Origin of the sequence: Streptococcus sp. 27098_8_22, from assembly GCF_041432415.1 — a bacterium.
GTDB classification, from domain to species: Bacteria; Bacillota; Bacilli; order Lactobacillales; family Streptococcaceae; genus Streptococcus; species Streptococcus pseudopneumoniae_M.
In genome coordinates this window covers 115,343-173,013 of the sequence record NZ_JAPVZP010000002.1, presented here as the reverse complement: position 1 = coordinate 173,013, position 57,671 = coordinate 115,343, and the positions used below count along the sequence as shown (strand labels likewise).

General features: G+C 39.5%; 56 protein-coding genes, 1 other RNA gene and 1 riboswitch (2 of these 58 running past the window's edge). Of the genes, 37 read left to right on the top strand and 20 right to left on the bottom strand.

What is annotated here, in order from left to right:
- Positions 1 to 49, top strand: partial view of an acetyl-CoA carboxylase carboxyl transferase subunit alpha gene (locus O3633_RS04445; protein WP_371620523.1) — the final stretch only. 719 nt of this gene lie to the left of the window's left edge; only the last 49 of its 768 coding nucleotides appear in the window; its start codon lies off the left edge, out of view; it ends in the stop codon at positions 47 to 49.
- 268 nt (positions 50 to 317) lie between these two features.
- Positions 318 to 1,043, top strand: coding sequence for a CPBP family intramembrane glutamic endopeptidase (locus O3633_RS04440; protein WP_371620522.1), 726 nt, complete (start codon positions 318 to 320; stop codon positions 1,041 to 1,043).
- Between the two features lie 53 nt (positions 1,044 to 1,096).
- Here the strand turns inward: O3633_RS04440 and nusB are convergent, their stop codons facing one another.
- The 10 genes from nusB to gatC all read right to left on the bottom strand — a co-directional run bounded on the left by nusB (position 1,097) and on the right by gatC (position 8,372).
- Complete coding sequence (gene nusB / locus O3633_RS04435; RefSeq protein ID WP_000203647.1) at positions 1,097 to 1,519, bottom strand: transcription antitermination factor NusB; 423 nt, start codon at positions 1,517 to 1,519, stop codon at positions 1,097 to 1,099.
- A complete protein-coding gene (locus tag O3633_RS04430; RefSeq protein WP_049503061.1) occupies positions 1,512 to 1,901 on the bottom strand; it encodes an Asp23/Gls24 family envelope stress response protein in 390 nt (129 codons plus the stop codon). Before O3633_RS04430 ends, nusB begins: the two co-directional genes overlap by 8 nt.
- 28 nt (positions 1,902 to 1,929) lie before the next feature.
- A complete protein-coding gene (gene efp, locus O3633_RS04425) occupies positions 1,930 to 2,490 on the bottom strand; it encodes an elongation factor P (RefSeq protein ID WP_371620521.1) in 561 nt (186 codons plus the stop codon).
- A gap of 80 nt (positions 2,491 to 2,570) precedes the next feature.
- Complete coding sequence (locus O3633_RS04420; RefSeq protein ID WP_371620520.1) at positions 2,571 to 3,698, bottom strand: SPFH domain-containing protein; 1,128 nt, start codon at positions 3,696 to 3,698, stop codon at positions 2,571 to 2,573.
- Between the two features lie 9 nt (positions 3,699 to 3,707).
- Positions 3,708 to 4,442, bottom strand: a complete 735-nt coding sequence (locus O3633_RS04415; protein WP_524539362.1) for a TIM44-like domain-containing protein — start codon at positions 4,440 to 4,442, stop codon at positions 3,708 to 3,710.
- 8 nt (positions 4,443 to 4,450) lie between these two features.
- Positions 4,451 to 4,594, bottom strand: coding sequence for a hypothetical protein (locus O3633_RS10320; RefSeq protein WP_524539361.1), 144 nt, complete (start codon positions 4,592 to 4,594; stop codon positions 4,451 to 4,453).
- A 120-nt stretch (positions 4,595 to 4,714) separates the two neighbouring features.
- Positions 4,715 to 5,107, bottom strand: a complete 393-nt coding sequence (locus O3633_RS04410; RefSeq protein WP_371620518.1) for a hypothetical protein — start codon at positions 5,105 to 5,107, stop codon at positions 4,715 to 4,717.
- A gap of 51 nt (positions 5,108 to 5,158) precedes the next feature.
- Positions 5,159 to 6,604 (bottom strand): Asp-tRNA(Asn)/Glu-tRNA(Gln) amidotransferase subunit GatB, encoded by a 1,446-nt coding sequence (gatB, locus tag O3633_RS04405; protein WP_371620517.1) that lies wholly within the window; start codon positions 6,602 to 6,604, stop codon positions 5,159 to 5,161.
- Complete coding sequence (gene gatA / locus O3633_RS04400) at positions 6,604 to 8,070, bottom strand: Asp-tRNA(Asn)/Glu-tRNA(Gln) amidotransferase subunit GatA (RefSeq protein ID WP_004251924.1); 1,467 nt, start codon at positions 8,068 to 8,070, stop codon at positions 6,604 to 6,606. Before gatA ends, gatB begins: the two co-directional genes overlap by 1 nt.
- The gene (gatC, locus tag O3633_RS04395) at positions 8,070 to 8,372 is read right to left on the bottom strand and encodes an Asp-tRNA(Asn)/Glu-tRNA(Gln) amidotransferase subunit GatC (RefSeq protein WP_371620516.1); all 303 of its coding nucleotides are present in this window, start codon (positions 8,370 to 8,372) and stop codon (positions 8,070 to 8,072) included. Before gatC ends, gatA begins: the two co-directional genes overlap by 1 nt.
- 212 nt (positions 8,373 to 8,584) lie before the next feature.
- Between gatC and O3633_RS04390 the strand changes: the two genes are divergently transcribed.
- The 3 genes from O3633_RS04390 (at position 8,585) to O3633_RS04380 (ending at position 11,738) form a co-directional block, all read left to right on the top strand.
- Entirely contained in the window at positions 8,585 to 9,259 is a 675-nt protein-coding gene (locus O3633_RS04390) for a YwaF family protein (RefSeq protein WP_371620515.1), read from the top strand.
- Between the two features lie 34 nt (positions 9,260 to 9,293).
- Positions 9,294 to 9,986, top strand: coding sequence for a YwaF family protein (locus O3633_RS04385; RefSeq protein ID WP_371620514.1), 693 nt, complete (start codon positions 9,294 to 9,296; stop codon positions 9,984 to 9,986).
- Between the two features lie 207 nt (positions 9,987 to 10,193).
- Entirely contained in the window at positions 10,194 to 11,738 is a 1,545-nt protein-coding gene (locus O3633_RS04380; RefSeq protein ID WP_371620513.1) for a peptide chain release factor 3, read from the top strand.
- Between the two features lie 621 nt (positions 11,739 to 12,359).
- On the opposite strand, the gene O3633_RS04375 is transcribed toward O3633_RS04380, so the two are convergent.
- The 4 genes from O3633_RS04375 to trkA all read right to left on the bottom strand — a co-directional run bounded on the left by O3633_RS04375 (position 12,360) and on the right by trkA (position 16,702).
- On the bottom strand, positions 12,360 to 13,052 hold the full coding sequence (locus O3633_RS04375; protein ID WP_371620512.1) for a CPBP family intramembrane glutamic endopeptidase: 693 nt from the start codon (positions 13,050 to 13,052) through the stop codon (positions 12,360 to 12,362).
- Positions 13,053 to 13,113: 61 nt separating this feature from the next.
- Positions 13,114 to 13,746: a hypothetical protein gene (locus O3633_RS04370; protein WP_371620511.1), complete on the bottom strand. Its 633-nt coding sequence runs from the start codon at positions 13,744 to 13,746 to the stop codon at positions 13,114 to 13,116.
- Between the two features lie 163 nt (positions 13,747 to 13,909).
- On the bottom strand, positions 13,910 to 15,349 hold the full coding sequence (locus O3633_RS04365; protein WP_371620510.1) for a TrkH family potassium uptake protein: 1,440 nt from the start codon (positions 15,347 to 15,349) through the stop codon (positions 13,910 to 13,912).
- Between the two features lie 3 nt (positions 15,350 to 15,352).
- A complete protein-coding gene (gene trkA, locus O3633_RS04360; RefSeq protein ID WP_049531054.1) occupies positions 15,353 to 16,702 on the bottom strand; it encodes a Trk system potassium transporter TrkA in 1,350 nt (449 codons plus the stop codon).
- Positions 16,703 to 17,095: 393 nt separating this feature from the next.
- Between trkA and O3633_RS04355 the strand changes: the two genes are divergently transcribed.
- The 13 genes from O3633_RS04355 (at position 17,096) to O3633_RS04295 (ending at position 27,637) form a co-directional block, all read left to right on the top strand.
- The gene (locus tag O3633_RS04355) at positions 17,096 to 17,599 is read left to right on the top strand and encodes a tRNA (cytidine(34)-2'-O)-methyltransferase (RefSeq protein ID WP_001273606.1); all 504 of its coding nucleotides are present in this window, start codon (positions 17,096 to 17,098) and stop codon (positions 17,597 to 17,599) included.
- 48 nt (positions 17,600 to 17,647) lie between these two features.
- Positions 17,648 to 17,866: riboswitch (FMN riboswitch) on the top strand.
- 157 nt (positions 17,867 to 18,023) lie between these two features.
- On the top strand, positions 18,024 to 18,587 hold the full coding sequence (locus O3633_RS04350) for an ECF transporter S component (RefSeq protein ID WP_371620509.1): 564 nt from the start codon (positions 18,024 to 18,026) through the stop codon (positions 18,585 to 18,587).
- Positions 18,577 to 19,227, top strand: a complete 651-nt coding sequence (locus O3633_RS04345; protein ID WP_000653446.1) for a phosphatase PAP2 family protein — start codon at positions 18,577 to 18,579, stop codon at positions 19,225 to 19,227. Before O3633_RS04350 ends, O3633_RS04345 begins: the two co-directional genes overlap by 11 nt.
- A 27-nt stretch (positions 19,228 to 19,254) precedes the next feature.
- Positions 19,255 to 19,674 carry a chromosome partitioning protein ParB gene (locus O3633_RS04340; RefSeq protein ID WP_371620508.1) on the top strand — a complete coding sequence of 140 codons (420 nt, stop codon included), beginning with the start codon at positions 19,255 to 19,257 and terminating at the stop codon, positions 19,672 to 19,674.
- Positions 19,649 to 20,131, top strand: a complete 483-nt coding sequence (locus O3633_RS04335; protein ID WP_049531122.1) for a GNAT family N-acetyltransferase — start codon at positions 19,649 to 19,651, stop codon at positions 20,129 to 20,131. The genes O3633_RS04340 and O3633_RS04335 overlap by 26 nt, the downstream gene beginning before the upstream one ends.
- 193 nt (positions 20,132 to 20,324) lie before the next feature.
- A complete protein-coding gene (gene rplK / locus O3633_RS04330; RefSeq protein ID WP_001085808.1) occupies positions 20,325 to 20,750 on the top strand; it encodes a 50S ribosomal protein L11 in 426 nt (141 codons plus the stop codon).
- Positions 20,751 to 20,846: 96 nt separating this feature from the next.
- Entirely contained in the window at positions 20,847 to 21,536 is a 690-nt protein-coding gene (rplA, locus tag O3633_RS04325; RefSeq protein WP_371620507.1) for a 50S ribosomal protein L1, read from the top strand.
- A 212-nt stretch (positions 21,537 to 21,748) separates the two neighbouring features.
- Positions 21,749 to 23,449, top strand: a complete 1,701-nt coding sequence (locus O3633_RS04320) for an acetolactate synthase large subunit (RefSeq protein WP_371620506.1) — start codon at positions 21,749 to 21,751, stop codon at positions 23,447 to 23,449.
- Complete coding sequence (gene ilvN / locus O3633_RS04315) at positions 23,442 to 23,918, top strand: acetolactate synthase small subunit (RefSeq protein WP_371620505.1); 477 nt, start codon at positions 23,442 to 23,444, stop codon at positions 23,916 to 23,918. Before O3633_RS04320 ends, ilvN begins: the two co-directional genes overlap by 8 nt.
- Before the next feature lie 65 nt (positions 23,919 to 23,983).
- The gene (gene ilvC / locus O3633_RS04310) at positions 23,984 to 25,006 is read left to right on the top strand and encodes a ketol-acid reductoisomerase (RefSeq protein ID WP_000290683.1); all 1,023 of its coding nucleotides are present in this window, start codon (positions 23,984 to 23,986) and stop codon (positions 25,004 to 25,006) included.
- Positions 25,007 to 25,086: 80 nt separating this feature from the next.
- Positions 25,087 to 26,337, top strand: a complete 1,251-nt coding sequence (gene ilvA / locus O3633_RS04305) for a threonine ammonia-lyase IlvA (protein ID WP_371620504.1) — start codon at positions 25,087 to 25,089, stop codon at positions 26,335 to 26,337.
- An 82-nt stretch (positions 26,338 to 26,419) separates the two neighbouring features.
- Positions 26,420 to 27,316, top strand: coding sequence for an SPFH domain-containing protein (locus O3633_RS04300; RefSeq protein ID WP_000243418.1), 897 nt, complete (start codon positions 26,420 to 26,422; stop codon positions 27,314 to 27,316).
- 105 nt (positions 27,317 to 27,421) lie between these two features.
- Positions 27,422 to 27,637, top strand: a complete 216-nt coding sequence (locus tag O3633_RS04295) for a capsule biosynthesis transcriptional regulator (protein WP_001140700.1) — start codon at positions 27,422 to 27,424, stop codon at positions 27,635 to 27,637.
- Positions 27,638 to 27,999: 362 nt separating this feature from the next.
- Here the strand turns inward: O3633_RS04295 and O3633_RS04290 are convergent, their stop codons facing one another.
- Both O3633_RS04290 and O3633_RS04285 read right to left on the bottom strand, forming a co-directional pair.
- Positions 28,000 to 28,740, bottom strand: a complete 741-nt coding sequence (locus tag O3633_RS04290) for an amino acid ABC transporter ATP-binding protein (RefSeq protein WP_371620503.1) — start codon at positions 28,738 to 28,740, stop codon at positions 28,000 to 28,002.
- Positions 28,740 to 30,305, bottom strand: coding sequence for an ABC transporter substrate-binding protein/permease (locus tag O3633_RS04285; protein WP_049531061.1), 1,566 nt, complete (start codon positions 30,303 to 30,305; stop codon positions 28,740 to 28,742). The genes O3633_RS04290 and O3633_RS04285 overlap by 1 nt, the downstream gene beginning before the upstream one ends.
- 129 nt (positions 30,306 to 30,434) lie before the next feature.
- Between O3633_RS04285 and O3633_RS04280 the strand changes: the two genes are divergently transcribed.
- On the top strand, positions 30,435 to 32,342 hold the full coding sequence (locus O3633_RS04280; protein ID WP_371620502.1) for a DUF2207 family protein: 1,908 nt from the start codon (positions 30,435 to 30,437) through the stop codon (positions 32,340 to 32,342).
- Positions 32,343 to 32,403: 61 nt separating this feature from the next.
- Positions 32,404 to 33,249, top strand: coding sequence for an undecaprenyl-diphosphate phosphatase (locus O3633_RS04275; protein WP_371620501.1), 846 nt, complete (start codon positions 32,404 to 32,406; stop codon positions 33,247 to 33,249).
- Positions 33,250 to 33,283: 34 nt separating this feature from the next.
- On the opposite strand, the gene dinB is transcribed toward O3633_RS04275, so the two are convergent.
- Positions 33,284 to 34,345 carry a DNA polymerase IV gene (gene dinB / locus O3633_RS04270; RefSeq protein ID WP_371620500.1) on the bottom strand — a complete coding sequence of 354 codons (1,062 nt, stop codon included), beginning with the start codon at positions 34,343 to 34,345 and terminating at the stop codon, positions 33,284 to 33,286.
- A gap of 236 nt (positions 34,346 to 34,581) precedes the next feature.
- Between dinB and pflB the strand changes: the two genes are divergently transcribed.
- Entirely contained in the window at positions 34,582 to 36,897 is a 2,316-nt protein-coding gene (pflB, locus tag O3633_RS04265) for a formate C-acetyltransferase (RefSeq protein WP_045763615.1), read from the top strand.
- Between the two features lie 404 nt (positions 36,898 to 37,301).
- Positions 37,302 to 39,404 (top strand): AAA family ATPase, encoded by a 2,103-nt coding sequence (locus O3633_RS04260; protein WP_371620499.1) that lies wholly within the window; start codon positions 37,302 to 37,304, stop codon positions 39,402 to 39,404.
- 54 nt (positions 39,405 to 39,458) lie between these two features.
- Here O3633_RS04260 and O3633_RS04255 read toward each other — a convergent pair whose 3' ends face one another.
- Positions 39,459 to 39,941, bottom strand: a complete 483-nt coding sequence (locus tag O3633_RS04255; protein ID WP_000032544.1) for an S-ribosylhomocysteine lyase — start codon at positions 39,939 to 39,941, stop codon at positions 39,459 to 39,461.
- 223 nt (positions 39,942 to 40,164) lie between these two features.
- Here O3633_RS04255 and O3633_RS04250 point away from each other — a divergent pair, with 223 nt between their 5' ends.
- Positions 40,165 to 42,147, top strand: a complete 1,983-nt coding sequence (locus tag O3633_RS04250) for a peptide ABC transporter substrate-binding protein (RefSeq protein WP_371620498.1) — start codon at positions 40,165 to 40,167, stop codon at positions 42,145 to 42,147.
- Between the two features lie 358 nt (positions 42,148 to 42,505).
- Here O3633_RS04250 and pbp1a read toward each other — a convergent pair whose 3' ends face one another.
- A complete protein-coding gene (gene pbp1a / locus O3633_RS04245) occupies positions 42,506 to 44,671 on the bottom strand; it encodes a penicillin-binding protein PBP1A (protein WP_371620497.1) in 2,166 nt (721 codons plus the stop codon).
- Entirely contained in the window at positions 44,668 to 45,264 is a 597-nt protein-coding gene (gene recU / locus O3633_RS04240; RefSeq protein WP_371620496.1) for a Holliday junction resolvase RecU, read from the bottom strand. The genes pbp1a and recU overlap by 4 nt, the downstream gene beginning before the upstream one ends.
- A gap of 67 nt (positions 45,265 to 45,331) precedes the next feature.
- Here recU and O3633_RS04235 point away from each other — a divergent pair, with 67 nt between their 5' ends.
- The 14 genes from O3633_RS04235 to O3633_RS04170 form a co-directional block, all read left to right on the top strand.
- On the top strand, positions 45,332 to 45,859 hold the full coding sequence (locus O3633_RS04235) for an SLOG family protein (protein ID WP_371620495.1): 528 nt from the start codon (positions 45,332 to 45,334) through the stop codon (positions 45,857 to 45,859).
- Between the two features lie 69 nt (positions 45,860 to 45,928).
- Positions 45,929 to 46,258, top strand: a complete 330-nt coding sequence (gene gpsB, locus O3633_RS04230) for a cell division regulator GpsB (RefSeq protein WP_371620494.1) — start codon at positions 45,929 to 45,931, stop codon at positions 46,256 to 46,258.
- 18 nt (positions 46,259 to 46,276) lie between these two features.
- An RNA gene (rnpB, locus tag O3633_RS04225) (RNase P RNA component class B) lies at positions 46,277 to 46,659 on the top strand.
- Between the two features lie 82 nt (positions 46,660 to 46,741).
- On the top strand, positions 46,742 to 47,899 hold the full coding sequence (locus O3633_RS04220; protein ID WP_223140635.1) for a THUMP domain-containing class I SAM-dependent RNA methyltransferase: 1,158 nt from the start codon (positions 46,742 to 46,744) through the stop codon (positions 47,897 to 47,899).
- A gap of 12 nt (positions 47,900 to 47,911) precedes the next feature.
- Positions 47,912 to 49,375 carry a cell division site-positioning protein MapZ gene (gene mapZ / locus O3633_RS04215; protein WP_371620493.1) on the top strand — a complete coding sequence of 488 codons (1,464 nt, stop codon included), beginning with the start codon at positions 47,912 to 47,914 and terminating at the stop codon, positions 49,373 to 49,375.
- A 76-nt stretch (positions 49,376 to 49,451) separates the two neighbouring features.
- Positions 49,452 to 50,876 carry an NADP-dependent phosphogluconate dehydrogenase gene (gnd, locus tag O3633_RS04210; RefSeq protein ID WP_003017375.1) on the top strand — a complete coding sequence of 475 codons (1,425 nt, stop codon included), beginning with the start codon at positions 49,452 to 49,454 and terminating at the stop codon, positions 50,874 to 50,876.
- Between the two features lie 11 nt (positions 50,877 to 50,887).
- Positions 50,888 to 51,577 carry a response regulator transcription factor gene (locus O3633_RS04205; RefSeq protein WP_049510160.1) on the top strand — a complete coding sequence of 230 codons (690 nt, stop codon included), beginning with the start codon at positions 50,888 to 50,890 and terminating at the stop codon, positions 51,575 to 51,577.
- 94 nt (positions 51,578 to 51,671) lie between these two features.
- Positions 51,672 to 52,589, top strand: a complete 918-nt coding sequence (locus tag O3633_RS04200) for a PspC-like choline-binding domain-containing protein (RefSeq protein ID WP_371620492.1) — start codon at positions 51,672 to 51,674, stop codon at positions 52,587 to 52,589.
- Between the two features lie 122 nt (positions 52,590 to 52,711).
- The gene (gene mvk, locus O3633_RS04195) at positions 52,712 to 53,590 is read left to right on the top strand and encodes a mevalonate kinase (RefSeq protein WP_371620491.1); all 879 of its coding nucleotides are present in this window, start codon (positions 52,712 to 52,714) and stop codon (positions 53,588 to 53,590) included.
- Positions 53,572 to 54,525: a diphosphomevalonate decarboxylase gene (gene mvaD / locus O3633_RS04190; RefSeq protein WP_371620490.1), complete on the top strand. Its 954-nt coding sequence runs from the start codon at positions 53,572 to 53,574 to the stop codon at positions 54,523 to 54,525. Before mvk ends, mvaD begins: the two co-directional genes overlap by 19 nt.
- Entirely contained in the window at positions 54,512 to 55,525 is a 1,014-nt protein-coding gene (locus O3633_RS04185; protein WP_371620489.1) for a phosphomevalonate kinase, read from the top strand. The genes mvaD and O3633_RS04185 overlap by 14 nt, the downstream gene beginning before the upstream one ends.
- Positions 55,503 to 56,504 carry a type 2 isopentenyl-diphosphate Delta-isomerase gene (fni, locus tag O3633_RS04180; protein ID WP_371620488.1) on the top strand — a complete coding sequence of 334 codons (1,002 nt, stop codon included), beginning with the start codon at positions 55,503 to 55,505 and terminating at the stop codon, positions 56,502 to 56,504. Before O3633_RS04185 ends, fni begins: the two co-directional genes overlap by 23 nt.
- A gap of 94 nt (positions 56,505 to 56,598) precedes the next feature.
- The gene (liaF, locus tag O3633_RS04175) at positions 56,599 to 57,297 is read left to right on the top strand and encodes a cell wall-active antibiotics response protein LiaF (RefSeq protein WP_371620487.1); all 699 of its coding nucleotides are present in this window, start codon (positions 56,599 to 56,601) and stop codon (positions 57,295 to 57,297) included.
- Positions 57,294 to 57,671: the 5' portion of an envelope stress sensor histidine kinase LiaS gene (locus O3633_RS04170; protein WP_371620486.1), read on the top strand. It continues 612 nt past the right edge of the window; the window shows 378 of its 990 coding nt (coding positions 1–378); the start codon lies at positions 57,294 to 57,296; its stop codon lies off the right edge, out of view. The genes liaF and O3633_RS04170 overlap by 4 nt, the downstream gene beginning before the upstream one ends.

The following is a 57,671-nucleotide window of genomic DNA, read 5'->3' as shown; positions in this document are numbered from 1 at the left end:
GTTGGAGAAACTTTTGGAAGAGCGTTATCAACGCTTTAGAAAATATTAAAAAGACAGCTAGAACTAAAAAAGGTTCTAGCTTTTTGGTTTCTCTCAAAAATTCATTTCAGGATTAAAAATTGACAGTTGAGGAAATGGAACTGAGAGTCATGAAAAAAGATGTATATTATATAATAAGGAATGATAATCTATAAGTGCTACAGGGAATAGACTAAGCTTTTATAGATTTTATGCTGTGCTTGGTCAGTATATAACTGATAAACTGAATAGGGAGTTGTTATTCTTTCCCTCCATCAAGGTAATTTTTAGGAGTGAGTATGAAAAAACTAGGGCATTTGGGAGTCTTCATCTTACTGGTATTTTTATCGGTTTATCTACCAGAGTTAGGGATTATGCATCTGACTAAGTTTTTAGGATGGGGGATAGATGCCTATTCTATCTTTTTAACAGTAGAAGTAATAGCTCTTTTACTGTCATTTATCTACTGGTTGAAAAAGAAAAAGATGCTCTATATCGTTGAAAATGAGTCTTGGAAATGGTCGACAAATCTTTATCTTCTAGTCGCTCTAGTGGCTACTTATTTTGATCGTCAATTGGTGGATGCTTTTCAGTTACAGTTTCATCATTTAATTGATAACAAGTATATCTTTCAAGACCTTCTTTCGATTCTATACTCCAATGGGCAACCAACTTTTCTATCAACTGTTCTCAGTTTTAGTTTAACAGTAGTCGTCGGACCTATATTGGAGGAACTGGTTGATAGAGGGTACTTTATGAATACCTTTTTCCCCCAGTCCAAGTACTATCTGGATGTTATCCTATCTGCTCTTATCTTTGGACTTAGTCATTTGATCCTAACTCACCGAGATCCTATCAGTTTGATGTTTTATAGTTTAGGCGGTCTCTTCTATGCTCTGGTCTATCGTTGGACAAAGAATCTAAAAATCACCATCCTATGCCATAGTTTTTTCAACTTTCTCACTTATGCAAAACCTATCTGGATTTTTGTTTATAATTATGTCTATTACCACTTTTTTAGATAGTGGAAGGCAAAGAAAAAGTGTTTGATAATTGTCAAACACTTTTTCTATATTATTTAATCTTCTTCTGTCACAAATTGACTAAGGAGTCCATTGATGAAACGGGCTGACTTTTGATCTGAAAAGCTCTTAGCAAGCTCAATAGCTTCGTTAACAGCTACGAGCTGAGGAGTATCAAATGAAGTGATTTCAAAAACTCCTAGGCGTAGTAAATTCTTTTCTACCAAAGTCAGACGATCGATGGTCCAACCAGTTTTCAAATGTTGTGTGATTTGTTTGTCCAGATCATCCTTTTTAGCTTGGACACCAGAAACGAGCTCTACAAGGAAGTTAGGAAGTTGTACGTCTGTATCTTCGCGATCATGTGTGTAGGCGAAGCGACAAGCAGTTTCTAAATCCGAACCATATTCAAGACTCATCAAGGCTTGGAAAGCACACTTACGTAGTTCACGTCTAGATTCTAATAATGGACTAGTCATTGAGGAAGTCCTCGTCGAATAAGTCTTTCAATTCTGGTTTTGGTGTTTTATCTGGAACGATACCTGCAACGTGAATGTTGACAGCAGAGATTTCAACATCAGCCATGTTACGGACAGCATCCTTAACAGCTTTCTGGATAGCCATAGCAACCTTAGGAACTTTGACACCGTACTCTAGGTAGAGGTAGATATCAGCTGTGAGCTCATCGTTTGCTTCTTTTAGATATACGCCACGACCAAGAGAAAGTTTTGAAAGGGTGTCAGATACTGATTTGTTTGAAAAAGAGTGTACGCCTTCAACTTTCGCAGTTGCAATAGCAATGATTTTTTCAAGTACACGTGGGGCGATGACGATTTCGCCAAGTTGTTCTTCAATTCCCATAGAATGACCTCTTTCTAGTTTCTAGAGATTAGGCGCGAGAAACGTAAGTTCCTTCTGCAGTGTTGATAATCAATTTTTGACCTGCTTCGATGAAGTCTGGAACGTTTACGACAAGACCAGTTTCCATTGTTGCTGGTTTACCAGAACCTGTAACAGTAGCACCTTTAATAGATGGCTGTGTTTCAGTAACTGTCAATTCAACAGTAGTTGGTACAGTCACACCGATTACTTCAGTTCCGTAGAATTGGATTTTTACATCTGAGTTTTCAAGGATGTAAAGCAATTCGTTTTCAACATTCACAACAGGAATTTCGTATTGGTCATAAGTTTCTGTATTCATGAAGTAAGCTGTGTCGTCCATTTTGTACAAGTATTGAGCTGGAACTGTTTCGATGATCGCTTGCTCAAATTTTTCTTCTGGGCGGTAGCTTGTTTCAAAAGTTGAACCAGTGCGGACATCACGCAATTTCATACGCATGATAGTGTTTCCTTTACCTGGTTTGTGGTGGCTAGCTTCCAAAACGCGGATCAATTTTCCTTCAGCTGTTTCAAAAGTCATACCAGCCTTTAGTTTACTTGCTTCAATCATGTTTATACCTCTTTTATAAATAGTTTACTCTTTATTGTACCATAAAATGCAATAATTCTCAAATATCAGATGAGCTTGAATTAGTTGACTGGTACGATATTTCCTTCTTCATCTTTGGTTACGAGAACATACTTGCCGTCTACCTCGATGTAAAAGTTCTTGCTTGCAGTTTGCCCATTATTTTGAATAGGGGCTTGAGTTTGGGCTTGTTGGTTGAGTTGACCGCCAAGTGTTTGTCCTAAGTTCATTCCCATAATCATGTTCATACCATTACCATTGCCTTCATTGTTAGCAGCAGCGATGAGAGCTTCATTACGAGCACGACGTTCTTCAATCTCAATCGTATTGTACTTCATAGCGACAAGCTCGCTATCGAGTTTACGGACAATATCTAAGCTTTCTTGATCATAGCTCAAATCTTCAAGCAGGATGTTGGTTGTTTCAATCCCATAAAGTCCAGCCCATACCTTATTAACTTCTTGTTTAGCTAGCTCATTGAAAGTATCTTGATTGGCATTAAGGCTATAGATATCTACCTTGTTTTCATTGGTAAATTTAGCAATTGCAATGGCAATCTTTGGTGCGATATTTTGTCGGAGTGTTCCTTGAGCTACATTTTGTAACGTAAAGGCTTTATGGTCTTCAATTTGTTGACTGATGGAGCTAACATAGAATAGGACTGGATCAGCAACTTTGATATCAAACAAGCCATAGAAACGGATGTTGAGCAGTTGTTGATAACGTTCACTGAAATATTCTACAGCATTCTGTGTACCGAATTTATTTCCGGCAACGGGTTGCATACGAATAAAGATGATTTCTTGTTGGGTAATGACTTGACCACCAAAAGAGAAGCGGTTTTTGAAGTTTTCCCAAGTACCCTTTATACCACCTTTTTCAAGGAGCCAGGCATTATCTCCTGAACGCCATTCGTGGCTACCAGCTTCTAAGACATCTCCAAGGAAGGTACCGTTGTTCACTAGAATAGCGACATAGCCTTGAGGCACAATGACAATGCTACCATCTGTTAGTAGTCCAGTGTTTTGATTGCTTTGTCTAGATTTACCATCTGGATCTTTTGAAAGAAGTTGGCCTTTAATAGCCAAAGCATCGGCTGTTAGGTTATTTGGAAGTACGATCGCTTCTTTAAATTTGCTATCGTTGAAACTATTAAGCCCTGAAGATAGAGCGGCACGAATAAATCCCATAATTTCCTCCTAATTATAAAGTTCGTCTTCATCCACAACATCGTAGGTATCGAGTACCCATTGATTTGGACTACGTGTGAGCTCAGCTCCGCAATATTCACATTGGCTAATAGCTGAGATTTTCAATGGTGCACCACAGTTTGGACAGTGGTCACTGATTGCTTCATCACTGACATTTAGTTCAGTTTGACTTCCGTGTTTACGGATAAAGTTCATTTGATAGACTGTAAACAAGTCCTCTTGAGGATCACCTTCGATGACACGTTTGCTTTGGTCTTCAATGACATAGTCTCTGAGTGTAGATGACAAGATAACAACAAGGGTATCGTTACTATCAGGATTTTCATAGAAATCTTTGATGCGGATATTTTCAACATAGACTTTTTCTAAAACATTGGTTGTTTTTGCCCGAATATGATCTTCGAGTTGAGTACTATGTTGGGAATAGAGACTAGTACTTTCGAGAGAGCGAACCAAATTCCAATCCTTTTTAGTCCAGGCTGCCTGTAACTGAATATAGACTTCTTTAACCCATGAAGCGAAGGCATCAGCATCAAAGTTTGGATCACCATATTTGACACGACTAACAGCTAGTGCGTTGTGTTCTACTCGGCGATGGCTAGGTGGATTATATCCAGTTGAACTACCGTAAGACTTGCCAGAAGATGAATTCTGGTCGCTAAGATATTTGATGAACATGTAGAGTAAGAATCCTCCGACACCAAACATGATAAGCATGTTCATACCAGTACCTAAAGAACCACCTGAACTAGAGGAGCTGCTTCCAGATCGATAGCTACTTCTATAAGAGGAGCTGCGACTTGAGTTACTGCGGCTGCTACTTCTTGAACTACTTCGGCTAGAGCTACCACTTCGCGAATGGCCAACGCCAGCATCAATTGAGTTAAATGGTGTGAAAAAGAACAACAATAAACAAGTTGCGAGAAGAGTATATAACTTTTTCATATGTCTCCTAACTATGTGAGTACAAAAACAGTTTTTGCCAAATTTTATGTCTAAAAAGAGTTTTGGAGTTTTATAGTTTTATTTTCAATAAACCACCCTATAATCCAACCAAATACGAGTATATAATTCTCGATAGCACCAATCGCATTAACAGGAGAATGATATTCAATAAAATTTAACAAGTGATTTGTTCCTATTCCTATACCACCAATAATGAGGGCAAGAAGGGCAATTCTCAGGTAAAACCAATCGTACTTAATATTAACGGCAAGAATAATAATTAAGACAGCTAGATTCCAAATTCCAATTTCTCTTTGCCATCCTGCAGAAATACCGTAACCAGAATGCTCTCCCATATATGATGGGAGAAAGATTTGTAGAATAGAAGCACCCAACATGGCGACAATAACTAAAATAAATAGTACTCGTAAAAACTTGTTCATTTATTCTCCTTTTCTATTTTTTAGTAGAAAAGTCTATTAGCAAAAGTATATTTACTCGTTCTCTTTCAACTTAGCCAATTCTTGGGCAAGTAGTTTAAGGGCTACTTGTGGGTTGGCTTGGCCTTTGGTTGCTTTCATGAGGAATCCTGTGAAGGCTTTGTCAGCGTTACGTTTTCCTGACTTGAAGTCGGCAACAGCGGCTTCGTTATCCGCAAAGACTTGGTGGATGATTGGAATCAGAACATCTGGATCTGAGATTTGCACCATGCCTGCTTTTTCAACGTATTCACGAGCTCCACCGCCATTTTTAGCTAGATGGACAAAGACTTTCTTGGCAATCTTAGATGAGATAGTTCCGTCTTCGATGATGGCGATCATTTCAACCAAGTTTTCTGGAGTTAATTCGATTTGTTCCAGAGTCTTGCCTTCAGCATTCAAGAATTGAGCAACTTCACCTCGGAGCCAGTTAGATACTTGTTTGGCATCGCCACCGAGGGCAACAGCTTTCTCAAAGAAGTCAGAAGTAACTTTATTAGCTGTCAACTGACTAGCATCATAGTCTGATAATCCGAGTTGAGAGACATAGCGAGCACGGCGTTCTTTTGGAAACTCTGGCAATTCAGTACGCATTTCCTCAATCCACTCGTCTGAGATTTCAAAGAGTGGTAGGTCTGGTTCTGGGAAGTAGCGGTAGTCTGCAGCGCCTTCCTTGACACGCATGAGGATAGTAGCTTTATTAGCTTCGTCGTAACGACGTGTTTCTTGGCGGATTTGACCACCTGAACGAAGGATTTCAGCCTGACGTTGTACTTCGTATTCAAGACCCTTGCGAACGTTTGAGAAGGAGTTAAGGTTCTTCAACTCAGTCTTGGTACCAAATTTCTCTTGACCATAAGGACGAAGAGAGATGTTGGCATCCACACGCATAGACCCTTCCTCCATCTTAACGTCAGAAATGCCAGCGTATTGGATAACTTCCTTGAGGGCTGTTAGATAAGCGTAGGCTTCTTCTGGTGAGCGCATGTCGGCTTCAGATACAATCTCAATCAATGGCACCCCTTGACGATTAAGGTCGACATAAGAGAAACCATCTGTACCGTGGGTGTTCTTACCAGCGTCTTCCTCTAGGTGAGCACGCTCGATACCGATTTTCTTAGTTGTTCCGTCTTCTAGTTCCACTTCAATCCATCCATTGTAACCAATTGGCTCATCAAACTGAGAAATTTGATAGGCTTTAGGATTATCAGGATAGAAGTAGTTTTTGCGATCAAAGTGCATCTTCTTATGGATGTCCATGTTGAGTGCAAGAGCTGCCTTGATACCAGCGTCGACAACACCCTTATTGAGAACTGGCAGTACGCCAGGGAAAGACCAGTCAATCACATTTGTGTTGGCATTTTGGTCGTTTCCGAAGTGGGCAGAAGTAGGTGAGAAGATTTTTGAATTGGTGTTGAGCTCTACGTGGACTTCAAGCCCAATGACTGTTTCAAAGTTCATTAGTTATCACCTCCAAAAATCACGGGTTGTTGCTTGTGGTAGTCAGTTGTTGCTTCAAAAGCAGCAGCAGCTTGGTAGATAGTCTCTTCTGAGTATTTAGGACCAATCAATTGGAGCCCGACAGGTAGACCTTGGGCAAATCCTGCAGGAATTGAAATTCCTGGAAGTCCAGCCAAGTTGACTGGGATGGTCAAGAGGTCAGCCAAGTACATGGCAACTGGATCGTGGTTGAGTGAATCCAAATCAAAGGCCACGCTTGGAGCTGTTGGACCAAGGATGAGATCGTAATCTGCAAAGACTTTTTCAAAATCTTGGATGATGAGGGTACGAACTTGACCAGCCTTCTTGTAGTAGGCATCGTAATAACCTGATGAAAGGCTGAAAGTTCCAAGCATGATACGACGTTTCACTTCATCACCAAATCCTTGGCTGCGAGTATTAACGTAAATCTCGTCCAAGTTTTTAGCGTCTTCAGCACGGAAACCATAGCGGATACCGTCAAAACGTTGTAAGTTTGATGAAGCTTCTGATGAAGCGATGATGTAGTAGACTGCCACACCGTATTTAGAGTGAGGAAGGCTCACTTCTTCAACGATAGCACCAAGTTTTTCAAAGTGTTTAGCAGCGTTCAGAATGGTTTCCTTAACTTCTGGGTCAATCCCTTCTCCAAGGTATTCCTTAGGCAAAGCAATTTTCATGCCCTTGATGTCTTGACCGATTTTTGAAGTAAAGTCAGCAATGCGGACTGGAGCAGAAGTAGAGTCTTTTGCATCTTCGCTGGCAATAGCATTGAGCAAGAGGGCATTTTCCTTAACAGTTGGAGCAAAAGGACCAATTTGGTCTAATGAGCTACCGAAGGCAATGAGACCGAATCGAGAAACTGTTCCGTAAGTTGGTTTGAGACCAACAATCCCGTTAAAGGCAGCAGGTTGGCGGATAGAACCACCAGTATCAGAACCAAGTGATAAACGGACTTGTCCAGAAGCTACAGCTGCAGCTGAACCACTTGATGATCCACCAGGAACCTTGCTGTGGTCCCAAGCATTTTTAGTAGCACCGTAGTAAGAAGTCTCACCTGATCCACCCATGGCAAACTCGTCCATATTAGTCTTTCCAACGACAATCATGCCCTTAGATTTTGCATTGGCAACAGCTGTCGCATCAAAGATTGGCTCGTAGTTATAAAGCATTTTTGAGGCTGCAGTTGTTAGGATACCGTCTGTAGAGATATTATCCTTAACAGCTAGCGGAATTCCTGAAAGGACATTATCAGCGTCAATTCCAGTTTCGTCAATAGCTTTAGCTTGAGCAAGAGCTTGATCTTCAGCGATAGTGACAAAGGCATTGATAGCCTCTTCACGCGCCTTGATATCTTCAATGGTTGCTTGCGTTAGTTCGGTTGCAGAAATTTCCTTAGATACAAGGAGATTGTGCAACTCTTCAATCGTTTTATTGTTAAAAGTCATTAGGCGTCTCCTCCATCATCTAGGATAGCTGGCACCTTGATATAGTAGTTATCTTTTTCAGGTACATTTTTAAACAAGCGGTCACGGTCAGTTCCTTTTTCGGCTACGTCTGGGCGAAGAACGGTCTTGCGATCTGCCATGGTAGTCGTTGGTTCAACACCAGTAGTGTCGACTTCGCCGAGCAATTCGACCATATCAACAATCTTAGACAAGGTTGTCGCAAACTCAGCAGTTTCTTCTTCTGAGAATTTTAATTTTGAAAGATTGGCAACGTGAGTTACCTCTTCTTGCGTAATTTTCATCGGGTATCCTTTCGTGAAATGATGATTATTTATCTGTTCTATTTTACCATATTTTCCTATAAATAAGGTGAGCTAAGTTGAAAAGAAGTAGAAATTGAAAAAAGGTTTTTAATTCGATATAATGGTTGAAAATAGAAGCAAGAACAGCATTGGTTTTTAGTCGGCAAACAAGATGGAGACATTGACCGATTCGAACAAGTTAAGGAGGACATATGAAAATTTGGGATTTACTTTTTACCAGTAAAAAGACAGTTCCTCCTCATTTGGGGACGTGGTACTTCTTATTGCCTACTTCTTTAGTAATCATAGCTGTTTTATCGATTCGTTTCGCATCATCTAAAGGTTACAGAAACTTTTGGTATTGGGGACAATTGATTCAGTTGCTCATCGTCAACGCTTGGTATATTTCGGCACGCCTGCCCTTATCTGAGGCTCTCCCTTTTTACCATAGTCGCATGGCTATGTGGATGATTCTTTTTGCTCCTAACAAGACCTTTTTCAAACAATATTTTGCCCTGGTTGGAGTATTTGGTTCTATTATGGCTTTAGTTTATCCAGTCTTCTATCCTTTTCCTTTTCCTCATGTTTCCTCGGTCAACAATGTTTTTGGCCACTGGGCCCTCTTAGCAAATTGCTTGATTTATCTTGTCAGATACTATCAAGTTGAAAATAGGGATATTTGGAAGATTTGCCAGATGACCTTTGGTGTCAATGCTATTATCTTTCTAGCCAACCTCTTGACAGGAGGGAATTATGGCTTCATGAGCACGCCTCCTGTGATTGGGGATCATGGCGGTTTGGTTAATTATTTGATAGTAACTAGTTTGATGACAGGTATTCTCATCCTTATCAATCAACTCGTTAAATATAAACATAAGAATAGTTAATGTAGTACTGAATTCGTTACCTTAAGGAGATTTTATGCATCATTTTATTACAAGAACCCAAACGACGCCACCGCCTATTCCGATTTTTTGGTACGGTGTCATGATAGGTCTTCTTGCACTGTCTATCTATGGATCTCTTACTTACTACAAAAATCCCAAATTTGTTCGATTATTTAAGTGGATTCAAATAGCGCAACTGCTAGCTCTTTACACTTGGTATATTGGTTTTAGCATTCCGTTTTCGAACAGCCTGCCTCTTTACCATTGCCGTTTGGCCATGTTTGCAGTAGTTTTCTTGCCAGATAAATGGAAAACCAAGCAGTATTTTGCCCTTATGGGAGCCAGCGGAGCAGTATTTGCCTTGGGTTATCCCGTTTTTGATCCCTATGACTTTCCGCATATTACCAGTTTTTCTTTTCTCATTGGGCATTATGCTCTCTTGGTTAATTCCTTGGTCTATCTCATGAACCACTACGATAAGACCTTACTTAAAAAGTATCGCATTATCGCCTACACTTTTGTTCTCAACCTTTTCCTAGTTGGAGTTAATCAAGTCACAGGTGGGAATTACGGGCTTTTGAATACCACACCTTTTATCCCAGATGCTCCTATATGGATAAAGTATCTTCTGGTTTCAATCATTCTATCTGCAGCTCTAGTACTCTTTGATATCTTGTTTAAGAAACGTTGGCAAAAGAAAATTGCTCTAGAAACAATTGATTTGTGAAGAGATATTAAGAGTGATAAATATAAATAGTCAACCAAAGAATCTGAAGAGCAGGTCTACTATTTTGGCCTGCTTTTTCTTGTGTAAGCAATTGAAAAACTCTCTAAAATCCGATATAATGGAGTGTTGAAAGGAATTTTAGAGTCCGATGTAACAAAGAACGATTATAAATTGAAATTATTAAAAAAGTAGAAAGAAAGAGAACTTATGAACATTCAAGAAGAAATTAAGAAACGCCGTACCTTTGCCATCATCTCTCACCCGGACGCGGGTAAAACGACTATTACAGAGCAATTGCTATATTTTGGGGGAGAGATTCGTGAGGCAGGTACTGTAAAAGGAAAGAAAACAGGAAACTTTGCCAAGTCTGACTGGATGGATATCGAGAAACAACGTGGGATTTCGGTAACCTCATCTGTGATGCAATTTGACTACGATGGCAAACGCGTGAACATCCTAGATACTCCAGGGCACGAGGATTTCTCAGAAGATACCTATCGTACATTGATGGCGGTGGATGCAGCTGTCATGGTTGTAGACTCTGCCAAGGGTATCGAGGCCCAAACCAAGAAATTGTTTGAGGTTGTTAAACACCGTGGCATTCCAGTCTTTACCTTTATGAACAAGCTGGACCGTGACGGTCGTGAACCACTAGATCTCTTGCAAGAACTAGAAGAAGTCTTGGGCATAGCTAGCTACCCGATGAACTGGCCAATCGGGATGGGGAAAGCCTTTGAGGGGCTCTATGACCTCTATAACCAACGCTTGGAACTTTATAAAGGTGATGAACGTTTTGCAAGCCTAGAAGATGGCGATAAACTTTTTGCTAGCAACCCATTCTACGAACAAGTAAAAGATGATATTGAGCTTTTGAATGAAGCAGGAAATGAATTCTCAGAAGAAGCCATTCTTGCGGGTGAATTGACTCCGGTATTCTTTGGATCAGCCTTGACTAATTTTGGTGTGCAGACTTTCTTAGAAACCTTCCTCAAGTTTGCTCCAGAACCTCATGGACACAAGAAAACAGACGGAGAAATTGTTGATCCTTATGATAAGGACTTCTCAGGATTTGTCTTTAAAATCCAAGCCAACATGGACCCTCGTCACCGTGACCGGATCGCCTTTGTTCGAATCGTATCGGGTGAATTCGAGCGTGGTATGAGTGTTAATCTCCCTCGTACTGGTAAGGGAGCTAAGCTGTCAAATGTTACTCAGTTTATGGCAGAAAGTCGTGAGAATGTCACTAATGCCGTAGCTGGAGATATCATCGGGGTTTACGATACCGGTACTTATCAGGTCGGGGATACACTAACTGTTGGAAAAAATAAGTTTGAGTTTGAACCACTGCCAACCTTTACCCCTGAAATCTTCATGAAAGTTTCTGCTAAGAACGTTATGAAGCAAAAATCTTTCCACAAGGGAATCGAGCAATTGGTGCAAGAAGGAGCTATTCAGCTTTATACCAACTACCAAACAGGTGAATATATGTTGGGTGCCGTTGGTCAATTGCAGTTTGAAGTCTTTAAGCACCGGATGGAAAATGAGTACAATGCAGAAGTGGTTATGAGCCCAATGGGCAAAAAGACGGTTCGCTGGATCAAACCTGAAGATCTGGATGAGCGTATGTCTTCAAGTCGAAACATCTTGGCTAAAGACCGCTTTGACCAACCTGTCTTCCTCTTTGAAAACGACTTTGCCCTCCGTTGGTTTGCAGATAAGTATCCGGATGTAGAGTTAGAGGAAAAGATGTGATTCAGTAAGTCTACTTGATTGCAAAGCAATCTAAGTAGACTACGGCAAGTCCTATAAGACTTGCCTAACTGCCTCACTAACTTAGTTTTACAAATGGAATCGATTTGTAAAACTAAGTGTCGTAATCTAATAAACACTATCCACTAAGACGGTTTACCTAAACGCTTCACTAGGCAAAGCCCACGAACGGTATCGATTCGTGGGCTTTTCCGTCGTAACAGAATGGAAGCGGACTAGCTAACTGATTTACTAACTGCGTTTGGCAAATAAAATCGATTTGTAAAACTCCGTGTTGTAGTAAAAAAGTACTTGCTTTGGAACCTTAAATCTATTTAAAAAGGCCAAGAATAATATCTTCTTGGCTTTTCTTGTAGGCTGGTTTTAACAAAATTCCTAAACTCCGCCCTGGTGAGGGACGGAGTTTAGGAGGTCTTTTAGGTCGCTAATCGGTAAATAACTTCAGTATAGATATCCATTTTTAAACTCTATAAAATTTATGCAGAAAAATTTTTTTAAGATGGTAGAAAAAATGAATTTTTCCGAGATAAAGTGCTGCTTGAAACAAAAAAATCCCTTAGACCAGGACGATTGATCTAGCCTAAAGGAATGGATAGTTGGGTATTAGATACCGAAATTTTTCATAAAAATTGTGAAGAGCGCCAGTAAGATGAAGCTGATACTATTAAGTAGCATATGGACCGAGATAGACATTTCCAAACGTCTGGTACGATAAGCAGTCCAAGAGAGGACGGCTGACATCCAACCATAAATCAAGAAGGAAGGGAGATTAGAAGGCATATGTGCAAGGAGGAAGATTAGCCAACCAATGACATAGCCAAACTTTTCGTAGCCTTGGAAGAGTTTGGTAGGAATAATCCCACGACAGATGATTTCTTCACAAATAGGTGCGATTAAAACGATGAGGAAGAAACTGCTAATCAGAGAGCTTTCAGAAATAAGGTTGATAATTACTTGTTGATTAGCAGTTGTTGTTTGTTTCATGAGTTGTAACCAGATTCCACCTACAAGATTTCCAACATAAATAGCTAGGTAGCTAAAGACAATGCGAGGAAGATCGTTAACGGTGAAAAGTTTAGATTTTAAATCAAGCAACTTGCTCTTATGGGCTCCGTATAAAAAGATAGCAAGTACAAAAATCGAAATGAGGGACACAAGAATTGTTGACCAGATTGGATTAAACTGAATTTTAGTTAGTATAGCTAGAGTTAGCATAGGAGTCTGAGATAGAAAGATAGCTACTAACAAAATCCCAAACCAAGCGAGTCGCTTACGAAAATCTTTAAAAAAGTTCATTGATGTATCTCCTAAAAAATTTTATCTAATTATAACATAATTGTTGCAAGGATTCTATTTGTTACCATAAGAGGAAGGTACAAACGACAAATAGAATATCTCGAATCAAATGACTGTAGAATGACACCTCTTGTCTTAAGTTTTTTGGGAATAAAAAACTGAGAAATAAAGCGCCAAGGCCAATATAAAAAGCGATGGATAAAATGGTGATTGGATTACGTAGGAAGATTAAAATGGAAATGAAGATGATGGAAAATCTCACTTCCTTGCTACTGGAATTTTTTTGCAACCTTCTCCATTTTTTCAAGGGGAGAAAGGTAATAAGATCAACTCCAAAGAGAAAAAAGAAGGAGGGAAGGATGAGTTCTATAGCTTCCTTTTGAAGTAAGTTGACAGTAACGATAGTATCTGATAGAACCAGCCCAACCCCGCAGAGGTTGACCAGAATCATCATACTATAAAATAAAAAGATAAAGCGACTCCTATCAATCAGTCTATCTCTTTTCAGGTTGTGACCAGATAAATAATGCATAAAGGCACAAGACCCAGATAAGCCTAATAAAGCCAGTAGAAAATAAAAACAGGATTGTTTAAGGGCCAGAGAGGTTCCAGACCAAAAGATACAACTACAAAATGCCAGTTGGATTAAGGCAAAGAACAAGAGTAGTCGAATTGATTTTATGACTTTTTCCATAAAGTATCCCCTATATTTTTTTCTTATTATAGCTAAAAGATAGGAGAGAAAAATTCTTAAATTCCCAATTGTCGATTTTTAGAGCTGTCTTGTCTGTTGAAACTAAAAAATCCCCCTTCAAGGGTTCCTTGAAGAGGGGAGATAGGGTGTAAAGTTGATTGTTCTAACGTTTAGACCAAGTTCGCTTCATAAAGAGCAGTATGATTGGATAGATTTCAAGACGTCCTGCAATCATTGCAAAAGATAGTAGAAGTTTTGAAAATGGACTAAAAATTGAGAAACTTGCAGTTGTTCCTAAAATAGGACCGATATTGTTAAAACAACTGAAAACAGCACTCGTGACAACCATTAAATTATTGGTATCTAAACTGACGATGAAAATCAAACTGAGTAGAATCATGATATAAACCACAAAATACTTCAGGATCTTGTGCTGGGTATCCTTATCAATAACCGTTTGATTAACCTGAAGGGTTAACACACGGTGAGGTGATATGGTAGACAAGACTTGATTTTTAGCAATTTTAGACAGGATGACTCCACGGATGATCTTGAGACCACCAGCGGTAGAACCAGCAGAACCACCGATTGCCATCAGCATTAGCAAGATGTATTGAGAGAACAAAGGCCAGTTCGTGATATCTCCATATCCAAAACCGGTAGTGGTAATGATGTTAGATACTTGGAAGAAGGCCATCTCAAAACTTTGAGAAACTCCGCTATAGAGGTGAAGCGTGTTGAGTGTGATTAGACCAGTAGATATGGCTACAATCAAGAGATATGCTCGGAGTTCTTCATCAAAAAAGAATTCCTTGATACGACGGAGCATGAGGTAGTAGTAGAGATTGAAATTGACACCAAACATCAAAACCCCGACACTTGTCAGATAGGTGATGAGAGAACTGTGATAGTGGGCAATTCCGTCATTATAAACAGTAAAGCCACCAGTACCAGCAGTACCCATAGCGATAACAAAACTATCGTAGAGTGGCATCCCAGCAAAGTAATAAATAACCACAAAGAGGGCAAACATAGCCAGGTAGAGGATATAAAGGATTTGAGCTGTATTTTTTAGCTTAGATACAACCTTGCCAAATACTGGTCCTGGAACCTCAGCCTTCATAACTTCTAGGTGACTATTTTTAGCATTGTCCATAATAGCTAGGGCAAAAACCAGTACCCCCATCCCTCCGATGAGGTGGGTAAAACTCCTCCAAAATAGAAGAGAACGACTTAAGACAGAAACATCATTTAAAATGGTTGCTCCCGTTGTTGTGAAGCCAGAACTAATCTCAAAGAAGGCGTCTATCATATTGGGAATTTGCCCTGAAAAGACAAAGGGAAGGGCACCAAAGAATGACCAGAGGATCCAACAGAGGGCTACAATTAAGACCCCTTCTTTTGCATAGATTCGCTGTTTTTTAGGCTTGCTGATGATGCCGAGAAGACCTAGAACAACAAGGATTCCGATGGTAGAGAAAAGAGCTGTAAAAACTTGACTCGATTCTCGATAATAAAGAGCAATGCTAACTGGAACTAAAAGTAGACCAGCCTCGATCAAGAGTAGCTTTGCAAGAAGAAATCGTACCATACTTCTATTCATAGCTTACCTCTCTAACAGATCATAAATCTTGGTGATATTTGATAGTAGTGTGATGACAACTAACTTATCACCGACTTGAAGGCTGTCTTCACCTGTTGGGAAGATTGTTTTTCCGTTGCGAATAATAGCAGCAATTAAAATATCTTTTTTGAGTTTCAGTTGAGACAAAGGTTTACCAGTCATCTTGTTAGCTTCCTTAATAAGGAATTGGAGAGTCTCAATCTGTCCATTTGCTAGGTGGTGCATTGCTTGAAGGTCTGAATACTGGGCATTGGCACGACCATGGATAAAGTGCATAATCGTATCAACAGCGATTGTTTTTGGTGTGATGATACTAGAAAACTCAGGTGCATGGATAATCTCTAAGAGACTAGTTCGATTGACCTTAGTGATGTTTTTCTGAACACCAACACTATCCAAGAACATAGATGTAATAATATTTTCTTCGTCAACACCAGTAAGGGTTGCGACAGCATCGTAGTGTTGGGCACTTTCTTCTAGGAGAATATCTTTTGCAGTTCCATCTCCTTGTACAATATAGAGTTTTGGATATTTTTGACTGAAAAATGCTGCGCGATCTGGATTGAGCTCAATGACCTTGGTATCAATACGGCTATCTTTTAAAATACCAACGAGGTAGTAGGCGATTTTCCCAGCTCCGATAATGAGTAAACTTTTAACGACACGAGATTTGACATAGTTATGAAAAAGCATCATATCGACACGATGACCTGTTACAAAGATACGGTCTTTATCTTCTAACATAAGGTCGCCACTAGGAATCATCAGTTTATGATCGCGCTCAATGGCACAGACAATCACATTGCCAAACTTTTTCCGGAAGTCTGCGATAGACATCTGACAGATGTTGCTATCCTTACGAACAACAAATTCCATCAAACTAACCAAACCACCTGCAAAACGCTCAACAGAAAGAGCATTTGGGAAATCGATGATATTAGCGATAGCACGAGCTGCAAGGAGTTCTGGATTGACAATAAGAGAAAATCCGAGAATATTTTTTTCTTTAAAGTAAGGGTTGGAATACTCAGGATTGCGGACACGGACGATGGTTTCTTTAGCCCCCATCTTTTTAGCTAAGACAGCAGAGACCATATTGACCTCATCATACTGAGTCATAGCGATGAAAATATCGCAGTCTTGAACATTGGCAGCTTCTAGCATGGCAAAGTCAGCCCCATTACCAGCAATTCCAATAATATCAAAACGGCTTGTCATATAATTAAGAACCGTTTCGTTCTGTTCAATTAAGACAACATCATGATTGTCAGCGACAAGTGAACGACAAAGGGCAGAACCAACTTTCCCCCCTCCTACAAGAATAATCTTCATATTAAATAACCTACTTTTTCAATATGTATCTATCATACTCTTTTTTAGAATAAAATGCACTCGGCAACCGACTCTTTTCATTATTAGGGTAGAAAATTGTCCCTCTGATAATCTTACTTCTTAAAAATTTAAGATATAAATCAGCTATTTTCGTGTAATTCTAATGAATACATAAGCATTTTAAGCTAATGTAAATATGTTTGTAAAAAAATTGAAAAAATCAAGTCATTTCTATTGACAATCAAGCTGAAAGTGATATACTAAAACAGTAGTTTCGCTGATTTACTTCAAACCTGTTGTGAGGTAAGTTAACGATGCCTTAACCACGCTGTTTGCTGAGCTTGACTCCGGGCAGTGTGGCTATTTTTTTGCACTAGTGAGAGGAAACAAGGCATGGCAAATCACATTGTATTATTTGAACCCCAGATTCCACAAAATACGGGTAATATTGCTCGTACTTGCGCAGCAACGAATGCGCCCCTTCATATTATCAAACCGATGGGTTTTCCTATTGATGATCGTAAGATGAAGCGGGCAGGTCTAGATTATTGGGACAAGCTTGAGATTCATTTTTATGATAGCTTGGCTGATTTTATGGAAAAAATGGATGGTCAGCTCTACTTGATTTCCAAGTTTGCAGAAAAAGTCTATTCAGATGCAGATTTCACGACAGAAGGAGATCATTATTTTCTCTTTGGGCGTGAGGATAAGGGCTTGCCTGAGGAATTTATGCGTGAGCATCCAGAAAAGGCTCTCAGAATTCCGATGAATGATGAACATGTTCGTAGCCTGAATGTATCTAATACAGTATGTATGATTGTCTATGAGGCTCTCCGACAACAAAACTTTGTGGGCCTCGAACTGGTTCACACTTATGAAACAGATAAATTGAAATAAACACTTAGATAAAATGCTTGCGCTTGCAAGCTTTTTTTGTTATCATAAAGGGGTCTTCAGGGCTGGGTGAGATTCCCGACCGGCGGTGAATTTGGCTAGCTATTTTAGCTTTCTCTTCGTTGTCTTGTCTCGATATACTTTAAGTATTATCTTCGACTGCGACGCCTAGACAAATCTAAAATATCTTAGCCAAATAAGTCCGCGAGCGCAAGCTGATGTGGTGAGATTCCACAACCGACAGTATAGTCTGGATGGGAGAAGACGAAAGAATGGCTTTGTCTATTCTAATTGATTTTTTATAGGTAAATTGCAACCGCTTGCTTAAACAGAGTGAGGGGAAACTTTTGGAATATAAAAATAGAGGGTAGATAGAGGAATCCTTTCCAACTTCTTCTGATTTTATAGAAAATTGGAGGAACCTGTTATGACAAACACACGTCGACTTTCGACCATTGCAATTCTATCAGCGCTTTCATTTGTGTTGATGTACTTTGACTTTCCGCTTTTGCCAGCGGCATCCTTTTTGAGGATTGAGTTCAGTATTTTACCGGTCCTTGTGGGCTTGGTAGTCTTGGATTTACCAGCAGCTTTTGGAGTGCTTTTCCTTCGGTCCTTGTTGAAAATCCTTCTGAACAATCAAGGGGTTAGTACCTATATTGGTTTACCGATGAATATTGTTGCCTTGGTAGTCTTTGTGCTTGCTTTTGGTTTGGTTTGGAAAAAAGAGCGAACAACCATGCGTTTCGTCCTAGCTTCACTAGCTGGTACGCTTGGTTTGACTCTAGCTATGCTAGTTCTGAACTACGTCTATGCTGTTCCTTTGTACGCTAAGTTTGCTAATTTTGATATTGAGAAAATCTTAGGATTGAGCAACTACCTGATGACTATGGTCTTGCCTTTTAATCTGATTGAAGGTATGATCTTTGCCATCTCTTTCTGGTTGTTGTTTGTCCTTTTGAAACCAACTTTAAAATACTATGAAAGATAAACAAACATATTTGATGAAGGGCTCTTTTGCCCTTTTGCTTTTTGTAATTTTAGGTTATATTGTCAAGTTTTACCCTAATATGCTGATTGACTTTGATCAACCAATCCAGACTGCTATTCGAGGTGACTTACCTGCTTCCTTGACCTTCCTTTTCAGAACAATCACACATTTAATTGATATCCCAGTCATTATCACTTGGGTTCTCATTGTAGCTTTTATTTTTTACCGTAAGCAATGGAAACTGGAAAGTTATCTCATGCTGGGGAATTTGACTTTAGCTGGAATCTTAATCGTAACCTTTAAAAATATCTACCAACGACCTAGACCAGAAATAGTACAGCTAGTAGAGGAAAAAGGTTTTTCTTTTCCTAGTGGACATTCTCTAGCTGTGACGCTCATGGTAGGATCTTTGATTGTGATTTTGAGCCAACGGATTAAGAATACAACTTGGAGAAAAGTCGTGCAAATCGGACTTGGTATTTACTTAGTCAGTGTATTGGTATCAAGAATTTATCTGGGAGTTCACTACCCATCAGATGTGATTGCCAGCCTTTGTGTAGGCCTAGGAGTTTTGTTTATGGAGTTTCCTTTCTACGATAAACTGCGTTTTCAATGGCGCTTCAAAGGAAAGCAGAAGTAGGAATTGACCCTTCTTGAGGAGATAAAAATGGAAGTCAACATAAAAGATCTTCATCCGACTCAACTATACTTATCAGAAAAGAAGTTACAAGATATCCAGATGCTTTATCAGTCGAAAGAAAAGCCTAATATCAATCCAATCAGTGTTCTTGCGTTTGGAAATTGCTTCTTGATTACAGATGGCCATCACAGGGCTTATCAGGCTTTGTTGGTAGGCCAGGATACAATTTCTGCTGAGTTTGATAGAGATGGAGGTGATGAACTATATCATCTCTATGCGCAAGCTTGTGAGAAAAGAAAGATATACTCTGTTCTGGATTTAAAAAATCATATCTTACCTCAAGATGAGTATGAAGCAAAATGGTATAACTGGTGTGATGGTTTTAATCAAGCAGTGGAGCTAGTATTAGGAGTAGAAAATGATGACAAAAATCATTCAAATAGATGATTCCTTACGTTTAGTTCCCTATTTTTTAGCAGATCATCAGGATGCAGCTTTGGCCTGGTATCAAGATGTGGATTTGGTAGAACTTGTAGACGGCATTAGAATACCCTATAGTTCGGAAAAATTAAATGCTATGTATTCCTATTTAGAGAGTCACGGGGATTTGTTCTGGATTGAGTTTCGAGAAAAGGGAGAGTGGCTTCCAATTGGGGATGTAACCTTATCTCAGGAGAATCTTCCTATTGTGATTGGCAATCCGACTTATCAACATCAGGGACTTGGACGCAAGGTATTGAAGACTTTGATTGATCTAGCTCGGCAAAAGGGGTGGAAAAAATTGAACGTTCAAGAAATCTATACTTTCAATCGTATCTCTAGAAACTGTTTTGAGTCTCTTGGTTTTGTAGAAAGTGGCGCTACTGAAAATGGAGTGAGTTTTGTACTGACTTTGAGCGAATGAATTCTTTCCATCATGGTAGAAGATTTTGAAGATTGATTTCACCAAAAAAGTGTAACAGAAAGAAATGTCAAAAATAAAAATTTCTCTTGCATTTTTTTAAAAATAGTGTATAATAGATGGGTATGTGTAAAGCATACTTGTGGGAGGTAAAAATCTCTAAATTACCGCCAAAACCACAAAGGAGGATTTAAAAATGGCTAAAAAAGTCGAAAAACTTGTAAAATTGCAAATCCCTGCTGGTAAAGCTACACCAGCTCCACCGGTTGGACCTGCTCTTGGTCAAGCTGGTATCAACATCATGGGATTCACAAAAGAGTTCAACGCTCGTACTGCTGACCAAGCTGGTATGATCATTCCAGTTGTTATCTCAGTATACGAAGACAAATCATTTACTTTCGTTACAAAAACACCACCAGCTGCTGTTCTTTTGAAAAAAGCTGCAGGTGTTGAAAAAGGATCAGGTACACCTAACAAAACTAAGGTTGCTACAGTTACTCGTGCACAAGTACAAGAAATTGCAGAAACTAAGATGCCAGATTTGAACGCTGCAAACATTGAGTCTGCAATGCGTATGATCGAAGGTACTGCTCGTTCTATGGGATTCACTGTTGTTGACTAATCAATAACATCCCTATATAACCCGCAAGACTTCATCATTTCGAGAAGTGACGTGGGAGATGAAAATCGATTGAACCACTTACAAGGAGAATAGAAAATGGCTAAAAAAAGCAAACAACTTCGTGCTGCTCTTGAGAAGATCGACAGCACAAAAGCATACAGCGTAGAAGAAGCTGTAGCTCTTGCAAAAGAAACTAACTTTGCAAAATTTGATGCAACTGTAGAAGTTGCTTACAACTTGAACATTGACGTTAAAAAAGCTGACCAACAAATCCGTGGAGCAATGGTATTGCCAAACGGTACTGGTAAAACAGCTCGCGTTCTTGTATTTGCACGTGGTGCAAAAGCTGAAGAAGCAAAAGCTGCTGGTGCAGACTTCGTTGGTGAAGATGACCTTGTTGCTAAAATCAACGACGGTTGGTTGGACTTCGACGTAGTTATCGCTACACCTGACATGATGGCTCTTGTTGGACGTCTTGGACGTGTCCTTGGACCTCGTAACTTGATGCCAAACCCTAAAACTGGTACTGTAACAATGGATGTTGCTAAAGCAGTTGAAGAGTCTAAAGGTGGTAAAATCACTTACCGTGCAGACCGTACAGGTATCGTACAAGCGATCATCGGTAAAGTTTCATTTGAAGCTGACAAGTTGGTTGAAAACTTCAAAGCATTCAACGAAACAATCCAAAAAGCTAAACCAGCTACTGCTAAAGGAACTTACGTAACAAGCTTGACAATCACAACTACTCAAGGTGTTGGTATCAAGGTTGACGTTAACTCACTTTAATTAGTAATAATTTAACATGAAAGGTTGAAGGCAGATCTGTCTCAACCTTTTTTCTATTCAAAAAATATAAATACGTATAAACTTTCTAATTCATTTAATATTGTAAAGTATCTAGATAGAAAATTCAGAAAATTTGCTCTTTTCTCTTGAAAATTTTTGAAAAAATGGTATTATAGTAACAAGTTATTTTTAAGAGAAGAGAAAGGGGAACGATGGAGAAAATCATTTTAGACTCACCAAAGTCAGGTTCGGAACTCGTTTTGGAAACGCTCCGTGATCTAGGAATCGATACGATTTTTGGTTATCCTGGTGGAGCAGTACTTCCTTTATATGATGCTATTTATAATTTTAAGGGAATCCGCCATATTCTAGGTCGCCATGAGCAGGGCTGCCTTCACGAAGCTGAAGGTTATGCTAAGTCAACAGGAAAACTTGGTGTTGCAGTCGTCACAAGCGGACCAGGAGCTACAAATGCCATTACAGGGATCGCAGATGCTATGAGCGATAGTGTTCCCCTTTTGGTATTCACAGGACAAGTTGCAAGAGCGGGAATCGGTAAGGATGCTTTTCAAGAAGCTGATATCGTTGGTATCACCATGCCAATCACTAAGTACAATTATCAGGTTCGAGAAACTGCGGATATTCCGCGAATTATTACAGAAGCTGTGCATATTGCGACTACAGGTCGTCCAGGGCCAGTCGTCATTGACCTACCAAAAGATGTTTCTGCGCTTGAGACAGACTTCATTTACTCTCCAGAGATAGATTTACCAAGTTATCAGCCAACACTTGAGCCAAATGATATGCAAATCAAGAAAATCTTGAAGCAATTGTCTAAGGCTAAAAAACCAGTCTTGCTAGCTGGGGGTGGGATTAGTTACGCTGAGGCTGCAGCAGAGTTAAATGAATTTGCAGAGCGTTATCAAATTCCAGTTGTGACAAGTCTTTTGGGACAGGGAACAATTGCAACTAGCCATCCACTGTTTTTGGGAATGGGCGGAATGCATGGTTCCTTTGCAGCAAATATTGCCATGACTGAGGCTGATTTTATGATTTCTATTGGTTGCCGCTTTGATGACCGTTTGACTGGAAATCCTAAAACCTTTGCTAAGAATGCAAAAGTAGCGCATATTGATATCGATCCTGCAGAGATTGGTAAGATTATCGCAGTTGATATTCCAGTTGTCGGTGATGCGAAAAAGGCTTTGCAGCAGTTACTAGCTGAGCCAAACGTTCGTAACAATACTGAAAAGTGGATTGAAAAAGTTACCAAAGATAAGAATCGTGTTCGTTCTTATGATAAGAAAGAACGTGTGGTTCAACCTCAAGCAGTTATTGAACGCGTCGGTGAGTTGACCAATGGCGATGCCATTGTCGTAACAGACGTTGGACAACACCAAATGTGGACGGCTCAATACTATCCTTACCAAAACGAGCGTCAATTGGTTACATCAGGTGGTCTAGGAACCATGGGATTCGGAGTCCCAGCAGCTATTGGTGCTAAGATTGCTAATCCAGATAAAGAAGTTGTTCTCTTTGTCGGAGATGGCGGTTTCCAGATGACCAATCAGGAATTGGCAATCTTAAATATTTACAAGATTCCAATCAAGGTCATCATGCTTAATAACCATTCACTCGGGATGGTTCGCCAGTGGCAAGAAGCCTTCTATGATGGTCGAACTTCAGAGTCGGTCTTTGATAGCCTTCCAGATTTCCAATTGATGGCTCAAGCCTATGGAATTAAGAATTATAAGTTTGATAATCCTGAAACTCTTGAGAAGGATTTGGAAGTCATCATGGAAGATGAACCAATGTTTATTGAAGTAGACATTTCTCGGAAAGAACATGTTTTACCGATGGTACCAGCTGGTAAGAGTAATCATGAGATGTTGGGGGTGAAGTTTAATGCGTAGAATGTTAACAGCCAAACTTCAAAACCGTTCAGGTGTTCTCAATCGCTTCACAGGAGTCTTATCGAGACGCCAAGTCAATATCGAAAGCATTTCTGTTGGCGCAACGGAAAATCCTAACGTATCACGAATTACCATTATCATCGATGTTGCCTCACATGATGAGGTGGAGCAAATCATCAAACAACTCAACCGTCAGATTGATGTCATTCGTATTCGTGATATCACAGATAAACCGCACCTCGAGCGCGAAGTTATTTTGGTAAAGGTTGCAGCACCAGCTGAGAAGCGAGCAGAAATTTTAGCTATTATCCAGCCTTTCCGTGCAACTGTTGTTGATGTGGCTCCGAGCTCCATTACTGTTCAGATGACTGGGAATGCTGAAAAGAGTGAAGCTTTGATTCGGGTTATTCGACCATACGGTATCAAGAATATCGCTCGTACGGGTGCAACTGGATTTACCCGCGACTAAAAATCCAACTTAAATTTGTTAAACTAGCCTAACAGGCAATAAAAATAGAAAAGAGAGAAAAAACTATGGCAGTTCAAATGGAATACGAAAAAGATGTAAAAGTAGCAGCACTTGACGGTAAAAAAATCGCCGTTATTGGTTATGGTTCACAAGGACATGCGCACGCTCAAAACTTGCGTGATTCAGGTCGCGATGTGATCATCGGTGTACGTCCAGGTAAATCTTTTGATAAAGCAAAAGAAGATGGTTTTGACACTTACACAGTAGCAGAAGCAACTAAATTGGCTGATGTTATCATGATCTTGGCACCAGATGAAATCCAACAAGAATTGTACGAAGCAGAAATTGCTCCAAACTTGGAAGCTGGAAATGCTGTTGGATTTGCACATGGTTTCAACATTCACTTCGAATTCATCAAAGTTCCTGCAGATGTTGATGTCTTTATGTGTGCTCCCAAAGGACCAGGACACTTGGTACGTCGTACTTACGAAGAAGGATTTGGTGTTCCAGCACTTTACGCTGTCTACCAAGATGCAACAGGAAATGCTAAAAACATCGCTATGGACTGGTGTAAAGGTGTTGGTGCAGCGCGTGTAGGTCTTCTTGAAACAACATACAAAGAAGAAACTGAAGAAGATTTGTTTGGTGAACAAGCAGTTCTTTGTGGTGGTTTGACTGCTCTTATCGAAGCTGGTTTTGAAGTCTTGACTGAAGCTGGTTATGCTCCAGAATTGGCTTACTTTGAAGTTCTTCACGAAATGAAATTGATCGTTGACTTGATCTATGAAGGTGGATTCAAGAAAATGCGTCAATCAATTTCAAACACTGCTGAATACGGTGACTATGTTTCAGGTCCACGTGTAATTACTGAACAAGTCAAAGAAAACATGAAAGCAGTTCTTGCGGACATCCAAAATGGTAAATTCGCCAACGACTTTGTGAATGACTACAAAGCTGGACGTCCAAAATTGACTGCCTACCGTGAACAAGCAGCTAACCTTGAAATTGAAAAAGTTGGTGCAGAATTGCGTAAAGCAATGCCATTTGTCGGTAAAAACGACGATGATGCATTCAAGATCTACAACTAATTTTTAAGAATATAAACAGAAGGCGAGTTGGGGGGAACCTAACTCGCCTTTTATCTTGAAAACTCATCTAGGAGGAGATTATGCTAAGTGCAAAAGATGTGGTGAAAGCCCACAAGATTTTGAGTGGTGTAGTAGCCAATACACCACTTGACTACGATCATTATTTATCCGAAAAATACGGAGCGAAAATTTATCTTAAAAAGGAAAATGCTCAACGTGTCCGTTCTTTTAAAATTCGTGGGGCTTATTACGCTATTTCCCAATTGACAAAAGAGGAACGTGAACGTGGTGTAGTGTGTGCTTCAGCGGGAAATCACGCTCAAGGAGTTGCCTACACATGTAATGAGATGAAGATCCCTGCAACAATCTTTATGCCAATTACGACACCTCAACAGAAAATTGGTCAGGTCCGTTTCTTTGGAGGAGATTTTGTGACGATCAAATTAGTAGGGGATACTTTTGATGCTTCAGCAAAGGCTGCTCAAGACTTTACTGAAGCTGAAAATCGTACTTTTATTGATCCCTTTGATGATCCCTATGTTCAAGCTGGTCAGGGTACGGTAGCCTATGAAATTTTAGAAGAAGCTCGTAAAGAATCTATTGATTTTGATACTGTCTTGGTACCTGTTGGAGGTGGAGGCCTCATTTCAGGTGTTTCTACTTATATTAAAGAAACAAATCCTCAAATTGAGGTCATTGGAGTCGAGGCTGAAGGTGCTCGTTCTATGAAAGCTGCCTTTGAAGCTGGGGGACCGGTTAAACTTAAAGAAATTGATAAATTTGCGGATGGGATTGCAGTGCAAAAAGTAGGGCAGTTGACCTATGAAGCAACACGAAAAAATGTTGAAACTCTTATCGGTGTAGATGAAGGCTTGATTTCTGAGACCTTAATTGATCTTTATTCTAAACAAGGGATTGTAGCTGAGCCTGCGGGTGCTGCTAGTGTTGCAGCTCTAGAAGTATTATCTGATTATATTAAGGGCAAGACCATTTGTTGTATCATTTCTGGAGGGAATAATGACATCAACCGTATGCCAGAGATGGAAGAACGTGCCTTGATTTATGATGGTATCAAGCATTACTTTGTAGTGAATTTCCCACAACGTCCGGGAGCACTTCGAGAGTTTGTAAATGATATTTTAGGACCTCATGATGATATTACTCGTTTTGAATATATCAAACGAGCTAGCAAGGGAACTGGTCCAGTACTAATAGGGATCGCACTTGCTGATAAACATGATTATGCGGGATTGATTCACCGAATGGAGAAATTTGACCCATCTTATATTAACTTGAATGGGAATGAGACCCTATATAATATGCTTGTTTAATATGCTATAAAATTTTTATCATATTATTTGCCTAACCTATTTACGAGTGCTATAATGTAAGTGAAGAAAGGGGGAGATTCCCATGGTTTTAAAAGTTATACTTGTTCTAATTATTCTAATGCTTATTGTAGGAGCTATTTTAATGAGCTCAATCTATGTTGTTCGACAACAATCAGTAGCTATCATTGAACGATTTGGTAAGTATCAAAAGTTGAGCAATAGTGGTATTCACCTAAGAGCACCATTTGGGATTGATAAAATTGCAGCTCGTGTACAGCTGCGTCTCTTGCAAAGTGAAATCGTTGTGGAAACCAAGACTCAAGATAACGTATTTGTGACGATGAATGTTGCAACACAGTACCGAGTAAATGAACAAAATGTTACAGATGCTTACTATAAACTAATGAGACCTGAGGCTCAAATCAAATCTTATATTGAAGATGCATTGCGCTCATCAGTTCCTAAGTTAACTTTGGATGAATTGTTTGAGAAAAAGGATGAAATTGCATTAGAAGTTCAAAAACAAGTAGCGGAAGAAATGTCAACGTATGGGTACATTATCGTCAAAACGCTCATTACCAAAGTAGAGCCGGATGCGGAAGTCAAGCAATCGATGAATGAAATCAATGCTGCTCAACGTAAGAGAGTAGCAGCACAAGAATTGGCCGAAGCAGATAAAATTAAGATCGTAACAGCGGCCGAAGCAGAGGCAGAAAAGGATCGCCTACATGGTGTGGGGATCGCAGAGCAAAGAAAAGCAATTGTTGATGGACTTGCTGATTCTATTAAAGAGTTAAAAGGAGCCAATGTTGAATTAACTGAAGAGCAAATCATGTCAATCTTGTTAACTAACCAGTATTTAGATACATTGAATAATTTTGCAGAAAAACAAGGTAATAATACAATTTTCTTACCAGCAAATCCTAACGGAGTTGAAGATATACGAACCCATATATTATCGGCTTTAAAAGCCAAGTAAACCAAATCTTAACGTCTTATTTGATTGGATATATGTTTTGTTATTGACAAATGCCATAAAAACGTATACAATTAAATATCGTAAAGAATAAAATAGGAGAAAAACATGGCTAAGACTAACTTTGAAAAAGTAGAATCAGTTGTTAGCTGGGTTCGTGATAAGAAGATCACTGGTTATCGTATTTCTAAAGAAACGAATGCACGTGAAATGTCTATCATTGCTCTAGCTCAAGGACGTGCAAAAGTTAAAAATATTTCCTTTGAAACAGCCCTTGGATTAATTGATTTCTATGAAAAAAATCATGAAAAATTTGAAGATTAATCTTTGGATACTAGCAGACTCTAATTAGGGTCTGCTTTTATTTATGGAACGGCGAAATAGCCATACTATGACCTACTAAACAAATCTATCTGTTAGAATGAACTAGGTTGACAGGAGAGGAGTGATCTCACTCACTCATGAAAATCAAATATAAGATTAGGAATAGAGTTACAAGCATTACTTGCTCAGGAAATAGAAGAAGGGATAAAAGTGATTTTAAAGTATATAAAAAGAGGTCGGGATAAAAAACTCCGACCTTGATTCTTATATTCTTATGTTCATGAGCCTTTGACTCAATGTTGATTGGGGATTGAATAGGAAAACAACTCTTGGTTTAAGAGGTTTATTCAACCGCTTTTGTCTTATCCTAAATAGCGTTGTAAAAACTCTCTTGTACGTTCCTCTTTAGGATTTGTAAATAAATCTTCAGGTTTGCCTTCTTCTGCAATAACACCTTTGTCCATAAAGATGACACGGTGTGATACGTCACGAGCAAATTCCATTTCGTGGGTTACAACGATCATTGTCAAGCCTTCTTGAGCTAGTTCTTGCATGATTTTTAGAACTTCACCGACCATTTCAGGGTCAAGGGCTGATGTAGGCTCATCAAAGAGAATGGCATCAGGATTCATGGAAAGTGCACGAGCAATAGCAACACGCTGCTTTTGCCCACCAGAAAGTTGTTTAGGTTTGGCTTGCCAGTAACGTTCTCCCATACCAACTTTTTCAAGGTTCTCTTTAGCGACTTTCTCTGCTTCTGAGCGATCACGTTTGAGAACGGTTGTCTGTGCAACAATCGTATTTTCAAGAACATTGAGATTTTCAAAGAGGTTAAAGGACTGGAAGACCATACCTAGTTTTTCACGATAGTGAGTGAGGTTATACCCTTTTTCAAGTACGTTTTCACCGTGATAAAGGATTTCACCTTCAGTTGGTGTTTCGAGAAGGTTGATAGAACGTAGGAAGGTTGATTTACCACTACCGGAACTACCGATGATAGAAATCACTTCTCCTTTGTGAATAGTGAGAGAGATGTCTTTTAGGACCTCGTTTTGCCCGTAGGATTTTTTGAGGTGTTTGATTTCAAGGATTGGTTGACTCATTATTTCAAATCCTCCGTTTGCATTTGGTTAGCACCTGTCGTGTAGGTATCCATATCCATACGTTTTTCGATGAAGCGGAGGATACGCGTTACTGTGAAGGTGAGGACAAAGTAGATAACTGCTATGATGGTAAAGGTTTGGAAGTACTGGTAGGTTTGTGTTGCTACTGTATTTCCTGAGAAGTAAAGTTCTACTACAGAGATAACGTTCAATACAGAAGTATCTTTGATGTTGATGACGAACTCATTACCAGTTGCTGGTAGAATATTTCGAACAACTTGAGGCAAAACAATCTTACGCATGGTCTGGTTATGAGTCATACCAAGTGCAGTTGCCGCTTCAAATTGTCCCTTATCAACAGACAAAATACCACCACGAACAATTTCAGTCATGTAGGCACCAGTGTTGATTGAAACGATAAAGATAGCAGCTAGCGTACGGTCTAGGTTGATCCCGAAAGCTTGGGCAGTTCCATAGTAGATAACCATAGATTGTACAATCATAGGTGTTCCACGGAAAATTTCAATATAGATATTGAGAATCCAACCGATTAGTTTTTGGATTCCAAAGATAAATTGGTTTTCAGAAAGAGGTGCAGTACGGAAAACACCGATAGCAAGACCGATAGCGAGACCAACGATGGTACCGATAATTGAAATGAGAAGGGTAATACCAGCACCACGCAAGAGTTGCTGCCAGTTTTCAGTCAGAATTTTAGCAACTTGGCCAAAGAAATTACTGTTGCTTTCTTCTGTCGTTGTAGATTCTGCTGGTTGCTCTTTGATCATACGATCCATGAGAGCAACTTGTTCATCTTTAGATATGGTTTCGATACTAGCATTGATTTGGCTGATACGGTCATCATCTTTACGAAGTCCAATAGCGATAGATGTATCCTCTTCTCCAGTTTTAAAACCAGGTTCAGGCTGAATCATTTTGAACTTTGCATTTGCTGATTCGGCAGTTAGAGCTTCAGGACGTTCAGAAACGTAGGCATCAATGACACCAGCTTCAAGAGCTTGACGCATTTGTGCGAAATCACCCATGGCAGTTTCTTTTTTGGCGCCTGGAATTTGAGAAATCAAGTCGTAAAGGTAAACACCTTGTTGAGAAGTGATTTTTGCTCCGCTAAAGTTCTCTAGTGATTTGGCGTTTGCATAGGCAGAATCCTTTTTGACTAAAAGTACTGGTTCGCTAGTATAGTAGCTGCTTGAAAATGCAATTTCTTGTTTGCGTTCAGCAGTTGGGCTCATACCTGCAATGATCATATCAATCTTACCAGAAGTAAGGGCTGGAACAAGTCCTTCCCACTTGGTCTTAACAACCAAGGGCTCTTTACCTAGGTCATTAGCAATCTTTTTAGCTATTTGGACGTCGTAACCATTAGCATATTGGTTGGTTCCATCGATTTTGACAGCGCCGTTACTGTCGTCATCTTGAGTCCAGTTAAAGGGTGCGTAGGCTGCCTCCATACCGATGCGTAAATATTCATCGGCTTGGACCTGGCTAACTAGTCCTAAAGTAAGGGCCAGGCTAGCAAGGATAGTTAAGCATAATTTTTTCATGATTTCTCCTATTTCTAGTCTAAAATTGCTTCTCTCTATTGTATCGAAAAAGCGGAACTTTTTCAATCTTAGTAAACCCTTACTTGTAAAAAATGATATAATAGTGAAAAACTTGAAAGGGAGTTTACGATGAAAAAAAGATGGCTATTTACTTTGGTGTTTGCCTGTTTGCTATTGGTACCTCACCTGGTTTTTGCTGTAGACTTTGATATTCTATCTTTTGATATTCTATCTTATAAGGGAGATTTGAATATTCATGCAGATAATACAGCAGAATTTAGACAGAAGATAGTTTATCAGTTTGAGGAGGACTTTAAGGGCCAAATCGTGGGACTTGGACGTGCTGGCAAGATGCCTAGCGGATTTTATATTGATCCTCAGCCAAAGGTTGAGGCATCTAAAAATGGTCATAAAATCGAAAATCTTACTAGCGAAGTGACAGAAGAAACGAATGGTTATACTGTTAAAATCTATAATCCAGGTCAGGAAGGGGACAGGGTCGAAGTGGAACTTACCTGGCAATTGAAAAATCTTCTTTTCTTATATGATGATATCGCTGAATTAAATTGGCAACCCTTAACAGATAGTTCAGAATCTATTGAAAAATTTGAGTTTCATGTGATGGGAGATAATGGGGCCGAAAAACTCTTTTTCCACACAGGGCAACTCTATAGAGAGGGAAGGATTGAACAGAGTGATCATGACTATACGATTCGTTTAGACAATCTTCCGTCTAAGCGCGGAGTTGAGTTGCATGCCTACTGGCCTCGAACTGATTTTGCTAGCGCTACAGATCAGGGCTTAAAAGGGAATCGTTTAGAAGAGTTTAATAAGATAGAAGAGTCGATTGTTAGAGAAAAAGATCAGAGTAAACAACTCGTTACTTGGGTGTTTCCTTCAATACTTTCCATCTCCTTGTTATTGAGTATCTGCTTCTATTTTACCTATAGAAGAAAAACCACTCCTTCAGTCAAATATGCCAAAAATCATCGTCTCTATGAACCGCCGATGGAATTAGAGCCTATGGTTTTATCAGAGGCTGTCTACTCGACCTCCTTGGAGGAAGTGAGTCCTCTAACCAAAGGAACAGGTAAATTCACCTTTGACCAACTTATTCAAGCTACCTTGTTAGATGTGATTGACCGTGGGAATGTCTCTATTATTTCAGAGGGAGACGCAGTTGGTTTGAGGCTGGTAAAAGAAGATGGTTTGTCAAGCTTTGAAAAAGACTGCCTAAATCTGGCCTTTTCAGGCAAAAAAGAAACAACTCTTTCCGATTTGTTCGCGGATTACAAGGTATCTGAGAGTCTTTATCGCGGAGCCAAAGCTGCTGATGAAAAACGGATTCAAGCAAGGGGACGTCAGCTCAAATCCTCTTTCGAAGAAGCATTGAAAGAGATGCAAGAAGGAGTGAGAAATCGGGTTACCTTCTGGGGACTCCCAGATTACTATCGTCCTTTAACTGGTGTGGAAAAGGCCTTGCAAGTGGGTATGGGACTTTCTACTATCCTACTTCTATTTATCGGATTTGGTTTGTTCTTGTACAGTTTAGATGTTCATGCTTATTTTTACCTCCCTTTGCCAGTACTTGGTTTTCTAGGTTTAGTTTTGGCTGTTTTCTATTATTGGAAGCTTCGACTAGATAATCGTGATGGTGTCCTAAATGAAGCAGGGGCAGAGGTCTATTATCTCTGGACCAGTTTTGAAAATATGTTACGTGAGATTGCGCGATTGGATCAGGCTGAGCTGGAAAGTATTGTGGTCTGGAATCGCCTCTTGGTCTATGCGACCTTATTTGGCTACGCGGACAAGGTCAGCCGTTTGATGAAGGTGCATCAGATTCAAGTGGAAAATCCAGATATCAATCTCTATGTAGCTTATGGCTGGAACAGTATGTTTTATCATTCAACAGCACAAATGAGCCATTATGCTAGTGTCGCAAATACAGCAAGTACTTTCTCTGTATCATCTGGAAGCGGTAGCTCTGGAGGAGGTTTTTCAGGCGGTGGCGGTGGTGGAAGTATTGGTGCTTTCTAAAGAAAACTCAACACAGCCTTTAAAAGTATGATATAATGGAGGGTAGAAAAAGGAGTAATCTATGTATTTTTTTGAAATTTTAAAATCGATCTTTTTTGGGATTGTTGAAGGAATAACGGAATGGTTGCCGATTTCAAGTACTGGTCACTTGATTTTAGCAGAAGAGTTTATTCAGTATAAAGATCAAAACGAAGCCTTTATGTCTATGTTTAACGTAGTCATTCAACTGGGTGCTATTCTAGCCGTTATGGTTATCTACTTTAACAAACTTAATCCCTTCAAACCAGGTAAGGATAAAGTTCAAGTTCGTAGAACTTGGCAGTTATGGCTCAAAGTTTTTGTAGCGACTCTACCTCTTCTCCTAGTCTTTAAGTTTGATGATTGGTTTGACACTCATTTCCATAATATGGTTTCAGTAGCTATTATGTTGATTGTTTATGGGGTTGCCTTTATCTATCTTGAAAAACGAAACAAAGCTCAAGCGATTGAGCCAACAGTCACAGAGCTAGATAAGTTGCCTTATAAAACGGCCCTCTATATCGGACTTTTCCAAGTCTTGGCCCTTTTACCTGGGACTAGCCGTTCAGGTGCCACTATCGTTGGTGGTTTATTAAATGGAACTAGTCGTTCGGTGGTAACTGAGTTTACCTTCTACCTAGGAATTCCAGTTATGTTTGGAGCCAGTGCTTTGAAGATTTTTAAATTTATCAAAGCAGGAGAAGTCTTGAGCTTTGGTCAATTTTTCTTACTTCTAGTTGCCATGGTAGTAGCTTTTGCAGTCAGCATGGTTGCCATTCGTTTCTTGACCAGCTATGTTAAAAAACACGACTTTACGATGTTTGGTAAATACCGTATTGTCCTTGGTAGTGTCTTGCTACTTTATAGCTTTGTACGATTATTTGTATAAGAAAAAAACCTTGAGGGAAGATTCCTTCAAGGTTTTAAAATCCAGTCACAGTGACACCCAGTAAGCGAACGTCTTTATCTTTATCTGTCAGAGATTCGTAAAGTTGGATAGCCATTTGTGAAATAGTTTCAGCATCTTGGATCTTTCGAGATAAGCTTTTCCGCTTAGTCATTGTAGAAAAGTCAGCATAGCGGATTTTTAAAATAATAATCTTTCCAGATTTTTCATGTTTTTGAAGACTTAGGGCAACTCTTTCCGAAAGGAGGGTTAGCTCTTTTTTGATATCTTCTTCTAGATTGAGAATCTTACTATAAGTTTTTTCTTTTCCGATAGACTTACGAATCCGATTGGATTTGACGGGAGAATTATCAATGCCACGAGCCTTGCGATACAGGTCAAACCCGAGTCGACCAAAACGGTCAATGAGACTAATTTCAGAAATTTTTAAAAGATCAGCACCTGTAAATACCTCCATTTGATGCAATTTCTCAACTGTTTTCTTACCTACACCGTGGAATTTAGCGATATCCATTTGTTTGAGAAAATCTTCAGCTTCATCAGGAAGAATAACTGTCAGACCTCGAGGTTTTTGGTAATCGCTGGCTATTTTAGCTAAGAATTTATTATAAGACACACCAGCAGAAGCAGTCAAATGAAGTTCATTCCAAATATCTTGTTGAATTAGTCGAGCGATTTTAACAGCGGACTTGATACCGAGTTTATTTTCAGTCACGTCTAGAAAAGCTTCATCGATACTCATAGGCTCGATATTATCCGTATAACGTTTGAAAATAGCTCGAATCTGTTGACCAACAGCAGTATATTTTTCGTAGTTTCCAGAAATGAAAACGGCTTGAGGGCAACGTTCATAGGCTTCTTTAGAACTCATAGCTGAGTGGATGCCAAAGACTCGCGCTTCATAGCTACAGGTAGAAACAACTCCTCGACCACCAGTTTTTCTAGGATCACTACCAATCACAACTGGCTTCCCTTTAAGTTTGGGATTGTCTCGAATTTCAACAGCAGCAAAAAAGGCATCCATGTCAATATGGATGATTTTACGAGATAAATCATTCATTAGTGGAAAAATTAACATGGAAAAACCTCTCAGTACTAGTTTGTTTAATTTTATTATACTCTTTTTCTGAAAAAATGAAAATCAAATAACCTCTTTCAAAAATATAATACAGTTCGCGGGATATTTTGAACTGTATTAGAAAAGAAAGTATTAAAAAAGTGAGTTTTTAGTTGTTGAAATCGTTTACTGTGTGTTATACTGAATACATGAATGTAACAGATGACTGTTACTAGAAAGAAAAAAGAGGAATTAACATGGTTGTTAAGACAGTTGTTGAAGCACAGGACATTTTTGACAAAGCTTGGGAAGGCTTTAAAGGTGTTGACTGGAAAGAAAAAGCAAGTGTATCACGCTTTGTACAAGCAAACTACACTCCTTATGATGGAGATGAAAGCTTCCTTGCAGGACCAACAGAACGTTCACTCCACATCAAAAAAATCGTAGAAGAAACTAAAGCACACTATGAAGCTACTCGTTTCCCATACGATAACCGTCCAACTTCTATCGCAGGAATTGATGCTGGATACATTGATAAAGAAAATGAATTGATTTATGGTATTCAAAATGATGAACTCTTCAAATTGAACTTCATGCCAAAAGGTGGTATCCGTATGGCTGAAACTACTTTGAAAGAAAATGGTTTTGAACCAGACCCAGCAGTTCATGAAATCTTTACAAAATATGTAACAACTGTAAATGATGGTATCTTCCGTGCTTACACTACAAATATTCGTCGTGCTCGTCACGCTCACACAGTAACTGGTCTTCCAGATGCATATTCACGTGGACGTATCATCGGGGTTTATGCTCGTTTGGCTCTTTATGGTGCTGATTATTTGATGGCTGAAAAAGTAAGTGACTGGAATGCTATCACTGAAATCGATGAAGAATCTATCCGCCTTCGTGAAGAAATCAACCTTCAATATCAAGCATTAAAACAAGTTGTTGAATTAGGTGACCTTTATGGTGTAGATGTACGTCGTCCAGCATTTGACACAAAAGAAGCTATCCAATGGACTAACATTGCATTCATGGCAGTTTGTCGTGTTATCAATGGTGCCGCTACATCTCTAGGACGTGTACCAATCGTGTTGGACATCTACGCAGAACGTGACTTGGCTCGTGGTACTTATACAGAATCTGAAATTCAAGAATTTGTTGATGATTTCGTAATGAAACTTCGTACAGTTAAATTTGCTCGTACAAAAGCTTACGACGAATTGTACTCAGGTGACCCAACCTTCATCACAACTTCTATGGCTGGTATGGGTAACGACGGTCGTCACCGTGTTACTAAGATGGACTACCGTTTCTTGAACACTCTTGACAATATCGGTAACTCTCCAGAACCAAACTTGACAGTACTTTGGACTGACAAATTACCTTATAGCTTCCGTCGTTACTGTATGCACATGAGCCACAAACACTCTTCAATCCAATACGAAGGTGTAACAACAATGGCTAAAGATGGATATGGTGAAATGAGCTGTATCTCATGTTGTGTATCTCCACTTGACCCAGAAAACGAAGAACAACGTCACAACATCCAGTACTTCGGTGCTCGCGTTAACGTTCTTAAAGCTCTTCTTACTGGTTTGAACGGTGGTTACGACGATGTTCATAAAGACTACAAAGTATTTGACATCGAACCAATCCGTGATGAAGTTCTTGAATTCGAATCAGTTAAAGCTAACTTTGAAAAATCTCTTGACTGGTTGACAGACACGTACGTTGATGCTTTGAACATCATTCACTACATGACTGATAAGTACAACTACGAAGCTGTTCAAATGGCCTTCTTGCCAACTAAACAACGTGCTAACATGGGATTCGGTATCTGTGGATTCGCTAACACTGTAGACACATTGTCAGCTATCAAATATGCTACAGTTAAACCAATCCGTGACGAAAATGGCTACATCTACGATTACGAAACAATCGGTGAATACCCACGTTGGGGTGAAGATGACCCACGTTCAAACGAATTGGCAGAATGGTTGATCGAAGCTTACACAACTCGTCTACGTAGCCACAAACTTTACAAAGACGCAGAAGCTACAGTATCACTTTTGACAATCACATCTAACGTTGCTTACTCTAAACAAACTGGTAACTCTCCAGTCCACAAAGGTGTATACCTCAACGAAGATGGTTCAGTGAACTTGTCTAAACTTGAATTCTTCTCACCAGGTGCTAACCCATCTAACAAAGCTAAAGGTGGATGGTTGCAAAACTTGAACTCACTTGCTAGCCTTGACTTTGGTTATGCAGCTGATGGTATCTCATTGACAACTCAAGTTTCACCACGTGCCCTTGGTAAGACTCGTGACGAACAAGTTGATAACTTGGTAACAATTCTTGATGGTTACTTTGAAAATGGTGGTCAACACTGTAACTTGAACGTTATGGACTTGAACGATGTTTATGATAAAATCATGGCAGGTGAAGATGTTATCGTTCGTATCTCTGGATACTGTGTAAATACTAAATACCTCACTCCAGAACAAAAAACTGAATTGACACAACGTGTCTTCCACGAAGTTCTTTCAATGGATGACGCATTGAGCTAAGATTCATAAATAATAAATTAAAAACCAGTCACTTTGACTGGTTTTTTTGCTATAAAAAAATATTTTAAAAAAATAGTCAAAATTGGTCAAATCTATTGACTATTACTGACCAAAGTGATAAACTAAGAACATAAGGATTAGGAAATCCTTAGAAAACCTTGGTTTTAAGGTGATTGTTTATGTTATCTTAAGATCAAAGTATGGGTAAAACCTAGAAAAGAGGTGCAACCTATGTTTAACATTAGTATTTTTAGAAGTCCAATCAGAAATTCTGTATTGGAAAAAGAAAAACCTGAAATTATACGTAGAGTAGCAAATTGCTAGTCTAAAATTTTTAAAACAAAGGTCAGAGAACGTCAAAGTGGTTTGACTAACTAATTTTGAAATTAAACGAGGTATAAAATATGAATAACAACTTTAATAACTTTAACAATATGGATGATTTATTTAACCAATTGATGGGCGGTATGCGTGGATATAGTTCTGAAAATCGTCGTTACTTGATTAACGGTCGTGAGGTAACTCCGGAAGAGTTCGCGATTTACCGTCAAACAGGTAAACTTCCTAGTGAAGGAAGTGACCAAGCTCAATATGTTCAAGGTAAAGGTATGAAACAAGACGGTATTCTTGCTAAACTTGGACGTAACTTAACTGCTGAAGCTCGTGAAGGGAAGCTGGATCCGGTTATTGGACGTAACAAGGAAATTCAAGAAACATCTGAAATCCTTTCTCGTCGTACAAAGAATAACCCAGTTCTAGTCGGTGATGCTGGTGTTGGTAAAACGGCAGTAGTAGAAGGTCTTGCCCAAGCTATCGTAAATGGTGATGTTCCAGCAGCAATCAAGAACAAAGAAATCATTTCAATTGATATTTCTGGACTTGAAGCTGGTACTCAATACCGTGGTAGCTTTGAAGAAAACATTCAAAACTTGGTAAAAGAAGTTAAAGAAGCTGGAAATATTATCCTCTTCTTCGATGAAATCCACCAAATCCTTGGTGCAGGTAGCACAGGGGATGGTCAAGGATCTAAAGGTCTTGCTGATATCTTGAAACCAGCTCTTTCACGTGGTGAATTGACAGTAATTGGCGCGACAACTCAAGATGAGTATCGCAACACTATTTTGAAAAATGCTGCTCTTGCTCGTCGTTTCAACGAAGTAAAAGTTAATGCACCATCTGCTGAAGATACTTTCAAGATTCTCCAAGGGATCCGTGATCTTTATCAACAACACCACAATGTTATTTTGCCAGATGAAGTTTTGAAAGCGGCTGTTGATTACTCTGTTCAATACATTCCACAACGTAGCTTGCCAGATAAGGCTATCGACCTTGTCGATGTGACAGCTGCTCACTTGGCAGCACAACACCCAGTGACAGATGTACATGCTGTGGAACATGAAATTGAAGAAGAAAAAGCAAAACAAGAAGCTGCAGCTGCTAAAGAAGATTACGAAGCAGCCCTTAATGCAAAAATTCGTATCGAAGAACTTGAAAAGCAAATTGCCAACCATACAGAAGATCACAAGGTTACAGCGACTGTCAATGACGTAGCTGAGTCTGTAGAACGTATGACAGGTATTCCTGTTTCACAAATGGGTGCTACTGATATCGAACGTTTGAAAGACATGGGTCACCGTTTGCAAACTAAGGTTATCGGTCAAGATAAAGCCGTTGAAGCAGTGGCACGTGCTATCCGTCGTAACCGTGCAGGTTTTGATGAAGGAAATCGTCCAATCGGTAGCTTCCTCTTTGTAGGTCCAACTGGTGTTGGTAAAACTGAGTTGGCTAAACAATTGGCTCTTGATATGTTCGGAACTAAGGATGCTATCATCCGTTTGGATATGTCAGAATACAGCGATCGTACAGCCGTTTCTAAATTGATTGGTACAACAGCAGGTTATGTTGGTTACGACGACAACAACAATACTTTGACTGAACGTGTTCGTCGGAATCCATACTCAATTGTCCTCCTTGACGAGATTGAAAAGGCAGACCCTCAAGTGATTACTCTTCTTCTTCAAGTATTGGATGATGGTCGTTTGACAGACGGTCAAGGTAACACTGTAAACTTCAAGAATACGGTGATTATCGCAACTTCAAATGCTGGCTTTGGTTATGAAGCGAACTTGACAGAAGATGCGGATAAACCAGAACTCATGGATCGTTTGAAACCATACTTCCGTCCAGAATTCTTGAACCGTTTCAACGCTGTGATTGAATTCTCACACTTGAGCAAGGCAGACCTTTCTAAGATTGTAGATTTGATGTTGATTGATGTTAATAAGACTCTTTCTAAGAAAGAAATCGACTTGGCAGTGAGCGATGCAGCCAAAGAATACATGACTGAAGAAGGTTATGATGAAGTGATGGGTGTTCGTCCACTCCGTCGAGTAGTTGAACAACAAATTCGTGACAAAGTAACAGACTTCCACTTAGATAATTTGGATGCTAAACACCTTGAAGCCGACATGGAAGATGGTGTCTTGGTCATTCGTGAAAAAGCCTAAATCAAAGTTTTGCGAATCAAAAAAGGAACCAGCTGAAAAGCCGGTTCTTTTGTGTTAAATGACATGACGTTCAAAGGCATCATCTGAGATTCCTTGTTCAAGAATCAATTTTGCCCATTCCTTAGCTGAAAATAGGCTGTGGTCTTTATAGTTTCCACAAGATTCAATGGTAGTTCCTGGGACATCTTCCCAAGTTGTAGTCTCAGCGATTTCCTTCAGTGAATCCTTGATGACAGCTGCGATTTCAGCGCTAGTATGACGTCCCCACATAATCATATGGAAACCTGTACGACAACCAAATGGGGAACAATCAATCATACCATCAATGCGAGTACGGATGAGCTTAGCCAAGAGGTGCTCGATTGTATGAAGACCAGCTGTTGGGATAGAGTCCTCATTTGGTTGAACCAAGCGGATATCAAAGTTAGAAATGATATCTCCCTTAGGACCTGTTTCTTCCCCAATTAAACGGACATAAGGTGCTTTAACAATGGTGTGGTCAAGTTCAAAACTTTCAACAATAACTTCTTTTGACATGGTATTTCCTTTCAACTTTCTCCTTTCATTATATCATAAAGATTTACTTGAAAACTGCTAATAAAGAGATTTTTCAAATATGAATGCCATAAAAGTGACTAATTGTAAAAAATAATTTTAAAATGGCAATTGTTTTCAATTCAATTTGAAAAATTCTGAAAATTGTATTGACACTTAGCAAAAAAGGGACTATAATGTATAAAAAGTCATAAAGGAGTTTATTATGAAATTTTCAAAAGTAATGGCCCTAGCAGGGGTGACTCTGTTAGCGTCAGGTGTTTTGGCAGCTTGTTCGGGTTCAGGCTCTAGTGCAAAAGGTGAGAAAACTTTTTCTTACGTTTATGAAACTGATCCAGACAGCCTCAACTATTTGACAACTGGTAAGGCTGCAGTTGCTAATATCACAAGTAATGTCGTTGACGGTTTGATGGAAAATGACCGCTACGGGAACTTCGTACCATCAATGGCAGAAGACTGGTCTGTATCTCAAGACGGTTTGACATACACTTACACAATCCGTAAAGATGCTAAATGGTATACTTCTGAAGGTGAAGAGTACGCAGCTGTGAAAGCTCAAGACTTTGTAACAGGTCTTAAATATGCAGCTGACAATAAATCAGAAGCACTTTATCTCGTTCAAGATTCTATTAAGGGTCTGGATGCATATGTGAAAGGTGAAGTTAAGGACTTTTCTGAAGTTGGAATCAAGGCAATTGATGATCAGACAGTTCAATACACTTTGAACAAACCTGAAAGCTTCTGGAACTCTAAAACAACTATGGGTGTTCTTGCACCGGTCAATGAAGAATTCCTTACTTCTAAAGGAAGTGACTTTGCCAAAGCAACAGATCCAAGCAGTATCCTTTATAATGGTCCCTTCTTGTTGAAATCATTGGTAGCTAAATCTTCAGTAGAATTTGAAAAAAATCCAAACTACTGGGATAAGGACAATGTTCATATTGATAAAGTAAAACTATCATTCTGGGATGGTCAAGACAATAACAAACTTGCAGAAAACTTCAAAGATGGAAGCTTTTCAATGGCTCGTCTCTTCCCAACAAGTGCAAGTTATCCTGAACTCGAAAAAGAGTTTAAAGACAACATCGTTTATACACCACAAGATTCTTCAACGTACTTGATTGGTACCAATATTGATCGTCAATCTTACAAGTACACTTCTAAGACTACAGATGAACAAAAGACATCAACTAAGAAAGCTCTCCTAAACAAAGACTTCCGTCAAGCTCTTGCCTTTGGTTTTGATAGAACTGCTTATGCTTCTCAAGTAAATGGAGAAAGTGGAGCAAGCAAACTTCTTCGTAACTTGTTTGTGCCACCAACATTTGTTCAAGCAGATGGTAAAAACTTTGGTGATTTAGTCAAAGAGAAATTGGTAACCTATGGTGACGAGTGGAAAGATGTCAATCTGGATGACGCTCAAGACGGTCTTTACAACCCTGAAAAAGCAAAAGCAGAATTTGCTAAAGCTAAGACAGCTCTCCAAGCAGATGGTGTTCAATTCCCAATTCACTTGGATATGCCTGTTGACCAAACAAGTACTACAAAAGTACAACGTGTTCAATCATTAAAACAATCACTTGAAGCAACATTAGGAGCTGATAACGTAGTTGTTGATATCCAACAACTTCAAAAAGATGAAGTTCTCAATGTTACCTACTTTGCTGAAACAGCTGCTGGAGAAGATTGGGATCTCTCAGATAACGTTGGTTGGTCACCAGACTATATCGACCCATCTACTTACCTTGATATCATCAAACCGTCTGTAGGTGAAAATACTAAGACTTATCTAGGATTTGATTCTGGTACAAACAACGCCGCTGCCAAACAAGTTGGTTTGGAAGATTACGAAAAGATGGTTGTTGAAGCCGGAAACGAAAACACTGATGTTTCAAAACGTTATGATAAATATGCTGCAGCTCAAGCTTGGTTGACAGATAGTGCATTGATTATTCCAACAACTTCTCAAACTGGACGTCCAATGTTGTCTAAGATGGTGCCATACACTCTTCCATTTGCTTACTCAGGTAACAAGGGAACAAGTGAAGCCCTCTTGTACAAATACCTTGAACTTCAAGATAAACCAGTAACTGCTGATGAATATCAAAAAGCTCAAGATAAATGGAAGAAAGAAAAAGAAGAATCTAATAAAAAAGCGCAAGAAGATCTTGCAAAACATGTCAAATAAGAAAAAAGAGGCCGGACAAAAAGTCTGGCCTTTTGATATCATTCCTGAGACATCAGTTTGAAATTTTGGTTATTGGTTTAAGCTCTGCATTGAAGTAGTAGAATAGACTTTCTAAGTCACGCCCCAGTTCATAGATAAACTACATAAAAATAAGGTATCTTTTATCTATAATTTTAAACAGTTTTCCCGACTATTTAACATGTGTTTGGTATAAGGTTGCGATTGAGATATTTAATCTATTCAGTTGTTTCTCTACCTATTTTTAAAAAGTTTGGCTTTATAAAAATTAAGATTCCACCATAAAAAACTGCATACAAAAAACTGAGAATAAATCGCCATCCTCAGTTTTTTATATATTTTATTGTTGTCTTCGTGGATTTTGTTGGGGTTGATTTTGTTGTTGAGGATTTGCAGATGAGTTTGGTTGCGTTGCATTTGGATTGGTAGTGCCATTCGTATTTTCATTTGAAGAGCTTTCACTTTCAGTTGTTGAAGTTGAACTTGAGCTAGAGCTCTCTGTAGTCGAACTTTCTTGAGTTGACTGTGGAATCCAGTTGCTGCTACGTGCCCCATTCTTGAAGATGTAATCACCACTTCTATGAAGTCCTTCTGGCATTGTCCAATCACCAGGATGATCGTCCTCTGCTAGATACTGCATCATAGAACGATAGATACTAGTGGCAACAGTAAAGCCATCACCAACGATTGGAGTAAGGCGGTTTGAGTAACCAGTCCAGACCGCCATTGAATATTTACGGGTATAACCAACAAACATTTCGTCTGGAGCAACAAACTGACTTGTTTTGATGTGGTTTTCAATCTCTTCATCAGTATAGTTTGATGTACCAGTTTTACCTGCTTGTGAAAGCCATGATATATAGGCGTCTCGACCAGTACCAGAGTATAATACGGTTTTCATCATTTCTGTCATCATATAGGCGGTTGTTTCTTTCATAGCACGAGTCCCTTGGTCAGAAAACTCTTTTGAACTACCGTCGCTAAAGACAACTTTATTGATATACATTGGTTTATGATAGATACCACCGTTAGCAAAAGCAGCATAGGCAGCAGCCATTTTTTCACTACTTACACCGTACTGTTTACCTGATTCAGTCGTATTACTTGAAATTGCGTTTGCATATACCATGGTTGGATAATCAATGCCAAGTCCGTTTAAGAATTTTTTGGCTTTATCGAGTCCAACTCTATCGAGAGTTTCAACTGCTGGTACGTTACGAGATTGTTGGATAGCAGTTTGAAGGGTGATGTTACCATAATAGCCACGATCCCAGTTGTAGACTGGAGTGCTAGTGCCTGGGAAGTTATATGGTACATCCTTAAGCATATAAGCAGTTGAGTCATAGATGTCGTACTCAAGCGCAGGTGCATAGTCCGTAATTGGTTTCATAGTTGAACCCCAGTCACGGTTTGTTTCCACTGCTTGGTTAGTACCAAAGGATACATTGCTAGCTTGGTGACGAGATCCGAGTTGGGCAATAACTTTACCATTTGATACATCAATGATAGTAGAGGCTGCTTGGATATCATCATCAGGATAGTTTACGTATTGATCAGTATTATAGACGTCCCAAAGGTGTTTTTGTGCCTCTTGGTCGACGTTGGTATAGACTTCCATACCTGTTGTTAATAGATTATAACCTGTCTCTTGCTCCACTTGATCAATAACCTCTTTAAGGTAGTTATCCATGTACTGCGGATAGCTATTAACAGATTTTAGACTTTGAAGTCCATCTGTGATTGGAGTATTGATGGCTGTTTCATATTGCTCGGCTGTAAGGTAACCTTGTTTTTGCATTTCTGACAAAACGAGGTTACGTCTTTCGAGGGCTGCTTCAGGATGAGAATAAGGATCGTACTGGTTTGGAGCTTGTGGCATACCTGCTAAGAGTGCTAGCTGAGGAATGGATAAGTCTTTGAGGTCCTTACCATAATAGTTTTCCGCAGCTGTCTGCATACCATAGTTACCATTTGACATGTAGACCTTATTGACGTAATAGGTTAAGATTTCTTGCTTAGTTGCAGTTCGCTCTAGCTGGATAGCTAACCAAGCCTCTTGAACTTTACGGGATAGAGTTTGATCAGCTGTTGATGTTGAAAAGTAAGTTAATTTAATTAACTGCTGAGTCAAAGTTGATCCACCTTGAAGACCACTATTGCTTCGAAGGTTACGAAGGAATGCTCCTGCTATACGAATGCTATCAATTCCTCTATGGTTAAAGAATCGATGATCCTCGATAGAGACAATCGCATTGACAAGACCAGTAGGAATGTCACTACTTTGAGCATTGACACGACGTTCAGCACCTAAATCTGCGATGAGTTCATTTTTGCTATCATAAATTTTACTTGATGTAGTTGCAACAAGTTTACTCTCGGAAAGTTCAGGAGCTTTGTTTGCATAGTAAAGAAAGACACCACCACCAAGCAGGAAAGCTGCGATAAATAAGCTAATCACACCAATGCCGAGGTATTTAGCGATGCGTAAGATAGTTTGTTTGTTCATATTGTTTTACCACCTAGTAAATGTTGTTTGACTGTATCAAGATAAGGAATTTGTGGAAAAGCAGACTGCTCAATCACATAACCGAATTCTTTGATATAGCCAAGCGGCATTGACTTTTTTCCCATATCCTGATGATAAAAACGGATGAGGTCAAGTGCCGGCAATAAATACGTTTCTTGATAAGAAGAAAAATGAAGAAGGACAAAGCAAATTCCTTTTTGTTCAAGGACTTGTTCCATATGCCGAATCTGATGAGGATGGAAGTTCTTCATCGGAATCGCATGTTTTTGCTTGGTTTCCTTGGCTTCGAAATCGATGTAAAACCCTTCATAAACTCCAGAATAATCGGTAGTTGATGCTTGTCTAAAATAAGCTTCAACAATCTTAGCCCGACTACGTTGAGGATAGTCTACGCGGACAATCTGAACAGGAGTTGGTTTTTTGTGGATAACAGCCAAACCGTGTGTCAGATAATACTCGTTTGTAGCATTGATCATCTTTTCAAAGGTCATCCCACGATTTGCGAAATTTTTAGTTTGTGAGGTGACTTCTCGTCTTTTTTTCGATGAAAGTTTATGAGGATAGTTGACCATAATTCTCCTTATTGGTACAATAACATCACTTTATTATACCATAAAGGTGCACAGAAAGGGAGAAAAAATGCATACAGCCTTGATTTTAGGCTATTCTAGCTTTGATTTAGGATTGTTTAATGACAAAGATATTCGTTTAAAAATTATTAAAAAAGCCATTCGTAGAGATTTGGAAAAAATGGCAGACGAAGGATTGAAATGGTTGGTGTTTACGGGAACACTGGGATTTGAACACTGGGTTTTAGAGGTGGCCAGAGATATGAAAGATGACTTTGGTTTCCAACTTGCGACTATCTTTGATTTTGAGACTCGTGGAGAAAACTGGAATGAGGGAAATCAGGTCAAACTTAGCGAATTTAAACAAGTTGATTTTGTTAAATACGCCTATCCGAACTATGAACACAAGGATCAATTACGAGACTATCAACTTTTCTTACTTGAAAATACAGATGGTGCCTATCTTTTTTATGATGAAGAAAATGAAACAAAACTGAAGTATTTTTACGAACTGATGAAAAAGAAAGACAACTATATTACAAAAAGATTAACATTTGAGGAATTGAACGAAGTAGCTGAAAATTTTTCCGAAAATTGAACCTTTGACCTTGCTTTTTGTTTGCCTTTTTTTATATAATAATACTAGCAACTGAGAATGGAGAGAGACATGGCAAGTATTATTTTTACAGCAAAAGATATTTTTGAGCAGGATTTTGGAAGAGAAGTACGTGGATATAGTAAAGCAGAGGTTGATGAATTCTTGGATGATGTCATCAAGGATTATGAAACTTATGCTGCATTAGTAAAATCATTGCGTTCAGAAATCGCGGAGCTCAAAGAAGAGTTGGCGAAAAAACCTCAAGTGACTCCAGTAGCTTCTGAACCAGCAGAGCTTGGAAGTACAACTTCTATGACAAACTTTGATATTTTGAAACGTTTGAATCGTCTTGAAAAAGAAGTATTTGGCAAACAAATCATGGATAATTCTGATTTCTAAGAATACTTCTGTTGTGCAATTTTTGGATAATCGCGTGAAGAGAGTTTCTTTTCATGAGGAAAGTCCATGCTAGCACAGGCTGTGATGCCTGTAGTGTTTGTGCTAGGCGAAACCATAAGCCTAGGGACGAGAAATCGTTACGGCAGTTGAAATGGCTAAGTCTTAGGATATGTCAGAGTAGACTTGAAAGTGCCACAGTGACGGAGTCTCTCTGGAAACAGAGAGAGTGGAACGCGGTAAACCCCTCAAGCTAGCAACCCAAATTTTGGTCGGGGCATGGAGTGCGCGGAAACGAACGTAGTACTCTGACTGCTAGCAGCTAGAGAGCTGCTAGTGGTAGACAGATGATTATCGAAGGAAGTGGTCCTAGTCACTTCTGGAACAAAACATGGCTTATAGAAAATTGCATATAGGTTGGGGCTGAGATATATTTCTCAACCTCATTTTTTAAAGTGAATAAAGAAAGGTCTATAAAAGACTGAAATGAAAACAACATTTAATTTAATTGCGACTGCTGCGGCGGGTTTGGAAGCTGTAGTTGGACGTGAAGTGAGAGATTTGGGTTATGATTGTCAAGTTGAAAATGGGCGTGTTCGTTTTCAAGGTGATGTTAAAGCGATTATCCAAACCAACCTGTGGCTAAGAGCTGCGGATAGAATCAAAATTGTTGTGGGAACTTTTCCTGCAAAAACATTTGAAGAACTCTTCCAAGGTGTTTTTGCTCTAGATTGGGAGAACTATCTCCCACTTGGAGCTCGTTTCCCAATTGCCAAGGCTAAGTGTGTCAAGTCAAAATTACACAATGAGCCAAGTGTGCAGGCGATTTCTAAGAAGGCAGTCGTTAAGAAACTACAAAAACACTATGCCCGACCAGAAGGTGTTCCCCTGATGGAGAATGGTCCAGAGTTCAAGATTGAAGTTTCTATTTTGAAAGATATAGCGACTGTTATGATTGATACGACTGGTTCAAGTCTCTTTAAACGTGGTTACCGTACTGAAAAAGGTGGAGCTCCGATCAAAGAAAATATGGCAGCTGCGATTTTGCAACTTTCTAACTGGTACCCTGATAAGCCTTTGATTGATCCAACCTGTGGTTCGGGAACATTCTGTATTGAGGCGGCTATGATTGCGCGCAAGATGGCGCCTGGTTTGCGTCGTTCATTTGCCTTTGAAGAGTGGAACTGGGTCAGTGACCGCTTGATTCAAGAAGTCAGAACTGAGGCAAGTAAGCAGATAGATCGAGAGATTGAACTGGATATTATGGGCTGTGATATCGATGGTCGTATGGTAGAAATTGCCAAGGCCAATGCCCAGGCAGCAGGAGTATCTGGAGATATTCTCTTTAAACAGATGCGTGTACAGGATTTGCGTACGGATAAGATTAATGGAGTTATTATCTCTAACCCACCTTATGGGGAACGTCTATCAGATGATGCAGGAGTAACTAAGCTTTATGCTGAAATGGGTGAGGTTTTTGAACCACTCAAAACTTGGAGTAAGTTTATCTTGACTAGTGATGAAGCTTTTGAAAGTAAATATGGTAGTCAGGCGGACAAAAAACGAAAACTCTATAATGGTACTTTGAAAGTTGATTTGTATCAATATTTTGGTCAACGTGTCAAAAGAAATTTGACAGATTAGAAAGGAGCTGCCATGGATCAGAAGGATAAAAAAGAAGAAATGTTAGAACCGGAGAAAACATCTCAGGAACCTCAGTTTGATTTTGAGGAAGCTAAGGATCTAACGGTTGGACAGGTTATTCGAAAAAATGAAGAAATCGAAGCAGGAGTAACTCCTGATGATACGATTTTGGACAAATACATTAAACAACACCGTGAAGAAATCGAAGCTGATAAATTTACAAACATTCAGGCGAAGAAAGAGGAACTTCAGAGTCTAGATGATTTGATCCAAGAAGCTAAAGAAACGATTGAAGAAGAGGCGGAACCAGTAGAAGAAGTCTCTGAATCAGAAAAGTTTGCTGAAGAAGAGGGAGTAGCAACTGAAGAAGTTCTCCCTTCGCCACTAGAAGAAACTTTAGTTATGGATAAAAATCTTGTAGAGGAAGTATTTGAACCAGAACAGGTAGAAAATGAGGAAATTTCACAAGAAGAAGCCCCAATTCTAGCTCGCTCTCTTCAAGAAGAGGATGAGCCACGACGCAAAAAACTGTGGGTCATCTTGTCAGCTCTTTTAGCAATTATTGTCTTGATTATTGGGGGTAGCTACTACGTTTATCGTCAAATTACTCGTTCTTCACAAGAAATTCAGTCTCAGTCATCTGATGCAGGTTTGGTAAGTAATCAAGCAATTCTCGATCAATTTAACAGTCTCTATGACACTTTTTATACTGATGAGAATAAAACTGCCCTAAAAAAAAGTCAGTTTAGTCAACTAAATCAGCTCAAAGAACTGTTAGATAAACTTGAGGGCGCTAGAGAGCATACTCTTGCTAAATCAAAATACGATAGTCTTGAAACACAAATCATGGCAGTACAAGATGTTAATGCTCAATTTGAAACGCCAGCTATTACAGATGGTGTTCTAGATACAAATGCTAAAGTAAAGGCAGATGCTAAATTTACCGAAGTTAAGACTGGGAATACTGAAATTGATAAACTGCTAGATAAGGCTATTAGTCTCGGTAAGAGTCAACTTTCAAGTTCTACAAGCTCAAGCAGTAGTCAGTCAAGTTCATCAAGCCAAACAGAGTCAAGCTCAGCAACTGAAAGCAATGCTAGCAGCTCTGCTAATGCATCAACTTCAGCGGGTGAAACAGCCTCAGCAAATAATATCCTAAATAGTGGACTAGCAAGCAATGGTGTGAACCTACAAAGAAGTGTCAGTCGAGTACCTTACAATCAAGCTGCTGTTAGTGATAGTAGTAATCCTGCTTGGACTTTTGCAGATGGTGTCCTTGAACGCATTCTTGAGACTTCGCGTGCGCGTGGCTACATTACAGGCAACCAATATATTTTGGAACCTGTGAATATTGTTAATGGCAATGGCTACTATAATCTTTATAAACCAGATGGTACCTATCTCTTTACCCTTAATTGTAAGACAGGTTACTTTGTAGGGAATGGTTCTGGACATGCGGATGATTTAGACTACTAGTCAAATTGTTACAAAATTCTTTCTTTTCACAGATAAACATGATAAAATAAAACATATTAAACAAGAGGAGTGTCACATGACAAAAGCTAACTTTGGTGTTGTTGGTATGGCCGTAATGGGTCGTAACCTTGCCCTTAATATTGAATCTCGTGGTTATACAGTTGCTATTTATAACCGTAGTAAAGAAAAAACTGAAGATGTGATTGCTTGCCACCCTGATAAAAACTTCGTGCCAAGCTATGATATTGAAAGTTTCGTAAACTCAATTGAAAAACCACGTCGTATCATGCTGATGGTTCAAGCAGGACCTGGTACAGATGCGACAATTCAAGCCCTTCTTCCACACTTGGATAAAGGTGATATCTTGATCGATGGAGGGAATACTTTCTACAAAGATACTATCCGTCGTAATGAAGAATTGGCGAACTCAGGTATCAACTTTATCGGTACAGGTGTTTCTGGTGGTGAAAAAGGTGCCCTTGAAGGTCCTTCTATCATGCCTGGTGGACAAAAAGAAGCTTATGACTTGGTAGCAGATGTTCTTGAAGAAATCTCTGCTAAAGCACCAGAAGATGGTAAACCATGTGTAACTTACATCGGTCCTGATGGAGCTGGTCACTATGTAAAAATGGTCCACAATGGGATCGAGTACGGTGATATGCAATTGATCGCAGAAAGCTACGATCTTATGCAACACTTGCTTGGTCTTTCTGCAGAAGACATGGCTGAAATCTTTACTGAGTGGAACAAGGGTGAATTGGACAGCTACTTGATCGAAATCACTGCTGATATCCTTGGACGTAAAGACGATGAAGGTCAAGACGGACCAATCGTAGACTACATCTTGGATGCTGCAGGAAACAAAGGAACTGGTAAATGGACTAGCCAATCAGCTCTTGATCTTGGTGTGCCATTGTCACTCATCACTGAGTCAGTATTTGCCCGTTACATCTCTACTTACAAAGAAGAACGTGTTCATGCCAGCAAGGTGCTTCCAAAACCAGCTGCTTTCAAATTTGAAGGCGACAAGGCTGAGTTGATTGAAAAAATCCGTCAAGCCCTTTACTTCTCAAAAATCATTTCATACGCACAAGGTTTTGCGCAATTGCGTGTAGCTTCTAAAGAAAATAACTGGAACTTGCCATTTGCAGATATCGCATCTATCTGGCGCGATGGATGTATCATCCGTTCTCGTTTCTTGCAAAAGATTACAGATGCTTACAACCGTGATGCAGATCTTGCTAACCTTCTTTTGGATGAGTACTTCTTGGACGTAACTGCTAAGTACCAACAATCTGTTCGTGATATCGTAGCTCTTGCTGTTCAAGCTGGTGTACCAGTACCAACCTTCTCAGCAGCTATCACTTACTTTGACAGCTACCGTTCAGCTGATCTTCCAGCGAACTTGATCCAAGCACAACGTGACTACTTTGGTGCCCACACTTACCAACGTAAGGATAAAGAAGGAACCTTCCACTACTCTTGGTATGACGAAAAATAAGTAGGTCAGCCATGGGGAAACGGATTTTATTACTTGAGAAAGAAAGAAATCTAGCTCATTTTTTAAGTCTGGAACTCCAAAAAGAGCAATACCGAGTTGATCAGGTAGAAGAGGGACAAAAAGCCCTCTCCATGGCTCTTCAGACAGACTATGACTTGATTTTACTGAATGCTCATCTAGGGGATATGACAGCCCAGGATTTTGCAGATAAGTTGAGTCGAACCAAGCCAGCTGCGGTGATCATGGTCTTGGACCATCGAGAAGAATTGCAAGACCAACTTGAAACAATCCAGCGTTTCGCTGTTTCATACATCTATAAACCAATCATTATCGATGATTTGGTCAGTCGTATTTCAGCTATCTTCCGAGGTCGAGATTTCATCGACCAACACTGTAGTCAGATGAAAGTTCCGACAGCTTATCGCAATCTGCGTATGGATGTAGAACATCATACCGTCTATCGTGGCGAGGAGATGATTGCTCTGACACGTCGTGAATATGACCTCTTAGCTACCCTTATGGGAAGCAAGAAGGTTTTAACTCGTGAGCAATTGCTGGAAAGTGTTTGGAAGTATGAAAGTGCGACCGAAACCAATATTGTGGACGTTTATATCCGTTATCTACGTAGTAAACTTGACGTGAAAGGTCAAAAGAGCTACATTAAAACCGTGCGTGGTGTTGGTTACACCATGCAAGAATAGAAAAGCAGTTGCAGTTTTGTAACTGCTTTTTTGAGTCGTTGAAATGTTGACATATGATTTGATCTTTGCTACAATCATTTTGGAGGAAACAAGAATGAAATTTTTGAAAAAAATGATGCAAGCTGGACTTGCAGTATTCTTTTTTGGTCTGTTAGCAACAAGTACAGTATTTGCGGATACTACAGGTGGACAGTTTGTTGATAAGAACAATAGAAAATATTATATAAAAGATGACCATAAAGCAATCTATTGGCATAAAATAGATGGCAAAACCTACTATTTTGGTGATAGAGGAGAAATGGTTATCGGTTGGCAATACATAGAAATTCCTGGGACAGGTTACCGAGATAATTTATTAGATAACCAACCAGTTAATGAAATCGGCCTTCAACACAAGTGGTACTATTTTGGACAAGATGGGGTACTACAAGAATTTGTTGGCTGGCAACAATTAGAGGTAAAAGATTCCTTAACTGTTGGGAAAAAACATGGTGAAGGCTGGGAAGGTCCAGAAGTTCTTAAATTAGCAAACTACTACTTTGACCAAGACCATTCTTTAAAGACAGGTTGGCTTTATGACCAGTCTAACTGGTATTACCTAGCAAAAACAGGAAATTCTGGGAATAAGAATCTTGGTGGTGAGAAACGTTCTGGTTGGATTCAAGATGCTTCCACTTGGTACTACCTAGACCCAGAAACTGGCATTATGCAAACTGGTTGGCAACATCTAGGTAACAAGTGGTATTATCTCCGTTCATCAGGTGCTATGGCGACAGGCTGGTATCTAGATGGTTCAACTTGGTATTACCTAGATGCTCAAAACGGTGATATGAAAACTGGCTGGATTTATGTCGATAATACTTGGTATTATCTTCGTTCGTCAGGAGCTATGGTGACCGGTTGGTTCCAAGTTAATGGTAAATGGTACTATGCCTATAGTTCAGGTGCCTTGGCTGTGAATACTACTGTAGGTGGCTACTACGTCAACTATAATGGTGAGTGGGTTCAGTAATGAAAACAAGCGATTGTGAAGGAAACAATCGCTTTTTTTGTGAAAATATAATAAAATAGAAAGGAATAAAGTTCTAAAATTTTATCTAGAAAAAGATGATTTTCATCTGATAGTAGGATTAAATGACAAAAGAAGTTGGTGTCGGTCAGGCACATAGTAAAATTATCTTAATCGGAGAGCATGCAGTGGTTTATGGCTACCCAGCCATTTCTTTACCTCTTTTAGAGGTAGAGGTGACTTGTCGGGTGGTTCCAGCAACCACACCATGGCATCTGTTTGAAGAGGACACCTTGTCTATGGCTGTTTATGCTTCTCTTGAGTATCTAAATATCAAAGATGCTTGCATCCGTTGTCAAATTGACTCGGCTATTCCAGAAAAACGGGGGATGGGATCTTCAGCAGCCATAAGTATTGCGGCCATTCGTGCAGTATTTGATTATTACCAAGCAGAACTCCCACATGATGTTTTGGAAATTTTGGTCAATCGAGCTGAAATGATTGCCCATATGAATCCTAGTGGTTTAGATGCTAAGACTTGCCTAAGTGACCAGCCTATTCGTTTTATCAAGAATGTAGGTTTTGAAGAATTAGCTATGGATTTGTCAGCTTATCTGGTCATTGCAGATACAGGAGTCTATGGGCACACTCGTGAAGCCATCCAAGTTGTAGAGAGCAAGGGCAAGGAAGCTCTGCCTTTCTTGCATGCATTAGGAGAATTAACCCAAGAAGCAGAAAAAGCTATTCAAACAAAAGATGCCGTGAAGCTGGGAGAAATTCTAACCAAAGCTCATAGAAATCTAAAAGAAATCGGAGTTAGTAGCCCTGAGGCAGATGCCTTGGTTGAAACTGCCCTTGAACATGGAGCTCTAGGAGCCAAGATGAGTGGTGGTGGTCTAGGCGGTTGCATCATTGCCTTGGTTGCTAATGTCAGTCAAGCACAAGAACTCGCAGAAAGATTAGAAGAGAAAGGAGCTGTTCAGACATGGATCGAAAGGCTGTAACAGTACGTTCCTATGCCAATATTGCTATCATCAAATATTGGGGTAAGAAAAAAGAAAAGGAGATGGTTCCCGCGACTAGCAGTATCTCTCTGACTTTAGAAAATATGTATACGGAGACGACACTTTCACATTTGCCAGCAGATGCAAGCTCGGATGCTTTTTACATCAATGGTCAGTTGCAAAATGAAGCTGAACATAAAAAGATGAGTAAAATCATTGACCGCTACCGTCCTGAAGGGGCAGGTTTTGTTCGTATCGATACCAAGAACAATATGCCAACAGCGGCAGGTCTTTCTTCAAGTTCTAGTGGTTTGTCTGCTCTAGTCAAAGCCTGCAATGCCTACTTCCAATTAGGGCTAGATCGTAAAGAATTAGCTTTGGAAGCTAAGTTCGCATCTGGTTCTTCATCTCGTAGTTTTTATGGACCGATAGCAGCTTGGGATAAGGATAGTGGAGAGATTTATCCAGTTGAAACTGACTTGAAACTAGCTATGATTATGTTGGTCTTGGAAGACCAGAAAAAACCAATCTCTAGTCGAGATGGCATGAAACTCTGTGTAGAAACTTCGACAACTTTTGAGGACTGGATTCGTCAGTCTGAGCAAGACTACAAGGATATGCTAATCTACCTCAAGGAAAATGACTTTGAGAAAGTTGGAGTATTAACAGAAAAGAACGCTCTTGCCATGCATGCTACGACAAAAACTGCCAATCCGCCGTTCTCTTATCTGACAGATGCGAGTTATGAGGCTATGGATTTCGTTCGTCAGCTTAGAGAACAAGGAGAATCTTGCTACTTTACCATGGATGCGGGACCTAATGTAAAGGTTCTTTGTTTAGAAAAAGACTTGGAACATCTATCAGAACTTTTAGGTCAACGCTATCGCTTAATCGTTTCAAAGACAAAGGATTTGAGCCAAGATGACGATTGTTAAAACTTGTGGGAAGCTCTACTGGGCTGGTGAGTATGCCATTTTAGAACCAGGACAGTTGGCACTAATAAAGGCTATTCCCATCTATATGACAGCTGAGATTGAGTCCTCAGAAGTTTATCGACTCTATTCAGATATGTTTACTTATAGTGTAGACATGCGCCCAGATTCTTCCTATGCCTTGATCCAAGAAACAGTTGCTTCGGTGGAGGACTATCTGACTGCCCAAGGAGTTGACTTGCAGCCTTTTTCCTTAGATATTCGTGGGAAAATGGAGCGTCAGGGCAAGAAGTTTGGTCTGGGTTCTAGTGGTAGCGTCGTTGTATTGGTTATCAAGGCCATGCTTGCTTTCTATGATAGACCAGCTGAAAGAGACCTCTTGTTTAAACTGGCGAGTGCTGTTCTTCTCAAACGTGGAGACAATGGTTCCATGGGTGACATTGCCTGTATCGTTTCAGAAGACCTGGTGCTCTATCAGTCGTTTGATCGGGAAAAAGTTGCACAATGGCTAGAAAAAGAAGACTTGCCAACTGTATTAGCACGTGATTGGGGATTTTCTATTTCTAGTGTTGAACCAGCCTTGCAGTTTGATTTTTTGGTAGGTTGGACCAAGGAAGTAGCGGTGTCTAGTCACATGGTTAAGCAAATCAAGAAGAATATGAATGCTAGCTTTTTGCAGGCTTCAAAAAAAACAGTAACTAACTTGGTAAAGGCTTTGCAGGAAGGCCAAGAAGAAAAGATAATGGAGCTACTAGAACAAGCCAGCCAACTTTTAGAAGGCTTGAGTTCAGATATTTACACCCCTTCGCTCAGACAATTAAAAGATGCCAGCAGAGACTTAAAAGCCGTCGCTAAAAGTAGTGGTGCTGGTGGTGGAGACTGTGGGATAGCCCTCAATTTTGACCAAGATTCGACCACATTACTGAAAAAACGCTGGGCTGATCTAGGGATTGAGCTCTTGTATCAAGAAAGGATAGGACATGACGACAAATCGGAAGGATGAACACATCCGCTATGCCCTTGAACAAAAAAGTTCTTATAATAGTTTTGATGAAGTTGAATTGATTCATTCTTCTCTACCCTTATATGACTTAGATGAGATTGATCTTTCGACAGAATTTGCAGGGCGCAAATGGGATTTTCCTTTTTATATTAACGCCATGACAGGTGGGAGTGATAAGGGCAGAGAAATTAATCAAAAATTGGCCCAGGTGGCAGATGCTTGTGGGATTTTATTTGTGACAGGTTCTTACAGCGCTGCACTTAAGGATCCATCAGATGATTCTTTTTCCGTGAAGTCAAATCATCCTGACCTCCTTCTTGGAACAAATATTGGCTTGGATAAACCTGTAGAACTAGGATTACAAACAGTGAAAGAAATGAATCCTCTTCTCTTGCAAGTTCATGTCAATGTCATGCAGGAATTACTTATGCCAGAAGGTGAGCGTCAATTTAGATTGTGGCAAAATAATCTGAAAGATTATGCTGATCAAATCTCAGTTCCTCTTGTTTTAAAAGAAGTCGGTTTTGGTATGGATGTGAAGACCATTTCTAAGGCATATGAGATGGGGATACGTACGGTTGATTTGTCTGGTCGTGGGGGAACTAGCTTTGCCTATATCGAAAATCGTCGTAGTGGTCAACGGGACTACCTCAATGATTGGGGGCAATCAACCATGCAGGCTCTTATCAATGCCCAAGACTGGAAAGATAAGATGGAGCTTTTGGTAAGTGGAGGAGTGCGCAATCCACTAGACATCATCAAATGCCTGGTCTTTGGAGCCAAGGCAGTTGGTCTATCACGCACTATGTTAGAGCTGGTAGAAAATTACTCTGTTGATGTCGTTATTTCCATTGTTGAAGGTTGGAAGGAAGATCTACGCTTGATTATGTGTGCCCTTAATTGTGCAAGGATTGAGGATTTGCAGCAGGTCGACTATCTCCTTTATGGAAAATTAAAAGAAGCAAAAGACCAAATGTGAGGAGGTCGGGATTTTAGTCCCGGTCTTTTTATCATTCCTCAGACTGATGTGACTTTTTGGTTTTGTGATACAATAAAATAGAGAGGACGGATACATGCGAAAATTTCAAATTTTTCTATTTATTGAAGCTTGTTTATTAACAGGAGCTCTGATTATGATGGTATCAGAGCATTTTTCCCGTTTTCTGTTGATCTTGCTCTTGTTTTTACTGCTGATTCGATACTATACTGGAAGACAGGGGAATAACCTCATATTAGTGGCAGTGAGCATCCTATTTTTCTTTATCATCATGCTCAATCCCTTTGTCATTTTAGCTATCTTTGTGGCTTTGATTTATAGTCTCTTCTTGCTTTATCCTATGATGAATCAGGAAAGAGAAGACACCAATCTGTTCTTTGAAGAAGTAGTGACGGTGAAGAAGGAGAAAAATCGCTGGTTTGGAAATCTTCATCACTTCTCAAGCTACCAGACTTGTCGTTTTGATGATATCAACCTTTTTCGTCTTATGGGGAAGGATACTATTCATCTGGAGCACGTGATTTTGAGCAATCATGATAATGTCATCATCTTGAGAAAACTGGTGGGTACGACTAGAATTATTGTACCAGTAGATGTTGAAGTCAGCCTTAGTGTCAATTCTCTGTATGGAGACTTAACCTTTTTTGACCAGCCTAAACGTGCTTTACGTAATGAGCAATTTCATCAAGAAACCAGAGATTATCTCAAGAGTCCTAAGAGTGTTAAGGTACTTTTGACAACCATGGTTGGAGATGTAGAGGTGGTGAGAGGATGAAAAAACAACCCTATATTTTAATTGGTCTCACCTCATTTCTCTTTGTTGCTTTTCTATTTCGAAGCATTTTTAAGATCTTGGATTTGGAGTGGACTTCTCTTTTTCAGGATTTAGAAAAGACAGAAAAAGTCCTTTTTCTAGCCCTGATGTTTAGTCTTGCCCTAGCCTTTTTATTAGTCCTATTCTGGACAATGGTTGACGAAATTTCAAAGAGAAGAATCCAAGCAAATCTCAAACGTCTCCTAGCTGGCAAAGATATTGAAAGTCTGGGAGATGCTGACTTAGACGCAAGTTTTAGAAATTTGTCAGGAAAGCTCGGTTTGTTGACAGAAGCTATTCAAAAAGCAGACAATCAGGCCTTGGTCAAAGAAGAA

Bases quoted from the DNA above. Each gene is read 5' to 3' on its own strand.
- recU (WP_371620496.1), bottom strand. From the start codon at position 45,264: ATGGTCAACTATCCTCATAAACTTTCATCGAAAAAAAGACGAGAAGTC.
- O3633_RS04385 (WP_371620514.1), top strand. From the start codon at position 9,294: ATGCATCATTTTATTACAAGAACCCAAACGACGCCACCGCCTATTCCG.
- O3633_RS04370 (WP_371620511.1), bottom strand. From the start codon at position 13,746: ATGGAAAAAGTCATAAAATCAATTCGACTACTCTTGTTCTTTGCCTTA.
- O3633_RS04365 (WP_371620510.1), bottom strand. From the start codon at position 15,349: ATGAATAGAAGTATGGTACGATTTCTTCTTGCAAAGCTACTCTTGATC.
- O3633_RS04415 (WP_524539362.1), bottom strand. From the start codon at position 4,442: ATGAACATGCTTATCATGTTTGGTGTCGGAGGATTCTTACTCTACATG.
- gatB (WP_371620517.1), bottom strand. From the start codon at position 6,604: ATGAACTTTGAAACAGTCATTGGGCTTGAAGTCCACGTAGAGCTCAAC.
- gnd (WP_003017375.1), top strand. From the start codon at position 49,452: ATGACAAAAGCTAACTTTGGTGTTGTTGGTATGGCCGTAATGGGTCGT.
- mapZ (WP_371620493.1), top strand. From the start codon at position 47,912: ATGGATCAGAAGGATAAAAAAGAAGAAATGTTAGAACCGGAGAAAACA.
- trkA (WP_049531054.1), bottom strand. From the start codon at position 16,702: ATGAAGATTATTCTTGTAGGAGGGGGGAAAGTTGGTTCTGCCCTTTGT.
- ilvA (WP_371620504.1), top strand. From the start codon at position 25,087: ATGCTAAGTGCAAAAGATGTGGTGAAAGCCCACAAGATTTTGAGTGGT.
- ilvC (WP_000290683.1), top strand. From the start codon at position 23,984: ATGGCAGTTCAAATGGAATACGAAAAAGATGTAAAAGTAGCAGCACTT.
- efp (WP_371620521.1), bottom strand. From the start codon at position 2,490: ATGATTGAAGCAAGTAAACTAAAGGCTGGTATGACTTTTGAAACAGCT.
- pbp1a (WP_371620497.1), bottom strand. From the start codon at position 44,671: ATGAACAAACAAACTATCTTACGCATCGCTAAATACCTCGGCATTGGT.
- O3633_RS04420 (WP_371620520.1), bottom strand. From the start codon at position 3,698: ATGGGATTTATTCGTGCCGCTCTATCTTCAGGGCTTAATAGTTTCAAC.
- O3633_RS04430 (WP_049503061.1), bottom strand. From the start codon at position 1,901: ATGGGAATTGAAGAACAACTTGGCGAAATCGTCATCGCCCCACGTGTA.
- O3633_RS04375 (WP_371620512.1), bottom strand. From the start codon at position 13,052: ATGAACTTTTTTAAAGATTTTCGTAAGCGACTCGCTTGGTTTGGGATT.
- O3633_RS04300 (WP_000243418.1), top strand. From the start codon at position 26,420: ATGGTTTTAAAAGTTATACTTGTTCTAATTATTCTAATGCTTATTGTA.
- O3633_RS04185 (WP_371620489.1), top strand. From the start codon at position 54,512: ATGACGATTGTTAAAACTTGTGGGAAGCTCTACTGGGCTGGTGAGTAT.
- rplK (WP_001085808.1), top strand. From the start codon at position 20,325: ATGGCTAAAAAAGTCGAAAAACTTGTAAAATTGCAAATCCCTGCTGGT.
- O3633_RS04320 (WP_371620506.1), top strand. From the start codon at position 21,749: ATGGAGAAAATCATTTTAGACTCACCAAAGTCAGGTTCGGAACTCGTT.
- O3633_RS04380 (WP_371620513.1), top strand. From the start codon at position 10,194: ATGAACATTCAAGAAGAAATTAAGAAACGCCGTACCTTTGCCATCATC.
- dinB (WP_371620500.1), bottom strand. From the start codon at position 34,345: ATGTTAATTTTTCCACTAATGAATGATTTATCTCGTAAAATCATCCAT.
- liaF (WP_371620487.1), top strand. From the start codon at position 56,599: ATGCGAAAATTTCAAATTTTTCTATTTATTGAAGCTTGTTTATTAACA.
- O3633_RS04205 (WP_049510160.1), top strand. From the start codon at position 50,888: ATGGGGAAACGGATTTTATTACTTGAGAAAGAAAGAAATCTAGCTCAT.
- nusB (WP_000203647.1), bottom strand. From the start codon at position 1,519: ATGACTAGTCCATTATTAGAATCTAGACGTGAACTACGTAAGTGTGCT.
- rplA (WP_371620507.1), top strand. From the start codon at position 20,847: ATGGCTAAAAAAAGCAAACAACTTCGTGCTGCTCTTGAGAAGATCGAC.
- O3633_RS04200 (WP_371620492.1), top strand. From the start codon at position 51,672: ATGAAATTTTTGAAAAAAATGATGCAAGCTGGACTTGCAGTATTCTTT.
- fni (WP_371620488.1), top strand. From the start codon at position 55,503: ATGACGACAAATCGGAAGGATGAACACATCCGCTATGCCCTTGAACAA.
- O3633_RS04295 (WP_001140700.1), top strand. From the start codon at position 27,422: ATGGCTAAGACTAACTTTGAAAAAGTAGAATCAGTTGTTAGCTGGGTT.
- mvk (WP_371620491.1), top strand. From the start codon at position 52,712: ATGACAAAAGAAGTTGGTGTCGGTCAGGCACATAGTAAAATTATCTTA.
- pflB (WP_045763615.1), top strand. From the start codon at position 34,582: ATGGTTGTTAAGACAGTTGTTGAAGCACAGGACATTTTTGACAAAGCT.
- gatC (WP_371620516.1), bottom strand. From the start codon at position 8,372: ATGAAAATTACGCAAGAAGAGGTAACTCACGTTGCCAATCTTTCAAAA.
- O3633_RS04280 (WP_371620502.1), top strand. From the start codon at position 30,435: ATGAAAAAAAGATGGCTATTTACTTTGGTGTTTGCCTGTTTGCTATTG.
- O3633_RS10320 (WP_524539361.1), bottom strand. From the start codon at position 4,594: ATGCTGGCGTTGGCCATTCGCGAAGTGGTAGCTCTAGCCGAAGTAGTT.
- O3633_RS04355 (WP_001273606.1), top strand. From the start codon at position 17,096: ATGGCAAATCACATTGTATTATTTGAACCCCAGATTCCACAAAATACG.
- mvaD (WP_371620490.1), top strand. From the start codon at position 53,572: ATGGATCGAAAGGCTGTAACAGTACGTTCCTATGCCAATATTGCTATC.
- O3633_RS04220 (WP_223140635.1), top strand. From the start codon at position 46,742: ATGAAAACAACATTTAATTTAATTGCGACTGCTGCGGCGGGTTTGGAA.
- O3633_RS04390 (WP_371620515.1), top strand. From the start codon at position 8,585: ATGAAAATTTGGGATTTACTTTTTACCAGTAAAAAGACAGTTCCTCCT.
- O3633_RS04340 (WP_371620508.1), top strand. From the start codon at position 19,255: ATGGAAGTCAACATAAAAGATCTTCATCCGACTCAACTATACTTATCA.
- O3633_RS04235 (WP_371620495.1), top strand. From the start codon at position 45,332: ATGCATACAGCCTTGATTTTAGGCTATTCTAGCTTTGATTTAGGATTG.
- O3633_RS04290 (WP_371620503.1), bottom strand. From the start codon at position 28,740: ATGAGTCAACCAATCCTTGAAATCAAACACCTCAAAAAATCCTACGGG.
- O3633_RS04350 (WP_371620509.1), top strand. From the start codon at position 18,024: ATGACAAACACACGTCGACTTTCGACCATTGCAATTCTATCAGCGCTT.
- O3633_RS04285 (WP_049531061.1), bottom strand. From the start codon at position 30,305: ATGAAAAAATTATGCTTAACTATCCTTGCTAGCCTGGCCCTTACTTTA.
- O3633_RS04250 (WP_371620498.1), top strand. From the start codon at position 40,165: ATGAAATTTTCAAAAGTAATGGCCCTAGCAGGGGTGACTCTGTTAGCG.
- O3633_RS04260 (WP_371620499.1), top strand. From the start codon at position 37,302: ATGAATAACAACTTTAATAACTTTAACAATATGGATGATTTATTTAAC.
- gpsB (WP_371620494.1), top strand. From the start codon at position 45,929: ATGGCAAGTATTATTTTTACAGCAAAAGATATTTTTGAGCAGGATTTT.
- O3633_RS04335 (WP_049531122.1), top strand. From the start codon at position 19,649: ATGACAAAAATCATTCAAATAGATGATTCCTTACGTTTAGTTCCCTAT.
- ilvN (WP_371620505.1), top strand. From the start codon at position 23,442: ATGCGTAGAATGTTAACAGCCAAACTTCAAAACCGTTCAGGTGTTCTC.
- O3633_RS04345 (WP_000653446.1), top strand. From the start codon at position 18,577: ATGAAAGATAAACAAACATATTTGATGAAGGGCTCTTTTGCCCTTTTG.
- O3633_RS04275 (WP_371620501.1), top strand. From the start codon at position 32,404: ATGTATTTTTTTGAAATTTTAAAATCGATCTTTTTTGGGATTGTTGAA.
- gatA (WP_004251924.1), bottom strand. From the start codon at position 8,070: ATGACTTTTAACAATAAAACGATTGAAGAGTTGCACAATCTCCTTGTA.
- O3633_RS04440 (WP_371620522.1), top strand. From the start codon at position 318: ATGAAAAAACTAGGGCATTTGGGAGTCTTCATCTTACTGGTATTTTTA.
- O3633_RS04255 (WP_000032544.1), bottom strand. From the start codon at position 39,941: ATGTCAAAAGAAGTTATTGTTGAAAGTTTTGAACTTGACCACACCATT.
- O3633_RS04410 (WP_371620518.1), bottom strand. From the start codon at position 5,107: ATGAACAAGTTTTTACGAGTACTATTTATTTTAGTTATTGTCGCCATG.